Source organism: Burkholderia sp. Cy-637 (assembly GCF_011753175.1).
Classification (GTDB): domain Bacteria; phylum Pseudomonadota; class Gammaproteobacteria; order Burkholderiales; family Burkholderiaceae; genus Burkholderia; species Burkholderia gladioli.
The window spans coordinates 1-57,671 of sequence record NZ_VWWC01000019.1; the positions used below are offsets into that span (position 1 = coordinate 1).

Consider the following 57,671-nt stretch of genomic DNA (forward strand, 5'->3'; position numbering starts at 1 on the left):
TCTCGACTTCGTCGGGCAGGCCGCGCGCTGCCTGCGCGACGAAGTCGAGCAAGGCCGCCTATGCGGCGAGGCGGTGGGCGCGCTGGTGGCGCAAGGCGCGCCGGTGGCGCGGCGCACGGCCCGGCGCGGCACGGCCGGCCCGCATCTGTCGGCGCGCGAGGTCGAGGTGCTGCGCGTGATCTCGCGCGGCGCCAGCAACAAGGAAGCCGCGCAGGAACTGACCATGAGCCCGAGCACGGTGCGCACCCACGTCGAGAACGTGTTCCGCAAGCTCGATTGCTCGACGCGCGCGGCGGCCACGCTCAAGGCCTCCTCGCTGGGCCTGATCTAGCCGCACGACGCGAGGGCGCCTGGCCGGCCGGCTCAGGCCGACGGCCCGGCCAGCACGATGTCCGGCACGCCGCCGGCCTGCACCATGATGTAGACGAGCGGCTCGTCGGTGTCGTTCCTGACGTGGTGGACCACGCCGGGATCGACCGAGTGGAAGCCGCGCACCTCCGTGCGCTCGACGCGGCCGTCGATCCGGTACTCCACCGTCAGCACCCCGCGCACCACCACGAACTGGTCGCTGACATGCGTGTGGTGATGCCATTGCGTCTCGCCGCCGGGCTGGATGGTGGTCTGCAGCACCGTGCAGCCGTCCTCGCGCAGCAGGCTGCGGTACTGCACCTTCGGGTTGGCCAGCGCGATATCCTTGTCGTCCATCTCGTTCTCCGTCTGTCTCGATCCTGCCCGTGCCGCGCCGTTCCGGCCGCGACTCACGAAGTACCGGCACGCCGGCGCCGGAAGCCGTCCACCGCCCACCACCAGCCGGCGATCAGGAAATAGATCGCGCCCACCGCCTCGCTCGACAGCAGCACGCCGGCCAGCACCGAACGCGCGCCGCCCGCCAGCGCGTTCCACGGCGGCTCGGCGCGCCTGCCGCGGCGAGCCGCGCGAGCCAGCTGCAACAGCCCGGACAACACGGCCCAGGCGCCCAGGGCGCGAGGCAGCCAGCTGCCGGCCGCGATGATGATCAGGTGACGAACCGACATGGCATGGCTCCTTCCCGCATTCGATCCTGCCGACGATCATGGCAGCGCCCGAAACCCGCCGACATCGGTCATTTGACCGATGTCGGCGCGCGGCATGCCGCTCACACTTCGCTCGACACCCCCTTGCCTTCCAGCATCGCGTCGATCCACACCGCGATCTCGGCCAGGTAGGGCGGCGTGCCGATGTCGTCGTGCGAGCAGGCCACCGGCGTCGAGCGGATCTCGCCGTCCACGTGCGCGCGCCAGTGCAGCAATGGCGACTCCATCCTGACCGCCTCCTCGGTGGCGGTGAAATGCGTCAGGGTGCCCTTGAACACCTGCCCGGGCAGGTAGCGCTGCGAGATCCGCAGGTTGTTGCGCCGGACCTCGACCAGCCCCTGGATATGCGCCTCGGTGAGATCCGCGAAGATATGCCCTTCGCGGCGCACGATGGCCGTCACCTCCGCCACGCTCAGCAGGTGCCCCGGCTCGATCGTCTCCATCGGGTAGCCGGCCGTGCGCAGCACGTTGGCCAGCGTGTACTGGTCGTCGACGGGCACCTCCTCGGTGGTGTAGAGCAGGTAGCTGTCGAGCATGCCGAGGAAGTCGACCTCCTCGCCCATCGCCTGCAACTGGCAGGCGATCTCGAAGGCCACCAGCCCGCCCATCGACCAGCCCAGCACCCGATACGGCCCTTCCGGCTGCACGCTGCGCATCGCCTCGATGTAGCCGCGGCTCATGGCCTCGACCGAGGCGGCCGGCGTGGTGCCTTCGGCGATCCCGTCGGCCTGCAGGCCATAGACCTGGAAGCCGCCCTGCGCATGACGCGACAGGCCGACGTAGGACCAGCTCAGCCCGCTGGCCGGATGCACGCAGAACAGCACCGGGCCGCCTTGCTCGCGCAACTTGACGGGCAGCAGCCGCTCCACCGGCGAGGCGACTTCCAGCGGGAAGTCGATCTGCCGGGCCTGGCTCGCCAGCTCGGGGAAGGCGAACAGCGTGCTGATCGACAGCCGCACGCCGAAACGCTGGTGGACGCGATCGAGCAGGCTCATCGCCAGCAGCGAATGGCCGCCGAGCGCGAAGAAATTGTCGCGGCGGCCGACCCGCGCGAGCTTCAGCACCTCGGCCCACACCACGGCCAGCGCCTGCTCGGTGTCGCCCAGCGGCGCCTCGTAATGCGTGCTGGCATAAGCGAGCGCGTCCGGCTCCGGCAGCGCGCGACGGTCGAGCTTGCCGTTCGGCGTCAGCGGCAAGGCATCGAGCCGCACATAGGCGGCCGGCACCATGTACTCGGGCAGGCTGGCCTGAAGGCTGCGGCGCAGGTCCTCGGCGCGCAGCGCCTCGCCGGTCCAGTAGGCCAGCAGCCGGCGCTCGCCCGCCTCGCCGTCCTGCACCACCACCGCCGCCTCGCGCACGCCCGGGCAACTCGCCAGGCGCGCCTCGATCTCGCCCGGCTCGACGCGGAAGCCGCGAATCTTGACCTGGTCGTCGTTGCGGCCCAGGTAGTCGAGCGTGCCGTCGGGCCGCCAGCGCCCCAGGTCGCCGGTGCGGTACATGCGGGCGCCGGGCGTGCCCGAGAACGGATCGGCCAGGAAGCGCGCCTCGCCGAGGGCATCGAGATTGCGGTAGCCGCGCGCGAGCTGCGCGCCGCCGATATGGATCTCGCCCGTCACGCCCTCGGCCACCGGCGCGCCATGGGCATCGAGCAGGTAGATCCGCACGTTGCCGACCGGCCGCCCGATCGGCGGCAGCACCGGCCACGCGGCCGGCTCGCCCGCCAGCGTGTGCGCCACCACCACGTGCGATTCGGTCGGGCCGTAGTGGTTGTGCAGGCGGCAGCCGGGGTGGCGCGCGAAGAAGGCCGCGATCTGCGGGGTGATGCGCAACTGCTCGCCGGCCGTGATCACTTCGCGCAGGGCCGGCGCGAACGCGTCGCCCGCGGCCATGGCCATTTCGGCCAGCGCCTGCAGCGCGATGTACGGCAGATACAGCCGCTCGATGCCGCGCGCGCGGATATGCGCCCACAGCCGGCCGAAATCGAGCCGCAGCTCGCTGTCGACCAGCTCCAGCGTGGCGCCGGCGGCCAGCGTGCCGAATATCTCCTGGAACGCCACGTCGAAACCGAGCGCCGCGAACTGCAGGGTGCGCCCGGCCGTCACCACGCCGGCCTGCCATTGCAGCAGGTTGACCAGCGGCGCGTTGGCCATCGCCACGCCCTTGGGCTGGCCGGTGGAACCGGAGGTGTAGATCAGGTAGGCCAGCCGGTTCGCGCCGTCGCCTGCCAGCGCCGGCCGCTCGCGCCTGCCTTCGGCCCAGCCCGCCTCGGCGTCGAGCATGATGCGCGGCGCCGCGGCGGCATCGAGCAGCGACGCCGTCGCGCTCTGCTGCAGCACCGCGGCCGGCGCGCTGTCGGCCAGCATGGCGGCCAGCCGCTCGGCCGGATACGAGGGATCGAGCGGCACATAGGCCGCGCCGGCCTTGAGGATCGCCAGCAGCCCCACCACCATCGCCGGGCTGCGTTCGGCGCAGATCGCCACCCGGTCGTCCGGGCGAACGCCCTGGGCGATCAACTCGTGCGCGAGCGCGTTGGCGCGCTGGTCCAGTTGCGCGTAGCTCAGCCTGCGCTCGGTGCCGTCCAGCGGCGAGCGCTGCGCGAGCGCCACCGCCTCGGGCGTGCGCGCGGCCTGCGCCTCCACCAGCTCGGCCACCGTCGATCCGGCCGCCGGATAGGCCGCATCGCTCAGGTTGTGCTCGACCAGCACGCGACGCAGCTCGGCCTCGCCCAGCATCGGCAAGGCGGCGGCCGGCCGGGACGCGCCGTCTTGCGCCACCATCTCGCGCAACACGCGTTCGAGATAGGCGGCATGACGCTCGGCGGTGGCGCGCTCGAACAGCGAGGTGGCGTATTCCAGCGTGCCGACGATGCCCTCCTCGGACTCGCCCAGCTCCAGCGTCAGGTCGAACTTCGCGCTGGTGCGGGTGGCGGCCAGCGGCGCCAGCGTCAGGCCCGGCAGCCGCAGCGCGGCGCCGTCCAGGTTCTGCCAGGCGAACATGACCTGGAACAGCGGGCTGTGCGACAGGCTGCGGACCGGCTTGAGGCGCTCCACCACCTGCTCGAACGGCAGGTCCTGGTGCGCCTGGGCCGACAGCGTGCGCTCGCGCACCCGCTCCAGCAGCGCCGCCACCGAGGGCTGGCCCGACAGGTCGATCGGCAGCGCCAGCGTGTTGACGAAGAAGCCGATCAGGTCCTCGGTCTCGCCGCGCGCGCGGTTCGCGCTGGGCGAGCCGATCACCACCTGCTGCTGGCCCGACAGGCGCGACAGCACCAGGGCCCAGGCCGCCAGCAGCGTCATGTAGGGCGTCACGCCGTGACGCAGGCTCAGGGCCTTCACGGCCTCGCCCAGCGAAGCGTCCAGGCGCAGCGCCACGGCCGCGCCGGCGAAGTCCTGGCGCGCCGGGCGCGGCCGATCGGTCGGCAGGGCCAGCAGCGCCGGCATGCCGTCCAGCGCGTCGCGCCAGTAGGCCTCCTGGGCCCGCAGCCGCTCGCCGCCGACCAGCTCGCGCTGCCAGCGCGCGTAGTCGGCGTATTGCAGCGGCAGCGGCGCCAGCGGTACCGGGCCGGCTTCCTCGCCGAGCCGGCCGGCCTCGTAGAACGCCGCCAGCTCGCGCGTGAGCACGCCCATCGACCAGCCGTCGGAGGCGATGTGATGCATGGTCAGCAGCAGCGCGTGGTCGTCCTCGGCCAGCGTGATCAACTGCCCGCGGATCAGCGGGCCGTGCGCCAGGTCGAAGGGCGCCAGCGCCTCCTCGCGCACCAGCCGCGCCAGCGCTTGCTCGCGCGCCGCGGCGGGCTGCCCGGACAGGTCGCGCAGGCGCAGCGCGAAGCCGATATCGGCCTCGTCCACGCGCTGCACCGCCTGCCCGTTCAGCGGCACGAAGCGGGTTCGCAGCACCTCGTGCCGCGCCACGATCCGGTCCAGCGCGCGCCGCAGCGCGGCGACGTCGAGCCGGCCGTGCAGCCGCAGCCCGCCCGGCACGTGATAGGCCGCGCTGGCGCCTTCCACCTGCGCGAGGAACCACAGGCGCTGCTGGGCGAACGACAAGGGCAGCGGGCCGTCGCGATCGGCCGGCACGATCGCCGGCAAGTCGCTGCGCGCGGCGCGCGCCACCACGTCGGCCAGCCCGGCCAGCTCGGGATGCGCGAACAGCTCGCCCAGCGGCAGCTCCACGCCCAGGCGCTGGCGCAGTTGCGAGATCAGCCGCACCGCCAGCAGCGAATGGCCGCCGAGCTCGAAGAAGTGGTCGTGGCGGCCGACCCGCTCCACCTCGAGCAGGTCCTGCCACAGCGCGGCCAGCAGCGTTTCGATCTCACCGCGCGGCGCCGCGTAGGCGCGGCTCGCGTAGGCCTGCGCGTCGGGCAGCGGCAAGGCGCGGCGGTCGAGCTTGCCGTTCGGCGTGAGCGGCAGCGCTGCCAGCCAGACGAAGGCGGCCGGCACCATGTGCGCCGGCAGGCTGGCCTGCAGGCGCGAGCGCAACGGCTCGGCCTCGATCGGCGCGCCGGTGCAGTAGGCCACCAGCCGCGCCTCCTCGCGCCCCGGCCGATGCGCGATCACGGCCGCCTCGGCCGCGCCGGCGCGCACCAGTTGCGCGGCGATTTCCTCCAGCTCGACGCGAAAGCCCCGGATCTTGACCTGGAAGTCGTTGCGGCCAAGATAGTCGATGCCGCCGTCGGCGCGCCAGCGTCCCAGGTCGCCCGAGGCGTACATCCGGCCGCCGGGGCGGAACGGATCGTCGAGGAAGCGCTCGGCGCTCAGGGCCGGGCGATTCAGGTAGCCGCGCGCCACCCCCACCCCGCCGATGTGGATCTCGCCGATCGCGCCCAGCGGCACCGGGAGGCCGTGCGCGTCGAGGATATAGATCGCGGTGTTGTCGATCGGCCGGCCGATCGGCGGCAGGCCCTCGCGATCGGGCGCGCAGACGTGCCAACTGGCCCAGATGGTGGTTTCGGTCGGGCCATAGGCGTTGACCAGGCGCCGAGCGCGCGACCAGCGCCGCGCCAGCCGCTCGCCGAGCGCCTCGCCGGCCAGCACCAGGGTGCGCACGCCGGGGAAGTCGACCTCGTCGGGCAGGGCCGCCAGCACCGCCGGCGGCAGCGTGGCATGGGTCACGCCGCCCGCCTCGATCGCCTCGCGCAGGGCCGTGCCGGCCAGCACCACGCCCGCCGGCGGCAGCACCAGCGCGGCGCCCTGGCAGAGCGCCATCACCATCTCGAACACGCAGGCGTCGAAGCTGAACGAGGCGAACTGCAGCACGCGGCTGCCGGGGCCCACCTCGAAGCTGCGCGCCTGCATCGCGGCCAGGTTGGCCAGGCCGCGATGCTCGACCATCACGCCCTTCGGCTGGCCGGTCGAGCCCGAGGTGTAGATCACGTAGGCCAGCGGCGAGGCGGCTGGATCGATCGCGTCGAGCGGTTCGGGATCATGCGCGGGCGCCTCGGCCCAGGCCGAGGGCTGGTCGAGCCGCAGGCAGCGCAGCGCGCCGGTATCGAGCCGCGCCTCGGTGGCGGCCTGCAGCAGCACCACCGCCGGCGCGCTGTCCTCCAGCATGTAGGCGAGCCGCGCGGCCGGGTAGGCCGGGTCGAGCGGCACATAGGCCGCGCCGGCCTTCCAGGCCGCCAGCACGGCGACGATCATCTCCGGGCCGCGCTCCACGCAGATCGCCACGCGATCCTCCGCCTTCACGCCGAGCCCGCGCAGATGATGCGCGAGCCGGTTGGCGCGCAGGTTCAGCTCGCGATACGACAGCACCTGGGTGCCGTGCAGCAGCGCGAGCGCCTCGGGCGCGCGCCGCACCTGGGCCTCGAACAGCCCGTGCGCGCTGGCCTCGGCGGCGAACGGCGCCTCGGTGGCATTGAAGTCGACCAGCAACTGCCGCCGCGCCTCGGGCGGCAGCACCTCGATCTCGTGCATGGGCGTGTCAGGCGCCGTCTCCAGCGCCTGCACGAGACTCTCCAGCGCGCAATGCATGGCCTCGCAGATGCGCTCCGCGCCCGCCGCCGGCACTGCCTGCACGGTCAGCGAGAAGTCCTCGCCCAGGTCGTCGACCGACAGGCTCAGCGGATAGTTGGTCCGCTCGCTGCTCTCCAGCGCGACGATGCCGTCCCACACGGCGGCTTGCGCGTCCTGCACGGGCGCGCTGTGCCGGTAGTTCAGCAAGGCGCTGAACAGCGGCGCGGGCGCGGCCACGCCGCTGCAGCGCTGGGCCAGCGCCAGCGGCGCGTGCTCGTGGCCGAGCAGGGCCGTGAGCCGCGCATGGGTGGCCAGCACGCCGTCGCGCACGCCCTGCTCGCCCAGCGCCACGCGCAGCGGCAAGGTGTTGATGAACATGCCGAGCGCGCGCTCCGAGCCGGCGCCGCCCTGCAGGCGGCCCAGCAGCACGGTGCCGAATACGACATCCTCGCTGCCCGAGGCGCGGCCCAGCAGTCGTGCCCAGGCCAGGTGATGCAGGCTGGCCGCGCTCACGCCGAGCCGGCGCGCCTGCGCGCGCAGGCGCCGGGACAGCGCGCCGTCCACCGCGCGCCGCGCCTGCTCGATTGAGGCGCCCGGCAGGTTCACGTCGGCCAGCCCGAACGGCAGCGTGGGCGTGTCGAGCGTGCCCAGCATGTCGCGGAAGAAGGCCTCGTGCGCCTCGCGGCCCACGCCGCCGCGCACCTGCGCGAGATGGTTGCGATACGGCACCGGCGCCGGCAGCTGCCCGCCCCGGCCCTCGAAATGCGCGCGGATCTCGTGCTCGACGATCTCCAGCGCCGCGTGGTCGAGCACCACGTGGTGGAAGGCCAGCATCGCCACCCAGCGACGCTTCGCCGGGTCATGGGCGAAGCGCATCCGCATCAGCGGCGCGCGGCTCAGGTCCAGGCGGCGGCACTGCGCGCGCAGCGCGTCGGCCACCTCGCCGTCGGCCGGATCGACCCGCGCCTCTTCGACGAGCATCGTCGCGCGGCGCCAGACCACCTGCACCGGCTCGTCGAGCCCGTCCCAGACGATCGCCGTGCGCAGGATGTCGTGACGATCGATCACCGCCTGGAGGGCCGCCGCGAAGGCGTCGATGCGCGCCCGGCCGTCCACCGCGAACAAGGCCTGCAGGACATACGGGTCCTGCTCGCCGGCCGACAGATGGTGATAGAGGATGCCTTCCTGCAGGGGCGCCAATGCATAGATGTCCTGCACATTGGCCACCCCGCCCGGCACGCCGGCCACGATCCGGTCGATCGCGGCCTGGCTCAGCGTCGCCAGCGGCAGCAGCTCGGGCGTGATGCGCGCGCAGCCCTCGCCGATGCGGTTCTCCGGCACCGGCACCGACGGCGCCGCGCCGCCCACCGCGGCGGCCAGCGCCGCCAGCGTGGGCTGGCCGAACAGCACGCGCACGTCGGCCTGCAGGCCCGCCTCGCGCATCCGCGCGATCAGGCCGACCGCCAGCAGCGAATGGCCGCCCAGCTCGAAGAAATGGTCTTGGCGGCCGACCCGCTCGACATGCAGCAGCTCGGCCCAGATGCCCGCCAGCAGCGTTTCGGTCTCGCCGAGCGGCGCCTCGTAGGCGCGCGTGGCGTGAGCCCCGAGGTCCGGCGCCGGCAGCGCCCGGCGATCGAGCTTGCCGTTCGGCGTGAGCGGCAGCGCCGCCAGCATCACGAAGGCGCCCGGCACCATGTAGTCGGCCAGCTCGGCCGCGAGCCGCGCACGCAAGTCCGCGGCGGACAGCCCGGCGCCGTCCTGCGGCACCACGTAGGCCACCAGCCGCTTCTCGTCGGGGCGCCCCGGCGTGTCCTGGCGCGCGATCACGGCGGCGTCCTTCACGCCCGGGCAGCGCGCCAGCGTCGCCTCGATCTCGCCCGGCTCGACGCGGAAGCCGCGGATCTTGACCTGCTGGTCGTTACGGCCGAGGAACTCCAGCCGGCCGTCGGGCAGGTAGCGCGCCAGGTCGCCGGTGCGGTACATGCGAGCGCCCGGCTCGGCCGCGAACGGATCGGCCAGGAAGCGCTCGGCCGTGAGTTCGGGACGGTCGAGATAGCCATGCGCCACGCCGTCGCCGCCCACGTACAACTCGCCGATCGCGCCGGTCGGCACCGGCTGTCCATGCGCATCCAGCAGGTAGGCACGCGTATTCGCGATCGGCCGGCCGATCGGCAGGCGCGGCAGCCGCGCATCGGCGGCCGTCAGCTCGCAGGTGGTCGAGAAGGTGGTGTTCTCGGTCGGCCCGTAGCAATGCAGCAGATGCCGCGGCGCATGGCGCGCCAGCACGCGCGCGACCACGGCCGGATCGACCGCGTCGCCGCCCACCAGCAGCAGGCGCAGCGTGCCGAGCACGTCGCCGAGCAGCTCGGCGATCTGGCTGAACAGGCCCGAGGTCAGGTGCAGCACGCTGATGCGATGCCGCTCCACCAGCGCGCGCAACTGCTGGGGCTGCAGCACGGCGGCATGCGGCACCACCACCAGGCAGCCGCCATGCAGCAGCGGCGCCCAGACTTCGAGCGTGCTGATGTCGAAGGCGGGATTGCCGACCCAGGCCACGCGGTCCTCGGCGTGGAAACTCGCGTAGCCGTTGTTGACGACCAGGCGGTTCACGCCGCGATGCGGGACCAGCACGCCCTTCGGCGTGCCGGTCGAGCCCGAGGTGTACATCACGTAGGCGACGGCTGCCTCGTCGAACGGCAGGCCGGGGTTGGCCGCGGCTTCGTCGGCCTCGCTGCCGTCGTCGATCGGCAGCGCCCGCGCCGCGATCTCCTCGGGCAGCCCCTCGACGGTGTCGACCACCGCGACCGGCGCGCCGCAATCGCGCATCACCCAGGCTTGCCGCTCGGCCGGCGCGCGCGGGTCGATCGGCACATAGGCCGCGCCGGCCTTGAGGATGGCCAGTTGCGCAATCACCAGGGCGGCGGAACGGTCGAGCAGCGTCACCACGCGCTGGCCCGGCTGCACGCCGGCGGCGATCAGGCGCCGCGCGAGGCGGTTCGCCTTCGCGTCGAGCGCGGCGTAGTCGAGCACGGTCTCGCCGTCGATCACCGCGATCGCCTCGGGCGTGTGGCGGGCCTGTGCCTCGAACAACCGATGCACGCCCTGCCGCGCCGGATAGTCCGCCTCGGTCCGGTTCCAGGTATCGAGCAGACGATGCTGCTCGGCGGCGTCCAGCAGCGCGATGCGCGATAGCGCCCCGGACGGCTGCGCCACCATCGCGCGCAGCACGCGTTCGAGGTAGCCGACATAACGCTGCACGGTGGCGCGATCGAACAAGGCGCTCGCGTATTCGAGCTCGCCCGCGATGCAGCCGTCGCGCTCGTCGAGCACCAGCGAGACGTCGAACTTCGCGGCGCGATGCGCGGCGGCCAGCGGCGCGAGCGCCAGGCCATCGAGCGCCAGGCCGCGGGTATCGACGTTGCTCCAGGCCAGCAGGGCCTGGAACAGCGGGCTGTACGACAGGCTGCGCTCGGGGCGCACCGCCTCGATCACCTGCTCGAAGGGCAGGTCCTGGTGCGCCTGCGCGTCCAGCACGCGCGCCTTGATGCGCGCCAGCAAGGCGTTCGCATCGGGCTCGCCGGCCAGGTCCACGCGCAGCGCCAGCGTGTTCACGAACAGGCCGATCAGGCCTTCCACCTCGGCGCGCTGCCGATTGGCGACCGGCGCGCCGATCACCAGCTCGTCCTGCCCGGCCAGGCGGCCCAGCATGGTCGCCCAGCCGGCCAGCAGGACCATGAACAGCGTGGCGCCGTGTTGCTGGCCCAGCGCCTTCAGCGCGGCCGTCAGTTCCGCGTCGAGGCGCACCGGCACCGCCGCGCCGGCGTGATCCTGCCGCGCCGGGCGCGGCCGGTCGGTGGGCAGCTCCAGCAGGGCCGGCGCGCCCGACAGCGCGTCGCGCCAGTAGGCGCCCTGCCTTTGCAGCATCGCCTCGTCGACCCGGTCGCGCTGCCAGCGCGCGTAGTCGGCGTACTGCACCGGCAGCGCCGGCAGGCACGCCGCCTCGCCGCCACGGCCGGCGCGATACAGCGCCGCCAGCTCGCGCGTGAACACGCCCATCGACCAGCCGTCCGAGACGATGTGGTGCATCGTCACCAGCAGCGCATGATCGTCCTCGCCGAGCCTGAGCAGTCGGCCGCGCACGAGCGGCCCCGCCTCCAGGCTGAACGGCGCGCGGGCTTCGTCCTCCACCTGCCGGGCCAGCGCCGCCTCGCGCGCGGCCGGATCGGGAAGCGTCGAGAGGTCCTCGACATGCAGCGGGAACCCGGCATGTTCGCCGTCGATATGCAGCACCGCCTGGCCGCCCTGCTCGACGAAGCGGGTCCGCAAGGCCTCGTGACGCGCGACGATGCCGTCCAGGGCGCCTTGCAAGGCCGGCACGTCGAGCGCGCCTCGCAGGCGCAGGCCGGCCGCGATGTGATAGGTATCGCTGCCGCCGGCGAGCTGGGCCAGGAACCACAGCCGCTGCTGCGCGAAGGACAGCGGCAGCGCGCCGTGCTCCCCGCGCGCCGCCGGCACGATCGCCGGCAGGCTGCTGCTCGCGGCGCTCGCGACGGCGGCGGCCAGCGCATCGAGCGAGGCATGCGTGAACAGCACCGACAGCGGCAGCTCCACGCCGAGCCGCTCGCGCACCTGGGCGATCAGCCGGATCGCCAGCAGCGAATGGCCGCCGAGTTCGAAGAAGTGATCGTGACGGCCGACCTGCTCGACACCGAGCAGCGTCTGCCAGATCCCCGCCAGCGCCTGTTCGATGTCGTTGGCCGGTGCCGCGTAGGCATTGCTCGCAAAGGCCTCGGCCAGCGGCGCGGGCAAGGCCTTGCGATCCAGCTTGCCGTTCTGCGTCAGCGGCAGCGCCTCGAGATGCACGAAGGCGCCCGGCACCATGTGCTCGGGCAGGGTCTCGCGCAAGGCGCCGCGCAGCAGCTCGGCTTCGCGCGGCTCGCCCGTGTAGTAGCCCACCAGGCGTTTTTCGCCGGGCGCGTCCTCGCGCGCCAGCACCACCGCCTCGCGCAGGCCCGGCAAGGCGGCCAGCCGCGCCTCGATCTCGCCCGGCTCGATCCGGAAGCCGCGGATCTTCACCTGGTGGTCGTTGCGGCCCAGGTATTCGAGCTGGCCATCGGGCAGCCAGCGCCCGAGGTCGCCGGTGCGATACATGCGTGCCTGCGGATCCGCGCTGAACGGATCCTCGACGAAGCGCTCGGCCGTCAGCTCGGGGCGATTCAGGTAGCCGCGCGCCACGCCGGCGCCGCCGATGCAGATCTCGCCCGCCACGCCGAAGGGCACGAGCGCGCCGCGCGCGTCGAGCAGATGGATTTGCGTGTTCGCCACCGGGCGGCCGATATGCGCGGCGAACCCCTGCTCGCGCGGCATCGATACCCAGGTCGAATAGGTGGTCGTCTCCGAGGGGCCGTAGAGATTGCAGAGCCGCGCCACGGCGGTTTCGGCGAACAGCTTCTCCACCAGTTCGCGCCGCAGCGCCTCGCCGGCCACGTTCACGGTGCGCACGGATGCGCCCAGGGCGCCGCTGTCGAGCAGGCTCGCCAGGGCCGAGGGCACGGTATTGACGAGGTCGACTTCATACTCGCGCTCGCGCAGGGCGAGGATGTTCGACACCACCTCGATGCGGCCGCCGCGCGTGAGCGGCGCGAAGCATTCGTAGACGGCCAGGTCGAAGTTCAGCGAGGTCGAGAACAGCGTGCGCGCCTGCTCCCGCGCGTCGAAGGCCTCATGGGCCCAGTGGAGGAAATTGACCGCGTTGCGATGCTCGATCATCACGCCCTTGGGCTGGCCGGTCGAGCCCGAGGTGTAGATCACGTAGGCCAGGCTTCGCGCGTCCAGCCCGGCCACCACCGGGTTGTCGACCAGCTCGTGCGCGATATCCGTCGACGACAGGTCCAGCACCGGCATTTCGCCGACCAGCAGGGCGCGCGTGGCCGGCTGGGCCAGCACGGCCACCGGCGCGCTGTCGGCCAGCATGTAGTGCAGCCGCTGCGCCGGATAGGCCGGATCGAGCGGCACGTAACCCGCGCCCGCCTTCAGGATGCCGAGCAGGCCGACCACCATCTCGATGCCGCGCTCGACGCAGATCGCCACGCGCTGGTCCGGCTGCACGCCGAGCGCGATCAGGCGGTGCGCCACGCGGTTGGCGCGCGCATTCAGCTCGCCGTAGCTCAGTTGCCGGCCGTCGTGCTCGACCGCGACGGCGTTCGGGCCGCGCGCCGCCTGCGCCTCGAACAACCGGTGCAGGGTCTGGTCCTGCGGATAGGGCGCGTGCGTGTCGTTGAAGCCGTCCAGAAGCTGCCGGCGTTCGTCATCAGGCAGGATGTCGAGCGCGTGGAGCGGCGTTCGCGGCGCCTGCTCGATGGCATCGGCCAGGCTTTCGAGCGCGGCCTGCATGTAGCCGCAGATACGTGCCGCGTCGATGCTCGCGACGGCCTGCACCGTCAGCCCCAGGTCCGTGCCGTAATCGTCGACCGACAGCATCAGCGGATAGTTGGTGCGCTCCTCCCCGCCCAGCGCCTCGATGCCCTGCCAGGCTGCGTGGCCGGCCGCGAGCGGCCCTTGCGGGCCCATGTGGCGATAGTTCAGCAGCGCGCTGAACAGCGGCGCCGGTGCCGCCACGCCGCTGCAGCGCTGCGCCAGCGCCAGCGAGGCGTGTTCGTGCTCCAGCAGGGCCGCGAGCCGCGCATGCGTCTGCGCGATGCCGTCCTCCACCGCCTGCGCGCCGACGCCGACCCGCAACGGCAGCGTGTTGATGAACATGCCCAGCGTGCGCTCGGCGCCCGCGCCGCCCTGCATGCGCCCGAGCAGCACGGTGCCGAACACCACCTCGTCGCGCCCCGACAACTGCCCCACCACGCGCGCCCAGGCCAGGTGGCACAGGCTCGCGGCGCTCACGCCGAGCCGGCGCGCGTGGCCGCGCAAGCGCCGCACCAGCTCGCCCTCGACCGGCCGGCTGCATTCGGCCACGCCGCGTCCGTCGCCCTGCACGTCGGCCAGGCCGAAGGGCAGCGTCGGCTCGTCGATGTCGTGCAGCATCGCCTGGAAGAAATGCTCGTGCGCGGCGTCGTTGCCGCCGAGCCGCGCCTGGGCCACGTAGTTGCGGTAAGGCAGCGCCACGGGCAAGGCCGCCTGCTCGCCCAGCAGATGCGCCTGCATCTCCTGCTGCACAATCTCCAGCGCCATGTGGTCCAGGGCGATGTGATGGAACAGCAGCATCGCCAGCCAGCGCCGGTTGGCCGCGTCGTGCGCGAAGGCCACGCGCATCAGCGGCGCCTGGCCGAGATCGATCCGGAACCGGCGCGGATCGAAGCGGGCCTGCAACTGCGCGGCGACATCGCCGGCTTCCGGGACGATCTGCTCCTGACTCAGTCGCGCATGGCGCTGGACCACCTGCAGCGGTTCCTCAAGGCCGTCGCGAACGATCGAGGTGCGCAGGATATCGTGGCGATCGATCACGCCTTGCAGCGCGCTCATGAAGGCGTCGAGCCGTTCGCGGCTGGCGAAGCCGAACAAGGCGTGCAGCAGGTACGGGTCGCCGGCCTCGGCCATCAGGTGGTGGTACAGGATGCCCTGCTGCAGCGGCGCGAGCGGATAGATGTCCTGCACGTTGCGCGCGCCGCCCGGCACGCCGGCCACGGCCGCATCGATCTGTTCCTGCGTGAGCATCACCAACGGCAGCATCGAGGGCGTGATCCGCTCGCAATCGGCCGGGATGCCGTTGGGTGGCACCTCGATCTCGGCGCGTGCGCCGGCGGTTTCCGCCAGGGATGCCACGCTCGGCTGGCCGAACAAGGTGCGCACGTTCGCTTGCAATCCCGCCTGACGCATGCGCTCGATCAGCCTGACGGCCAGCAGCGAATGGCCGCCCAGCTCGAAGAAATTGTCGTGGCGGCCGACGCGCGGGATGCCCAGCAGGTTCTGCCAGATGTCGGCGATGATGCGTTCCGCGTCGTTGGCGGGCGCCTCGTAGGCGCGAACCCGATAGGCCTGCGCATCCGGCGCCGGCAGCGCCTTGCGATCCAGCTTGCCGTTCGGCGTGAGCGGCAGCGCCGCCAGATGGAGGTAGGCGGCCGGGATCATGTGTTCCGGCAACTGCGCCTGCAGGCTCGCGCGCAGCGTCTCGACCGGCAAGGCCGTGCCGGTGTAGTAGCCGACCAGGCGGGCATCGCCCGGCGCGTCCTCGCGAGCCAGCACGACGGCGTCCTTGATGCCGTCCACCGCGCCCAGCCGGGCCTCGATTTCGCCGAGCTCGATGCGGAAGCCGCGGATCTTGACCTGATCGTCGTTGCGGCCGAGGTATTCGATGCTGCCATCCTCGAGCCAGCGGCCCAGGTCGCCGCTGCGGTACATGCGCGCCTGAGGATCCTCGCTGAACGGATCCGTCACGAAGCGCTCGGCCGTCAGTTCGGCACGATGCAAGTAGCCGCGCGCCACGCCGGCGCCGCCGATCGCCAGTTCGCCGGCCACGCCGATCGGCGCCGGCTGGCCCTGGGCATCCAGGATGTAGATCCGCGTATTCGCGATCGGCCGGCCGATGATCGAGCCGGCCCGCACCTCGCCACGCGCATGGACATGGCTGCTCGCGTCGATGGTCGTTTCGGTCGGGCCATAGAGGTTCACCAGCGTGACCCCGGGCGCCTGGGCGTGGAAGGCCTCGACCAGCCGGGCCGACAGCGCCTCGCCGCCGCAGAACACGCGCCGCAGCGCCGGGCAGCCGGCCAGCGCGTTCGCCTCGAGCAGGGCCGCCAATAGCGTGGGCACCACCTGCAGCGTGTGGATCGATTGCGTGCGCAACCATGTCGCCAGGTACTCGACGTCGCGATGGCCATCGGGCCTGGCCAGCACCAGCCGGCCGCCCGCCAGCAGCGGCGCGTGGAACTCCCATATCGAGGCGTCGAAGCTGAACGGCGTCTTCTGCGCCACCGCGTCGCCCGCTTCGAGCGGGAACGCGGCCTGCATCCAGGCCATGTGATTGACCAGTTGCCGATGCTCGACCATCACGCCCTTGGGCTGGCCGGTCGAGCCCGAGGTGTAGATCACATAGGCCAGGCTGCGCGCGTCGAGCCCGGCAACGCGTGGATCCGCATCGGGATAAGCGTCGAGATCCTCCGCATCGATCCTCATGACGGGAGCGGGAGCCTGCCCCACCAGGCCCTGCGTTGCAGCGTGGACGAGGATCGCCGCCGGGGCGCTGTCCTCCAGCATGTAGGCGAGCCGCTGCGCCGGATAGCCGGGATCGACCGGCACGTAGGCGGCGCCCGACTTGAGGATCGCCAGCAGGCCCACCACCATGTCGAGGCTGCGCTCGACACAGATCGCCACGCGATCCTCGGGCCGGATGCCCTGCTCGACCAGGCGATGCGCGAGCCGGTTGGCGCGCGCGTTCAGTTCGGCGTAGCTCAGCGTTTGCGCTTCGTGGCACACCGCCGTCGCGTGCGGCGTGCTGCGCACCTGCGCCTCGAACCACGCATGCAGCGTCGCCTCATCCCGCGCATGGCTCGCCGCCGTCGCGTTGAAGCTTTCGAGCAGTTGCGCGCGCTCGGTCGACGGCAGGATCGACAGCTCGTGCAGGGGTGCTTCGGGTCGATGTTCGAGCGCATCGACGAGCTGCTCCAGCGCCGTATGCGCGTAAGCCGCGACGCGCCGCGCGTCGACGCTCGACACCGCCTGCACCGTCAGCACGAAGCCTTCGCCGAGATCGTCGACGCTCAGGCACAGCGGATAGTTGGTGCGCTCCAGGACCTCCAGCACCTCGATTCCGCTCCAGGAGGCACTTGTCCGATCACGCTGCATCGATTCGGCGCTGCTGTGACGATAATTCAGCAGCGCGCTGAACAAGGGCGCCGGCGCGGCCACGCCGCTGCAACGCTGGGCCAGCGCCAGCGAGGCATGCTCGTGGCCGAGCAGCGCGGCCAGCCGCGCATGCGTGGCACGCACGCCGTCCCTGGCACCCTGCCCGCCGACATCGACGCGCAGCGGCAGCGTATTGATGAACATCCCCAGCGCGCGATCCGCGCCCGAGCCGCCTTGCAGGCGCCCCAGCAGCACCGTGCCGAACACGACATCCTCGCGCCCGGCGAGCTCGCCGACCACTCGCGCCCAGGCCAGGTGCGCGAGGCTCGCCGCGCTCACGCCGAGCAGGCGCGCCTGCGCGCGGATCCGGCCGGCCAGCGCGGCATCGACATCGCGCCGCGCTTCCTCGATGCCGTGGCCGTCGCCCTGCACGTCCACCAGCCCGAACGGCAGGCAAGGCTGGTCCACCGTCGCCAGCATCTCGCGGAAGAAGGCCTCGTGCGCCGCCTGGCTCACCCCCAGGCGCGTCTGGGCGACATAGTTGCGATACGGCTGCGGCGCGGGCAGGCTCGCGCTCGCCTCGCCACCTTCCAGGCAGGCCAGCATCTCCTGCTGCATCACGTCGAGCGCGGTGTGATCGAGCGTCATGTGGTGGATCAGCAGCACCAGCAGCCAGCGATCGTTCGCCTCGTCGCGCGCGTAGGCGACCCGCATCAAGGGCGCCTGCCGCAGGTCGAGCCGGTAATGGCGCGGATCGAAGCGCGCCTGCAACTGCCGGCCGATATCGCCCTGCCGCGCATCCAGCACGAGTTCGCTCGCCGCCAGCGGCGCCTGCCGGCAGACCACCTGCAAGGCTTCGTCGAGGCCGGTCCAGACGATGCGCGTGCGCAGGATGTCGTGCCGGTCGATCACCTGCTGGAACGCATCGAGGAAGCCCGCCACGCGCTCGCGGCTCGGCAGGCTGAACAGCGCCTGCAGCAGGTAGGGATCGCCCTCGCTGGTCGACACGTGGTGATAGAGGATGCCTTCCTGCAGCGGCGCGAGCGGATAGATGTCCTGCACGTTGCGCGCGCCGCCCGGCACGCCGGCCACGGCCGCGTCGATCTGTTCCTGCGTGAGCATCGCGAGCGGCAGCATCGAGGGCGTGATCCGCTCGCAATCGGCCGGGATCGCATTGGCCGGCGCCGCCACCTCGGCCCGGCCGCTCGCGGCGGCCGCCAGCGCGGCCAGCGTCGGCTGGCCGAACAGCACGCGGATATCGGCATCGAGCCCGGCCCGGCGCATCCGCTCCACCAGCTTCATGGCCAGCAGCGAATGGCCGCCCAGCTCGAAGAAATGATCCTGGCGGCCCACCCGCGCCACGCCCAGCAGGTCCTGCCAGATCGCCGCCAGGGCTTGCTCGGCCTCGCCGACCGGCGCCTCGTAGCGCCGGCTCACCAGCGCCTGCGCATCGGGCTCGGGCAGCGCGCGGCGGTCCAGCTTGCCGTTCGGCGTGAGCGGCAGCGCCGCCAGGTGCATGTAGCGCCCCGGCACCATGTAGTCGGGCAGGCTCGCTTGCAGCGCCGCGTGCAGCGCGTCGGCCGCGATCGCCTCGCCCGTGTAGTAAGCCACCAGCCGCCGCCCGCCCGCCGCGTCCTCGCGCGCCACCACGGCCGCGTCCTTCACGCCCTCGAGCTGCTCGAGCTTCGCCTCGATCTCGCCCGGCTCGACGCGGAAGCCGCGGATCTTGATCTGCTGGTCGTTGCGGCCGAGGTATTCGATGCTGCCGTCGGCCAGCCAGCGGCCCAGGTCGCCGGTGCGATAGACGCTCGCCCGCGGCTCGCCGCCGAATGGATCGTCGAGGAAGCGCTCGGCCGTCAAATCCGGCCGGTTCAGGTAGGCGCGCGCCACGCCCGCGCCGCCGATCCAGATTTCGCCGGCCACGCCTTGCGGCACCGGGCGGCCTTGCTCGTCCACCAGATAGACCCGCGTGTTGGCGATCGGCCGGCCGATCGGCGGCAGCGTGCTCCAGGCCTCGACCGACTCGGGCAGCGAGAAGGCGATCGTCACGTGGGTTTCCGACGGCCCGTAATGGTTGTAGAGACGCGCCGGCTTCAGGCGAGCGAAGAAGCTGCGGATCTCGTCGGTGATGCGCAACTGTTCGCCGGCCGTGATCACCTCGCGCAGGGCGCAGCCCGACAGCGCCGCCCCGCTGCCGACCACCGCTTCCGCCAGCCCCTGCAAGGCGATGTACGGCAGGTAGATGCGCTCGATGCCGCGCGCGCGGATGTGCTCGAACAGGCGCGCGAAATCGAAGCGCAGCGATTCGGGGATCAGCTCCAGCGTGGCGCCCGTGCAGAGCGTGCTGAAGATTTCCTGGAACGCCACGTCGAAGCCGAGCGCCGCGAATTGCAGGGTCCGGCCGCCGCGATAGCCCTGGTACTGGCTGTCGCTCGCCTGCCAGTGCAGCAGGTTCACCAGCGCCCGATGCGGCATGGCCACGCCCTTGGGCCGGCCGGTGGAACCGGAGGTGTAGATCACATAGGCCAGCGACGCGGCATCGGACGCCTCGGCTCGCGGCGGCGGCGCTTCGTCATCGACATCATCCGGAGCCGTCTCGATGTCGATGGCGATCTCGGGCACGCCGGTGTCGCCGGCCACGCCCGCCGTCGGTGCGTGCGTGAGCACCGCCAGCGGCGCGCTGTCGGCCAGCATCCAGGCCAGGCGATCGGCCGGGTAACCCGGGTCGAGCGGCACATAGGCCGCGCCCGACTTCAGGATGCCGAGCAGCCCGACCACCATCTCCAGGCTGCGGCCCACGCAGATCGCCACGCGCGCATCGCGGCCCGCGCCGCGCCGCGCCAGTTGCCGGGCCAGGCGCTCGGCGCGCTGGTCGAGCTCGCGGTAGCCGAGCTGCCTGCCCTCGAACACCGCCGCCACCGCCTCGGGCGTGCGCCGCGCCTGCGCCTCGAACAGGGCGTGGACCGTGGCCTGGTTCGGCCAGTCGGCCTGGGTCGCGTTGAAGCCGTCGAGCAGGCGCGAGCGCTCCTGCGGCGGCAGGATCGTGAGGCTTTGCAGCGGCGCCTCGGGCCGCTGCTCCAAGGCTTCCACCAGTTGCTCGAGCGCCGTGTGCATGTAGGCGCAGATCCGCGCCGCGTCCACCTGCTCGACAGCCTGCACCGCCAGCCCGAAATCCTCGCCGCGATCGTCGACCGACAGCATCAGCGGATAGTTGCTGCGCTCCTCGCCGCCCAGCACCGTCACCTCGCGCCAGGCATCCGCGCTGGCCTGCTCGGCGCCGGCCTGCACGGCATCGTGCCGGTAGTTCAGCAGCGCGCTGAACAGCGGTGCGGGCGCCGCCACGCCGCTGCAGCGTTGCGCCAGCGACAGCGACGCATGCTCGTGCTCGAGCAGCGCGCTCAGGCGCTGGTGCATCCGCGCCACCGCGGCACGCGCGCCGGTCGCGCCCAGTTCGGCGCGCAGCGGCAAGGTGTTGATGAACATGCCCAGCGAGCGCGCCGCGCCGGCGCTGCCTTGCAGGCGCCCCATCAGCACCGTGCCGAACACCACGTCCTCGCGGCCCGAGACGGCGCCCACCACCTGCGCCCAGGCCAGGTGATGCAGGCTCGCGGCGCTCACGCCGAGGCGCCGCGCCTGCGCGCGAAGCCGCGCCGACACGGCCGGCGCCACGCCCAGGCGCGCCTCGCGCAGCTCGGCCTCGCTGCTCAGCACGTCCACCAGCCCGAACGGCAGCGTCGGCTCGTCGACACCTTGCAGCATCTCGCGGAAGAAGGCTTCCTGCGCCGCGCGATCCGCGCCCAGGCGCGTGCGGGCCACGTAGTTGCGGTACGGCACCTGCTCGGGCAGCGCCTGCGCCTGCCCACGCAGCAGCGCGTCCACCTCGATGCCCATGTAGCGCAGCGAGGTGGCATCGTCGATCAGGTGATGGAACAGCAGCAGCGCGACATGGCGCTGGTTGGTCGGGTCCTCGGCGTGGACCAGGCGCATCATCGGCGCGCGCCCGAGATCGAGCCGCGCGCCGCGGAAATCGTGATGCTCGCGCAGTTGGGCGGCGATATCGCCTTGCACGGCGTCGAGACGGACTTCCTCGACCGGCAGCCGGGCCTCGCGCCACACCACCTGCATCGGCTCGTCGAGCCCTTCCCATCTCACCGCGGTGCGCAGGATGTCGTGGCGATCCACCACGCCCTGCAGCGCGGCCGCGAAGGCGTCGAGCCGTGCCCGGTCGGGCAGGCTGAACAGCGCCTGCAGCACATAGGGATCGCCCCGGCTCGCCGACAGATGGTGATAGAGGATCCCTTCCTGCAGCGTGGCGAGCGGATAGATGTCCTGGATGTTGCGCATGCCGCCCGGCACGCCGGCCGCGATCGTCTCGATCTGCGCCTGGCTCAGCGTCGCCAGCGGCAGCATGTCGGGCGTGATCCGCCCGCAATCGGCCGGAATCCGGTTGGGCGGCACCGTGAAGGACTCGCCCTCGCCGCCCTGCGCCGCCAACGCCAGGGCCGACAAGGTCGGCTGGCCGAACAGCACTCGCACGTCCGCGCGCAGCCCCGCCTCGCGCATCTGCTCGACCAGCTTCACGGCCAGCAGCGAATGGCCGCCCAGCTCGAAGAAATGATCGTGGCGGCCGACGCGCTCGATGCCGAGCAGCGCCTGCCAGAGCCGCGCGAGGGTCTGCTCCACCTCGCCTTGCGGCGCCGCGTAGGCGCGGCTCGCATAGGCCTGCGCCTGCGGCGCCGGCAGCGCGCGGCGGTCGAGCTTGCCGTTGGCGGTCAGGGGCAGCGCGTCCAGGTGCACGAAGGCGGCCGGCACCATGTAGTCCGGCAGCCGCGCCTGCAACGCGGCGCGCAAGGCTTCCGCCGCCTGCTCCTCGCCCGTGTAGTAGGCCGCGAGGCGCTTGTCGCCGGGCACGTCCTCGCGCGCCAGCACGGCCGCGGCCTCGATGCCCTCGATCGCCGCCAGCCGCGCCTCGATTTCCCCCAGCTCGATACGGAAGCCGCGGATCTTCACCTGGTCGTCGTTGCGGCCCAGGTAGTCGAGCGTGCCGTCGGGCTGCCAGCGCCCCAGGTCGCCGGTGCGGTACAGCCGCGCGTGAGGATCGTCGCTGAACGGGTCGCGCACGAAGCGCTCGGCGCTCAGCTCGGGGCGGTTCAGGTAGCCACGCGCCACGCCCGCGCCGCCGACGTACATCTCGCCGGTCACCCCGGCCGGCACCGGCTGGCCCCAGCGGTCGAGCACATGCACTCGCAGGTCCGGGATCGGCACGCCGATCGGGCTTCGGCCGCCATGCCGCGCATCCTCCGCGCCCAGCGCGCGATAGGTGACGTGCACCGTGGTTTCGGTGATGCCGTACATGTTGACGAGCTGCGTGTGCGCATTGCCGGCGCGCGCATACCAGGGCTGCAGCATGCTCGGCTCCAGCGCCTCGCCGCCGAAGATCACCTGCCGCAGGCGATGCGCGCCGGCATCGTCGCCCTGCGCCGCGATCAGTTGCTGGAACGCACTTGGCGTCTGGTTCAAGATCGTCACGCCCTGCTCGCGCAGCAGCGCGTAGAAGGCTCGCGGCGAGCGGCTGACCGGCGCCGGCACCACCACCAGGCGGCCGCCGTGCAGCAGCGCGCCCCAGATCTCCCAGACCGAGAAGTCGAAGGCGAAGGAATGGAACAGCGTCCACACATCCTGCTCGTCGAAGCCGAACCAGGGCGCGGTGGCCTCGAACAGGCGCGGCACGTTGCGATGCTCGACCATCACGCCCTTGGGCAGGCCGGTCGAGCCCGAGGTGTAGATCACGTAGGCGAGATGATGCGGCTGCAGATCGGCGCGCGCGGGGTTGCCGGTCGGCTGCCCGGCCCAGGCGCTCTCGTCGAGTTCGATGACAGGGACCGACCGGGCGCTCGCCGCCGCCACCTCACGGCCGGCGCCTTGAACGAGGATCGCCACCGGCGCGCTGTCGCCCAGCATGTGATCGAGCCGCTCGGCCGGATAGGCCGGGTCCATCGGCACGTAACCCGCGCCCGCCTTCAGCACCGCGAGCACGGCAACCAGCATCTCCAGCCCGCGCTCGGCGCAGATCGCCACGCGCTGGTCGGGCTGCACGCCCATTCCGATCAGGCGATGCGCGAGCTGGTTGGCGCGCGCGTTCAGTTCGCCGTAGCTCAGTTGCCGACCCTCATGCACCACCGCGATCGCATCGGGCGCGCGCGCGGCCTGCGCCTCGAATCGCTCGTGGATCGTGCGCTCCCGCGCCGTCTCGACGCCGGCCGCGCCCCAGCGGGCGATTCGCGCGCTTTCCTCGGGCGTGGCGATCGCCAGGCGATGCACGGGCGTGTGCACCGCGTCGAGCACCTGGTCCAGCAGGTGCCGGAAGCGCTGCTCCAGCGCCTCGATCTCCGCGCCGTCGAAATAGGCCTGGTTGTGGATGAAGTGGATCCAGACCTGCTCGTCGTAGCGGTTCTCGCGCACGTAGATGGCCAGCGGCGTCTGCTCGTGGTTGTTGGAGCGCTTGACCGCGCGCGCCGGCCAGTCGCCGAAGCGCAGGTTGTTATCGTTGCGCTCGTAGGACAGCGAGATGTCGAACACCTGGGCACGCTGCGCGCGCCACAGGCCCAGCTCGCGATTGAGCTCGCTGATGGGGAAGCGCTGGTAGCGGTAATCCTGCTTGAGCATCGCGCCCAGCGCCTTCACCAGTTCGTCGAACGGCAGTTCCTGGTCGAAGCGCAGGCGCATCGCGCTGACGCCGGCGAACATGCCGAGCGTGGCCTTGAACCCGGCATTGGCGCGGTTCAGGATCGGCAGGCCGATGCTCAGGTCCTCGCGCTGGGCCGTCCTCGCGAAGTAGACGTAGAGGATCGCGAGGATCACGTGGAACGGCGTGGCGTCACAGGCGCCGGCGAGCGCGACGATGCGCTCGTAATGGCTGCGCGGCAGGCTGAACTGGTGATTGCGGCTGGGCACCACGGCATCGCCGAAGCGCGCCTTGAAACGCGGGCTGAACAGCGGCTCCGGCACTTCGCGGAACTTGTCGAGCCAGTAGGCGCGATGCTGCTCGAACTTCGGCGACTGGCGATACAGGCGATCCTGCTCGACGAAGTCGAGGTAGGAAGGCGCATCGAGCCCGGGCGCCTGCCCGGCTTCGAGCTGACCATAGATCCTGCCCAGCGATTCGAGCATCAGGCCGATCGCCCAGCCGTCGACGATCAGGTGATGCAGGACCAGCACCAGGTCGAAACAGGCCTCGCCCAGCTTCAGCAGCTCGAAGCGATAGAGGGGAGCGCCGCGCAGCACGAAGGGCGTTTCGAGTTGGCGATCGACATGCGCGAGGGCCGCGGCTTCGGGATCCTCGCTCGCGGAAAGATCGTGCAACGGCAGCACGAAGGGCTCGGCCGGCCCGATTTCCTGCCGCGGCACGCCTTCCTCGTCCTGCTCCCGCGACAGCACGATGCGCAAGCCGTCGTGCCCGCGGATCAGCAGTTCGAGCGCGCGTGCCAGCAGCGCCGCGTCGACGCGGCCCGAGATCCGCACATAACCGCCGATGTTGTAGACCGGCGCCTCGCCATGCATTTCCTGGTCGAACCAGATCTCGCGCTGCGAACTCGTCAGGCCGTGGTGCTCTTGATGCGAAGTGGGATTGTTCATGGCTTTGGGCAGCGAATCGAACGGCCGGGTGCTCTCGTCGGGACATCCCGTCACGCGATTCGACATGGAATGGATGAGCCAGGTGCCGGCGGCGGCCCGCGCATGCGCGATGCCCGTCGCGGCGCCTGGAGGGTCAGGCGCCGGATGCCCGGTCAGGCTCGGGGGAGCAGGCGACGGCGGTCGATAAAGGAGGGAGGGTTTGCGCCCGGCACGAGCCGCCCTCGCCCATCGCCGCGCGAGGCGGCGGAATGTGGCGGAATCGGCATGGCCCTCGCGCAGCGGCGTGTCTCGGATGCGCTGGTCTCAGCACGTTTCTCTCGCTTTGGCGTCGCCGGCCCGGGCGTTGCGGCCAGGCCGGCGGCTTGTTCTGGTATGGCCGCCGCAACGACAGATGAGTCGAATTCAGCAGGCCCAGTCCGCCCGAGCGTAGTCAGGCCGCTTCAGCGTGGCAATAAAAAAATAAAGATGGGGATCGCGAAACTCGCGCCGTCGAACATGAATTCGTAATCGTGTCGAACGAGCCTGCGCGGCGAGTAAGAAATACGCCAGCGTGGCGGGCGGGATCGGTCAAAAAAGCGAGGCGGCGGGACGGGATGCGTGGATTCGTGGCAATGATGCAGGGCCGATTATTGCACGCCATGCAGGCATCGAATCACATAGTGGGAAAGTATCGGGCAGGCGCGATTACGACGCAAGCCGATCGGCGCGGGAGTCTTCCCGGCACGCGCCGGGAAGAAGCTTCGACGCGTATATCACGGAAGCGACGGGCTCGCCGGCGCGCCGGATCACGACAGGCTCTGCGTGACGGTGATCGACGAATCGCCGGGGACCGGAACGGGTTCCCGCTTCGCCTGCCGTTTCGCTTGCCGCTCCGGCACGGCCTGGTCGCCCGCCTCGGCATCCAGGTTTCGCCAATGCGTCGGCTCGTGATCGATCCAGCGCTCCGGCCAGCCTCCCGCCATCGCGCTCATCGACACGGCCAGCATCGACAGGCTTATCCACTTCGACATGCGCATGCTCGACTCCTCGGTGATTCGGTACGTCGCCCGCCATCGCGGGTCCATTCGCGCTTGCATCGCTCATTGCGCGGGCCGGGCCGCCGGATCGCGCGTATCGTGCTCGTCGAACCGCGGCGAGCTTTCGCCGCGATGGATCGTGAGGCGATGCAATTGCCGGCTTCGCGCCACCATCGACGCATCGGGCGGGAAATTCGTGCGTCGATTGGGAAGGTAGCCGTCGTGCCGGGCCTGCAGGAGTTCCTGCCGGACTTCGGCGCGAGTCTTCGCTTGGGCCATCGCCTGCCCGCCCAGGCACCGGCCGCCCAGCGCAATGCCCATGCCGAGCGAAAGGCGCAATGCGTTCTTCATTCCTCGTGTTTCCGGTTCGGTATCGATGGCTTGATTCTGGCCGCGCGCTGCTGCGCGGGCGTGATCCGAACATGAGAATTCCGTCATGTCGGCCTCGCTCCAGGCTAGGGACGCGGGAAGACACAAGGGTGGATCTTGACGTAGGCATAAGGGCTGCCGCAGCGATGCCCGGCGTAGTCCATCTGCTGGTTCGGCATCCCCTGCCGCTCGCGGTATTCACCGCCGCTTCCCTGCGCCGGCCCGCCTGCGCTCGACGTGCATCCGGCCATCGAGAGCAGGGCAATCGGGACAAGCAGGACAAGCAGAACAAGGCAGCGAAAATCGATTCGGGACATGATCCGTATCCGGGAGAGTGGCGATTCGGGTCGCGTGGATTCGCGGGCAGGCGCTCCGCCACACGGCATGAGGCTGGATTGTCGACTTCCGCTCCGGCATGGACATGAGCCCGGCATGAGATTTTCCTCATCGCCGCTTCATGACGCATTTCTCATGTTCGAATCACGATCACGCACGGCTGCCTTTCCATACTGGCCACACGACTCGCCACCCGGCGAGCCCATCCCAAGGAGCCAGTCATGAAGTCGATTCGTTATGCAGTCCTGTTCGTCACCGCCGCCATGTCGATCGGCGCGGCCAGCCAAGCCGCGCAGGCACAAGGCAAATCGCGCACGGATGTCGTCGACGAGCTGAAGGTCGCGCAACACGAGGGCGCCGTGCCGGCGGGCAAGACGCAATATCCGCCGAGCACGGACATGGTCGAGCGCAACAAGGACCTGCACGGCATGACCGTGCATCCCCGCGAATCCGATCCGAAGGTGGACGCGCACGACAAGCTCGGCTCGCGTTGAGCGCCGCCCCGCGGGGAACGCTCGCGACATCGCCCGGCCTCAGGCCGGGCGGCCCGGGCCCGAGGCGGCCTCGCCCGTCGCGCCGGGAAAACGAAGCCAGAAGGTGGTGAGCGTTCCCGGCAGGCTGTCCACGCCGCATTCGCCGCCGTGGTTGTCCATGATCGATTTCACGATCGCCAGCCCCAGCCCCGTGCCCGAGGCGGAATTCTGCCGCGAGGGATCGATGCGGTAGAAGCGCTCGAAGATCCGCGCGAGATGCCGCGGATGAATGCCCTCCCCCACGTCCGAAACCTCGATCAGCGCCGCCTCGCCTTGCTGCCGGCATTCGATCGTGATCGCGCTGCCGCGCGGCGCGTATTTCAAGGCGTTCGACAGCAGGTTGCTGAGCGCGCGCTGATACAGGCTCAGGTCCGCCTCGACGCTTGCCCGGCCCCGCACCACGATCGACACCCCCGCATCCTCCGCGAGCGCCTCGTAATAGCCGGCCACGCGTTCGGCCTCGTCCGCCGCATCGAGCCGGCGGATATCGAGCGACTGCCCGGCCTGCTCGGCGCGCGCGATGAACAGCATGTCCTCGATCATGTGCGACAGGCGCTGGTATTCGTCGATGCTCGACTCGATCACGGCCTGGTATTCGTCCGCGCTGCGCGGCTGCGAGAGCGCCACCTGCGCGGCGGCCTGCAGGTTGGTGAGGGGCGTGCGCATGTCGTGCGCCAGGTTCGACGAGAACTGGCCCAGCCGCGTGAACGACTCGTCGAGCCGCGCCAGCATGCCGTTGAAGGCATGTTCCAGTTCCCGAAGCTCGCCCGACACATGCAGCTCCTGCACGGGATGCGCGAGCCGGCTGGTCGACATCTGCTCGGCGCGCACCGCGAAGCGGCGCAGGGGGTTCAGGCCGAGGCCGGCGATGCCGTAGGCGAGCACGGCGGCCAGCACCACGCCGCAGACTTCGATCACGACGATCGTGTAGGCATGCGCGCGCAGGGTCGACAGGTCCTCGGCGCGATCGTATTGCACCACGACGCGAACCACCGGCGCGCCGGGGCCGGCCAGGCGGACCGTGGAAATCGAATAACGCAGGCTGGAGCGAGCCGGTTCGACGCTGACGGCCGCCGAGGCAGCGGCCGCGGAAAGCAGCGAGGCGTCGAAGCGCAAGCCTTTCGTGCCGACCAGCACGTTGCCGGTCGAATCGAGGATGGCCAGATCCATGTCCGAATGCCCGTGAAGCTGGTCGATCCAGAGGTCCCGGTTCAGCCGCACATCGGTGAGGGTTCCGACCTTGGCCAGGTGCTGGCGCAAGGCGGCCGTGATGCCGTCGATCTGCTCGGCGGCCGAGGATTCGATGCGGCTGCGCAGGGCCTCGTAGAGCGCGAGGCCGCTCAAGGCCAGGATCACCGAGGTCGACAGGATGATGAGGACCGTCAGGCGCCCGCGCAGGGTGTGAGGGACGACGCGCTGCATCATCGCGAAACCGGGTCGCGCACTTCGAGCACGTAACCCATGCCGCGCACGGTGTGGATCAGCTTCGGTTGGTAGGCGTCGTCGATCTTGGAGCGCAGGCGCCGGATCGCCGAATCCACCACGTTGGTATCGCTGTTGAAGTTCATGTCCCAGACCTGCGAGGCGATGGTGGCGCGCGGCAGGATCTCTCCCTCGCGTCGCATCAGCAGCCACAACAGCGCGAACTCCTTGGCGGTGAGCAGGATCGTATCCGCGTGTCGCGTCGCCTTCCGGCGCGTCAGGTCGAGTTCGAGATCGGCGACCTTCAGGGTATTGGTTTCGCGCGCCTGGCCGCGTCGCAGGATCGACTTGATGCGCGCGGTCAGCTCGACGAAATCGAAGGGCTTCGCCAGGTAGTCGTCGGCGCCGAGCTCGAGCCCCTTCACGCGGTCCCCCACGTCGTCGCGCGCGGTGAGAAACAGCACCGGGGTCGACTTGCTGCGCCGCAGGTTCTGCAGCAGGGTCCAGCCGTCCTGCCCGGGCAGCATCACGTCGAGCACCAGCAGGTCGTAATCCTCGGTTTCGGCCTGGTGCTGGCCGGTGGTTCCGTCCTGCACCCAGTCGACCACGTAGCCCGCCTCCGTCAGCCCCTTGCGCAGATAGGCGCCGGTCTTGGGCTCGTCCTCGACGATGAGAATACGCATGATTCCTTTCCTTGCAAGGTTCGGGTGGAGACGCGCCGGCCAGCGTCGGCGCAGTCGATCCGGCCCGGATGATCGCGCCCGGCGCGATCGGGATTGCGCCAAGCATCGCACGAGAAACGCCCCCTGGCGGCAAGATGACGGAATTCTCATGTTTCGCGCATGTTTGCGCTGCAACAGGCATCTAGCATGGTGGCCAAGCTACTCGATGCCTCTTTCACTCATGCGTCTCGAACCCCTGGCCATCCTGGCCGTCGGCCTGCTGCTTCCCAATCTCGCCGGCGCGCAGCAGAACGACACGGCACCGCCGCTGTCGCTGGGCGAGGCATTGCGCATCGCCAACGCGAACAGCCCGCTGCTGACCAGCGCCCGCGCATCGGCCAATGCCGCCGCCGGTGCCCAGTTGCAGGCCGGCATGCGCCCCAATCCCGACCTGTCGTTCCTGCAGGAAAGCTTCAAGCGCTATGACCGCACCAGCACCGCGATGATCAGCCAGCGCATCGAGACGGCCGGCAAGCGCGGCTATCGCGTTGACGTCGCCGCCTACGGCCGCGAGGCTTCGCTGGCGGCGATGGACGCCCAGTCCGCCGCCGTGCGCGGCAGCGTCGTCCAGGCATTCTACGGACTCCTGTCCGCCCAGCGCACGCTCGCCGTCAGCGAGGAATCGGCCGCGATCGCCGAGCGCTCGACCGAGCTGGTCGCCAAGCGCGTCAGTGCGGGCAAGGTGTCGCCGGTCGAGGAGACCAAGGCGCGCGTCGCGCTGGTGGCCACCCAGATCGCGCTCACACGCGCCGCGGCGGACCTGAGCGCCGCGCGCGCGCGGCTTGCCGGCGCGCTGGGCGGCGGCTGGCCGGGCGGCAGCGCCAGCGAGGACGGCTTCGAAAGCCTGCCGGAGATGCCCGCGCTGCCGGCGCTCGACGCCCGCCTGGAGGACGCGCCGCTCACGCGCGAGGCGATGGCCCGGGTCAGGCAATCGAATGCCCGCATCTCGCTGGAGCGCGCGCGGCGCATTCCCGACCTCACGATCAGCGCCGGCTACAAGCGCGTGACGACAGGCGGCATCGCCGACAACCAGGCGGTGGTCGGCATCTCGATCCCGCTGCCGATCTTCGACACCAATCGCGGCGCCATCGACGAAGCCACCCACTCGTCGGAACAGGCCAGCGCCGATCTCGACGGCACGCGCCTCGCGCAGCGGCAGGCGCTGGCGCAACGCTACGCGGACTATCGCAGCTCGGCGCTGGAGGCCGAGCGCCTGAAGCGCGACGTGCTGCCGGCGGCCCGCTCGGCGCTGGAGGCCATGTCGCGCGGTTATGCGCTCGGCAAGTTCCAGTTCCTGGACGTGCTGGACGCGCAACGCACGCTGTTCGACAACCAGACCCGCTACATCCGCGCGCTGACCGACGCGCATCTCGCCGATGCGGATCTCGGCCGCCTGCTCGGCACCCCGCTCGACGCCGCGGCCCCGACCGTCCAACCCTGAGGAACCCCCTTATGCCGAGCCAACCGAAGCGCGTCGCCCTGGCGATCGCGCTGGCCTGCGGGCTTGCCGTCGCCGCGGCGCTTGCCTTCGCCGCGCTGCGCACCACCGCGAGCACGCCAGCCGATGCCGCCACGTCGGCGCCCGCCGCGGTACGCGGCGGCACCGTGCTGACCGACGGCGCCTACGCGCTGGAAATCGTGCAGGGCGAGCGCGACGGCCAGGCCACGCTGGCCGTCTATCCCTCGCTGCGAGGCAAGCCGGTCAAGCCCGCCGGCAACACGCTCACGGCCACCATCGAGCGCTACGACGGCACGCGCGGCCCGTTGGCACTGCTGCCCGGCGCGGACGGCTACCGCAGCGCCGCCGCGATCCCGAAACCGCATGTCTTCGAGGTGAAGCTCAACTGGCAGGCCGAAGGCGCGACGCGGACCTTCGACTATCGCCAGAACCAGCACGCCGTGCCCCTGGACGACCAGCAACTGGCCGAGGCGAGGATCGGCGTCGATCCGGCCGGGCCGGCGGCGATCGCCGATTCGTTCCAGCTTCCCGGCGAGATCCGCTTCAACGCCGATCGCACCGCGCAGATCGTGCCGCGCGTGGCCGGCGTGGTGGAGAAGGTGGCCGTGTCGCTCGGCCAGCAGGTGAAACGCGGCGAGCTGCTCGCCGTGCTGGCCAGCCCGGAGCTGTCCGACCGGCGCAGCGAGCTGCTGACCGCGCAGCGCAGGCTGGTCGGCGCGCGCCAGGTGTACGAGCGCGAGCGCAGGCTGTGGCAGGAGCGCATCTCCGCGGAACAGGATTACCAGGCCGCCCAGGTGCAACTGCGCGAGGCGGAAATCGCCGTGCAGAACGCGCGGCAGAAGCTGTCCGCCATCGACGCGTCCGCCGGCGGCACGCTCAATCGCTACGAACTGCGCGCGCCGTTCGACGGCTCGATCGTCGAGAAGCGCGTCACGCCGGGCGAGGCCGTGGCGGCCGACACGAGCATCTTCGTGCTGTCCGACCTGTCGAGCGTGTGGGCCGAAATGGCCGTGCCCGCCCAGCGCCTCAAGGAGGTGTATGTCGGCAAGCAGGCCAGCGTGTCCGCGACGGCATTCGACTCGCAGGCGCGCGGACAGGTCGCCTATGTCGGCGCCCTGCTCGGCGCCCAGACCCGCACGGCACCCGCGCGCATCGTGCTGCCCAATCCGGGCGGCACCTGGCGGCCGGGCATGTTCGTCAACGTCACGGTCGATACCAGCGCGCACACCGTGCCGCTCGCGGTCAGGACCGACGCGCTGCAGACCGTCGACGGCGCGCCGGCGGTGTTCGTGGCATCGAAATGGGGGTTCGTCGCGCAGCCCCTCAAGACCGGCATTCGCGATGCCCGGTTCACCGAGGTGCTGGACGGGCTGAAGCCCGGCCAGCGATACGCGGCGAGCAACAGCTTCGTGCTCAAGTCGCAGCTGGAAAACAGCGCGGCCGACAGCGATTGATCCCATCCGTGCCCGCCCGCCGCTCAATCTGGACTCCTCCATGTTCGATCGCCTGATCCACTCCTCCATTGCCCATCGCTGGCTCGTCCTGCTCGCGATCCTCGCGCTGGCCGCGCTCGGCATCTACAGCTACCAGCGGCTGCCGATCGATGCCGTGCCCGACATCACCAACGTGCAGGTGCAGATCAACACGCCCGCGCCGGGCTACTCGCCGCTCGAGGTCGAGCAGCGCGTCACCTATCCGCTCGAGACCGCGATGGCGGGCCTGCCGCACCTGGAGCAGACGCGCTCGACCTCGCGCTACGGCATCTCGCAGATCACGGTGATCTTCAAGGACGGCACCGACATCTACTTCGCGCGCCAGCTCGTCAACGAGCGCCTGCAGCAGGCCAGGGACCGGCTGCCCGAAGGCGTGGCGCCGATCATGGGGCCGACCTCGACCGGGCTCGGCGAGATCTACATGTGGACGGTCGAGGCCGATGCCGGCGCGCGCAAGCCCGACGGCGGCGCCTACACGCCGACCGACCTGCGCGAGCTGCAGGACTGGGTGATCCGCACGCAATTGCGCAACGTGCCGGGCGTGACCGAGGTGAACTCGATCGGCGGCTACGTGAAGGAGTATCAGATCGCGCCCGATCCGGCCAAGCTGATGTCCTACGGGCTGTCGCTGGCGGACGTGGTGCGCGCGGTGCAGTCGAACAACGACAACGTCGGCGCGGGCTACATCGAGAAGCGCGGCGAGCAGTACCTGGTGCGCGTGCCGGGGCAGGCGCGCTCGCTCGACGACCTGGCCAACATCGTGCTCGCCAACGCGGGCGGCGTGCCGGTGCGCATGCAGGACATCGGCCAGGTGCAGATCGGCCGCGAGCTGCGCACCGGCGCGGCCACCGAGAACGGCCGCGAGGTGGTGCTGGGTACCGTCTTCATGCTGATCGGCGAGAACAGCCGCACGGTGGCCGAGGCGGTGGCCGCCAGGATGAAGGACGTCAACCGCTCGCTGCCGCCGGGCGTGCGCGCGGTGCCGGTCTACGATCGAACCGTGCTGGTCGAGAAGGCCATCGCGACGGTCAAGAAGAACCTGCTGGAAGGCGCGCTGTTCGTCATCGCGATCCTGTTCCTGTTCCTCGGCAACCTGCGCGCGGCCCTGATCACCGCGCTGGTGATCCCGCTGGCGATGCTGATGACCTTCACCGGCATGGTGAACCTGAAGGTCAGCGCCAACCTGATGAGCCTGGGCGCGCTCGATTTCGGCATCATCATCGACGGCGCGGTGGTGATCGTCGAGAACTGCGTGCGGCGCCTGGCGCATGCGCAGGCGGCGGCGGGCCGCCCGCTCACGCGCGAGGAACGCCATGCCGAGGTCTACCAGGCGTCCCAGGAAGCGCGGCGCGCGCTGATCTTCGGGCAGGTGATCATCATGGTGGTGTATTTGCCGATCCTGGCGCTCTCGGGCGTGGAGGGCAAGATGTTCCATCCGATGGCGATCACGGTGGTGCTCGCGCTCGCCGCGGCGATGGTCCTCACCGTCACCTTCATCCCCGCCGCGGTGGCGCTGTTCATCGGCGAGAAGGTCGAGGAGAAGGAGAACCGCCTGATGTCGTGGGCGCGCTCGCTCTACGCGGTGCTGCTCGATCGCTGCCTGCGCCGCCCCGGCCCCGTGCTGGCCGGCGCCACGCTGGCGGTGGCGGCCACCCTGCTGATCGCCACCCGGCTCGGCAGCGAATTCATCCCCAGCCTCAACGAAGGCGATTTCTCGATCTCCGCGCTGCGCATCCCGGGCACCAGCCTCACGCAATCGCTCGAGATGCAGCGGCAGATCGAGGCCACGCTCAAGGCGCGAGTCCCCGAGATCGAGCGCGTGTTCGCGCGCACCGGCACGGCCGAGGTGGCCACCGACCTGATGCCGCCGAACCAGTCCGATGCCTACATCATGCTGAAGCCGGCCAGGGACTGGCCCGAGCCGAGCAAGCCGCGCGAGCAGTTGCGCGACGAGATCGAGGCGGTGCTCGCCGCGATACCGGGCAGCGTCTACGAGTTCTCGCAGCCGATCCAGTTGCGCTTCAACGAACTGATCTCCGGCGTGCGCAGCGACGTGGCGGTCAAGCTGTTCGGCGACGACATGGGCACGCTCGAGGCCACCGCCAAGCGGATCGCCGACGCGCTGCAGCAGGTGCCGGGCGCGATCGAGGTCAAGGTCGAGCAGACCGCCGGCCTGCCCGTGCTGAGCATCGATCCCGACCGCGAGAAGCTGGCCCGCTACGGCATCAATATCGCCGACGTGCAGGCCCCGGTGGCCGCGGCGCTCGGCGGGAAGACCGCCAGCACACTGTTCCAGGGCGATCGCCGCTTCGACATCGTGGTGCGCCTGCCCGAGACGCTGCGCTCGGACATCGACGCGATCCGGCGCCTGCCGATCGCGCTGCCCGTCACGGCGGCTCCAGGTGCCCCCGCCGCCGCGGCAACGCCTTCGCCGGCTGCCAGCGGCGTGAACCCGGCGGGCGCCGCCTTCGTGCCGCTTTCCGAGCTGGCGAACATCGAGCTGGCGCCGGGGCCGAACCAGATCAGCCGCGAGGACGGCAAGCGCCGCATCGTGGTCAGCGCGAACGTGCGCGGGCGCGACGTCGGCTCCTTCGTCGCCGATGCGCAGGCGAAACTGCAGGCCGAGGTCGCCATCCCGCCCGGCTACTGGCTCACCTGGGGCGGCCAGTTCGAGCAGTTGCAGAGCGCGACGGCACGCCTGAAGCTGGTCGTGCCGCTGGCGCTGCTGCTGGTGTTCGTGCTGCTGTTCATGATGTTCAACAATGCCAAGGACGGCCTGCTGGTGTTCACCGGCATCCCGTTCGCGCTGTCGGGCGGCATCCTGTTCCTGTGGCTGCGCGGCATTCCGCTGTCGATCTCGGCGGCGGTGGGCTTCATCGCGCTGTCCGGCGTGGCGGTGCTCAACGGGCTGGTGATGATCTCCTTCATCCGCAACCTGCGCGAGGCCGGCAGCCCGCTGGCCGAGGCGGTGCGCGAGGGCGCGCTGACCCGGCTGCGCCCGGTGCTGATGACGGCGCTGGTCGCCTCGCTCGGCTTCGTGCCGATGGCGATCGCCACCGGCACCGGCGCCGAGGTCCAGCGCCCGCTGGCGACAGTGGTGATCGGCGGCATCCTGTCCTCGACGATGCTGACCCTGCTGGTGCTGCCGGTGCTTTACCGGCTCGTCTACAGCGGGTCGGCGCGCACGGCCCAGGCAGACCGGGCAAGCACCGCGAGCCGGCTGCTCGACCGGCTGCTCGACCGGCTGCACTACCGGCGCGGGCCGGGCTGATCTTCGCCGTCCCTCCCCGAACCCCAAACCTCCGACGATTGCCGGCGCGAAAACCGCGCCGGCATCGCCGCGTCATGGCGCCCTTTATTACCGCATCGTTATTAACCCGCCTTCCCACAAGGTTAATTCTATATATCGCGATATTCCGATATATGCTTCGTCCGACGACGTTACAATCGGGTCCCGCCGTTCCACCGATTCATCACCCATGACGCTCGACATCGACGCGATTCACAAGGCCCTGGCCAACCCTGTCCGGCGCGAGATCCTCGCCTGGCTCAAGGAGCCCGAGCACCACTTTCCGGACCAGGCCCTGCATGCCTCGTTCCAGGAAGGCGTGTGCGCCGGCCAGATCGACTCGCGTTGCGGCCTGTCGCAGTCGACCGTGTCGGCCCACCTCGCCACCCTGCAGCGCGCGGGGCTGGTGCAGAGCTCCCGGGTCGGCCAGTGGGTGTTCTTTCGGCGCAACGAAACGGTGATCCGGGCCTTCGTCGATCAATTGCAAACCAGCCTGTAGCGTCGATATCGCCGCCGCGAGGCTTGCCGGGTTCGTGCCCGGCCCAACTCATTCGATAAGGAGTCCCTGCCATGCCAACCCTGTTCGATCCGCTGGTCGTCGGCGACCTGACGCTGCCGAACCGTATCGTGATGGCCCCGCTCACGCGTGCCCGCTCGGGCGACGAGCGCGTGCCGAACGCGCTGATGGCGCGCTACTACGCCGAGCGCGCCTCCGCCGGCCTGATCCTGACCGAGGCCACCTCGGTCACGCCGCAGGGCGTGGGTTACGCCAAGACGCCGGGCATCTGGTCCGACGAGCAGGTCGAGGGCTGGAAGCTGGTGACCCAGGCCGTGCACGAGGCGGGCGGCAAGATCTTCATGCAGCTCTGGCACGTGGGCCGCATCTCGGACCCGATCTTCCTGGACGGCCAGCTGCCGGTGGCGCCGAGCGCGATCGCGGCCGGCGGCCACGTCAGCCTGGTGCGCCCGGAGCGCGCCTTCGTGACGCCGCGCGCGCTCGAACTCGACGAGATCCCGGGCATCATCGCGGCCTATCGCAAGGGCGCCGAGAACGCCAAGCTGGCCGGCTTCGACGGCGTGGAAATCCACGGCGCGAACGGCTACCTGCCCGACCAGTTCCTGCAGGACAGCACCAACCATCGCACCGACGCCTACGGCGGTTCGATCGAGAACCGCGCGCGCTTCCTGCTCGAGGCGGTGGATGCGGCCATCGAGGTATGGGGCGCCGAGCGCGTCGGCGTGCACCTGGCACCGCGCGGCGATGCGCACACGATGGGCGATTCGAACCCGGCGGCCACCTTCGGCTACGTCGCGCGCGAACTCGGCCGCCGCAAGATCGCCTTCATCTTCGCGCGCGAAAGCGAAGGCGATAACCGCCTCGGCCCGCAACTGAAGGCAGCCTTCGGCGGCCCCTACATCGCCAACGAAGCGTTCACGCTCGACAGCGCGCAAGCCGTGCTGGCCAAGGGCGAGGCCGATGCGGTGGCGTGGGGCAAGCTGTTCATCGCCAATCCGGACCTGCCGCGCCGCTTCCAGCTCAACAGCGAGCTGAACGCGCCGGTGCCGTCGACCTTCTACGCCGAGGGCGAGACGGGCTACACCGACTATCCGTCGCTCGAAAACGTCGCCTGACGACCGGGCGGGCGCTTGCCCGTCCTCGCGGCCGCCGCTCACGCCCGATGCGTGAGCGGCGGCCGTTTTGCTTTCGGGCGCCCGAAAACGGGATCGGATCGATTCGCGACAACACGTGCCGAGGAAGTGGCCGCCCTATTTATACCCGGATGATATTGACGATCGATTTACATCCGGGTATAAATTCGCTCCTTGTCCACAACGGCCCCCTTGCCTGCCCCGAATCATGTCTTCCGCCATCGACCTCAATGCCGGCGCGCTCGCCCCGGTAGCCCGCGAATCCGACCTGGGCGCCTTGCCCGTGAGCGGCACCTTGCCGCCGGAGCTGGACGGCTGGCTGGTGCGCAATGGCCCGAATCCCGTGACTGGCCGCTTCGCCGGCCAGGACCTGCTGTCCTGGTGGCCCGAGGCCGCGATGCTGCATGCGGTCGGCTTCGCCGACGGCCGCGCGAGCGGCTATCGCAACCGCTGGCTGCGCACGCGCCGCTGGGCCGAGCACCACGCGCCCGAACAGTTCGAGGCGATGCCGGACACCAATCCCAACATCAACGTGATCCGCCATGGCGGCAGCACGCTGGCGCTGGCCGAGGGCGGCATGCCGCTGGAAATCTCGCCCGGCCTCGACACGCTCGGCCCGGCACACCACCTGCCCGCCTTCGCGCAGGGCATGGGCGGACATCCGAAGGTCGATCCGGAAACGGCTGAGCTGGTCGGGTTTCGCGCGCACTGGATGCAGCCCTACCTGCGCTACATGGTGGCCGCGCCCGACGGCACCACGCGCGTGGACCTGCCGATCGAGCTGCCGCGCCCGTCGATGATCCACGACCTCGCGATCACGGCCAGCCACAGCCTGCTGCCGGACCTGAACGTGATCTACGATTTCTCGATGCTCAAGCGCGGCCATCGCATGCCGCTGCGCTGGGAGGCGGACCGGCCGGCGCGCATCGGCGTGCTGCCGCGCCATGCCGGCAACGCCGATGCCCTGCGCTGGTTCGAGATCGCCCCCTGCTTCATCCAGCACGTGATCAACGCCTGGGATGCGGATGCCTCGACCATCGTGCTCGACGTGATCCGCTATCCCTGGTTCCTGCGCCTGTCGCCGGACGGCCAGGCCTTCGAGCCGAACCCGGTCGGCACGCCGTGGCGCTACCGCTTCGATCTCGAGGCCGGCACGGTCGAGGAAGGAGCGCTGTCGGACCTGGCGCTGGAGCTGCCGCGCATCGACGAGCGCCGCACCGGCCGCGCCTATCGCTATTGCTACGCGGTCGAGCAGCCGGGCCTGGACGAGATGCGCGGCATCGTTCGCCTCGATGTCCTCACAGGCGAGGTGATGCGCCACGCGGTGCCGCCCGGCGACCAGAACAGCGAACCGGTGTTCGTGCCGCGCGCGGCATCGAGCGAGGACGACGACGGCTGGGTGCTCGCCTGCGTGTACCGCGCGGCCACCGACACCAGCGACGTGGTGGTGCTCGACGCGCGCCGGCTCGATGCCGAACCGGTGGCGACCGTGCATCTGCCGGTGCGGATCCCGGCGGGCTTTCACGGTGCCTGGCTGCCGCGCGACTGAAGCCGCGGCACCGCGCAAGCAAAAAAGGCACGTCGGGCGGCGTGCTTGCACACACCGCCCGACGTGCCTGTCAGCCGGCCATCAACCGGCCATCAGCCGGCGGGGGTTCAGTCCCGATTCGCCTGCAGCACCGTGAGGGCCGTCATGTTGACGATACGGCGCACGGTCGAGCTGGAGGTCAGCACGTTGACCGGCGCGTTGACGCCGAGCAGGAACGGCCCGACCGCCACGTTGCTGCCCGCGCTGGTCTTCAGCAGGTTGTAGGCGATGTTGCCGGCGTCCACGTTCGGGCAGACCAGCAGGTTGGCCTCGCCCTTGAGCCGCGAATGCGGCAGGATGCGCTGGCGCAGCGCCTCGTCGAGCGCGCAGTCGCCGTGCATCTCGCCCTCGATCTCGAGATCGGGCGCGCGCTCGCGCACCAGCTCCAGCACCTCGCGCATCTTCGCCCCCGAGGCCGAGCTGCCCGAGCCGAAGTTCGAGCGCGACAGCAGCGCCACCTTCGGCTGCAGGTTCAGCCAGGCCATCTGCGAGGCGGCCGAGACCGTGAATTCGGCGATCTGCTCGGCGTTCGGGTTGTCGTTGACGTGGGTGTCGACCAGGGCCACCGTGCGCTTGTCGAGCAGCAGGATGTTCATCGCCGCGTAGGTGCGCGCGCCGCGCTGCTTGCCGATCGCCTCGTCGACGAAGCGCAGGTGGTCGTGATAGGCGCCCACCGTGCCGCAGATCATCCCGTCCGCATCGCCGAGCCGCACCATCATCGCGCCGATCAGGGTCAGGCGGCGGCGCATCTCGACGCGCGCCATCTCCTTGGTGATGCCGTCGCGGCAGCGCAGCTCCCAGTAGGTGGTCCAGTATTGATGGAAGCGCTCGTCGTACTCGGGGTTGGTGACTTCCACGTCCTCGCCCAGGCGCAGGCGCAGGCCGAACTTCTCGATGCGCGCGAGCAGCACCTCGGGGCGGCCGATCAGGATCGGCCGCGCCAGCTTCTCGTCGACGATCACCTGCACGGCGCGCAGCACGCGCTCCTCCTCGCCTTCCGCGAACACGATGCGGGTCTTCGCGCCATCGCGCACGAACTGCTTGGCCGCCGCGAACAGCGGCTTCATGAAGGCGCCCGAGTGATAGACGAACTGCTGGAGCTGGTCGGTGTAGGCCGCGAAATCGGTGATCGGGCGCGTGGCCACGCCGTCCTCGATGGCAGCGCGGGCCACCGCCGGCGCGATGCGCAGGATCAGGCGCGAGTCGAAGGGCTTGGGAATCAGGTACTTCGGCCCGAACGACAGGTCGTAGGCGCCGTAGGCGGCCGCCACCGCGTCGTTCGCCTCTTCCTGGGCGAGGCCGGCGATCGCGTGCACCGCCGCGATCTCCATGCGCCGCGTGATGGTGGTGGCGCCCACGTCGAGCGCGCCGCGGAAGATATACGGGAAGCACAGCACGTTGTTGACCTGGTTCGGGAAGTCCGAACGGCCGGTGGCGATCACCACGTCCTCGCGCGTGGCGTGGGCGAGCTCGGGGAAGATTTCCGGCGTCGGGTTCGCGAGCGCCAGGATCAGCGGGCTGGCGGCCATCTTCTTGAGCATCGCGGCGCTCAGCACGCCGCCGGCCGACAGGCCGAGGAACACGTCGGCGCCCTCGATCACCTCGTCGAGCGTGCGCGCCGAGGTGTCCTGCGCGAAGCGCGCCTTGTCCGGGTCCATCAGCGTGGTGCGGCCCTGGTAGACCACGCCCTCGATGTCGGTGGCCCAGACGTTCTCGATCGGCAGGCCCAGGTCGACCATCAGGTCCAGGCAGGCCAGCGCCGCGGCGCCCGCGCCGGAGGTGACCACCTTGACCTGCTTGATGTCCTTGCCGACCACCTTCAGGCCGTTGATGAAGGCCGCGCTCACCGTGATCGCGGTGCCGTGCTGGTCGTCGTGGAAGACCGGGATCTTCATGCGCTCGCGCAGCTTGCGCTCGACCGTGAAGCACTCGGGCGCCTTGATGTCCTCGAGATTGATACCGCCGAAGGTGGCCTCCAGGCTGGCGATGATGTCGACCAGCTTGTCCGGGTCGGATTCGGTGATCTCGATGTCGAACACGTCGATCCCGGCGAACTTCTTGAACAGCACCGCCTTGCCTTCCATCACCGGCTTGGAGGCCAGCGCGCCGATGTTGCCCAGGCCGAGCACCGCGCTGCCGTTGGTGATCACGCCCACCAGGTTGCCGCGGCTGGTGTAGTTGAAGGCGTTGGCGGGATCGGCGGCGATCTCCTCGCAGGCCGCCGCCACGCCCGGCGTGTAGGCCAGCGCCAGGTCGCGCTGCGTGACCAGCGGCTTGCTCGCGGTCACGGAAATCTTCCCCGGGGTCGGGAACTGGTGGTATTCCAGGGCGGCCTGGCGGTCGGTCTTGTTCATCGTCTCCACTCGCTGTGTTGGCGCCGGGCCTGTCCCGGCGGCTTGGGCATATCGAGGAAGCGATTCTAGGCAGCCGCAATCGGCGCCCTATTTTGAATTAGTATGGGCGCATCACGTTTTCATAATGACCAGGAAGCCGGCACCGTGGCCTTCGATACGGAAGAGGTGATCCGGCGGCTCAGCAGCCGCCTGAAGATCCGCCATCTGATCCTGCTGCTGCAGATCCGCCAGCACGGCTCGCTCACGCGCGTGGCCGAGCAGATGGCCAGCAGCCAGCCGGCCGTCACCAATGCGCTGGCCGAGCTGGAGGGCATGTTCGGCGGGCCGCTGTTCGAGCGCAGTTCGCGCGGCATGACGCCCACCGCGCTCGGCAAGGTGGTGCTGGCGCGCGCCCAGGCCATGCTGCACGACCTCGACCACCTGACGCGCGATATCGAGGCGGTGGTGGCCGGGCATGCCACCCGCATCCATATCGGCGTGATTCCCTTCATCTCGGGCAGGACCCTGGCCGCGGCGATCCGCCAGACCCAGGCCGAGGTGCCGCAGCGCCTGACCATGACGATCCACGAAGGCACCAGCGAGCAGTTGATCGCGCAGTTGCGCGAGCACCAGCTCGACGTGGTGATCGCGCGCGCCACCTCCACCGTGGATCTGTCCGAGCTGCATTTCGAGGTGGTCCACCAGCAGAAGCCGCGCCTGATCGCCAGCCGCCGGCTGGCCGCCCGGCTCGCGCGCAACAAGCTCAACTGGCAGAAGCTGGTGGAGCTGGACTGGATCCTCGGCGCGCCGCACACGCCGATCCGCGAGCAGATCTCCGACCTGTTCCTGCGCGCCGGCGTGGCGCCGCCGGTGCCGATCGTCGAAAGCTATTCGTCACGCCTGATCGGCGAGATCCTCGCCTCCAACGAGAACGCCGTCTCGATCGTGCCGGCCGATATCGCCGAGGAACTGGTGCATATCGCCGGCGTGGCGATCGTCCCCTACACGCTCGACTGGACCCTGCCGCCGGTCGCGATCCTCACGCGCGACGGCGCACCGCGCGAGGTGGACACGCTGCTCGCCCGCGCCCTGCGCGCGCTCTACCAGGAGCCCGAGGCCGGCAAGCCGGCGGCGGCCGAGGCGCTGGCGCGCCGCGAGGACGACTGAAGCCGCGACCGCCGCGCGCTTCAATTATTTACAAGCGGCGCGCGCGATCCGGGCTTAAGCTGGGTTTCCCAATCCCGACCACAGGAACCCGGCATGAGCTCGTATGCCACCGGCGACAGCCCCAAGCACCCCGCCGCCACGCGCGGCCAATCCGTCACGATCCCGCTGCTCGACAAGGCCGGCCGCGTCGACGGCCACTGGCAGCCGCGCGTGATCGCGGAAATGAACGACTACCAGTTCAAGGTGGCGAAGCTGTTCGGCGACTTCGTCTGGCACAGCCACGCCGATACCGACGAGACCTTCCTGGTGCTGGACGGCGAGCTGCGCATCGCCCTGCGCGACGGCGAGATCGTGCTGCGCGCCGGCGAGATGGCGGTGGTGCCGCGCGGCGTCGAGCACAAGCCGTATGCGGCCGCCGAGGTGCGGGTGCTGCTGATCGAGCCGCGCGGCGTGGTCAATACCGGCGACGGCGACAAGCTCGAGCGCACCGCGCCGAACGACGTCTGGATCTGAGCACGCTCCGGGCACGCGGCGGCGCCCCAAGTAAAACGGGCTGCCCGCAGGCAGCCCGTCGATGATCGCGATGCGCGCCTCACGGCGCGCGATGCTTATTTGGCCCTTATTTGGCTTTTTCGGCCGTGTTCGAGATGGCATTGCCGCCACTCGAAATATCCTGGCCGGCGCCGGCGATCGTGTTGCAGCCGGCGAGCGCGGCGGTCAGGATCAGCAGAACTGCAGCAATCGAACGAGTCATCGTGATTCTCCTTGGAAGTCGAGCCCGAGCGTAGCGGGCACATCACACCTTGTCGAACGGCCGCCACCCCTGACGGGGCGGGGACTGGTCCCGATTATACAAATGCCGCGAAACGCCGCCAGCAAATGATTGGCGGGCGTGGCGGCCGAGGCACAGCGCATGCTAGCCCGGAACCGCTCCGCCATGGTGCTTGACTTTGATGAACGGCGCACTATTATACGCATCGCGTATATTTTGAGATCGAGCCCGCCATGACCGTTCCCCAGCAAGCCTTTCTGCGCGACGCCATGCGCCGCCTCAACATGACCCGCGAAGCCTTCGCGAACCGCATCGGCGTGAGCCGCCGGGCGCTGGATACCTGGCTGCTGCCCGACGATTCGCAGGAATCGCGCTCGATGCCGGAGATCGTCGAGCGCTATGTGAGCGAGATCGTCGAACGGGCCGGGGATGAAGCCAACCATACGCAGAGCGTAGATAAGAACTCGCTGAGCAGCCAGATCCTGTTCGAGGGCCGCCCGCAGTTGCTGTCGGTCGACCAGTTCTCGCGCGATTCGGTCGAGGCGCTGTTCCGGGTGGCCGACGTGATGCAGCCGATCGCGCGCCGCCGCAAGATCTCGCGGGTGCTGGAGGGCGCCGTGCTCGGCAACCTGTTCTTCGAGGCCAGCACGCGCACGCGCGTGTCGTTCGGCGCGGCCTTCTGCCGGCTCGGCGGCTCGGTCTGCGACACCACCGGCTTCACCTTCTCCTCGATGGCCAAGGGCGAATCGATCCACGACACCAGCCGCGTGATGGCCGGCTACGTGGACGCGCTGGTGATCCGCCATCCCGAGCAGGGCTCGGTGGCCGAGTTCGCGCGCGCCATCAACCTGCCGGTGATCAACGGCGGCGACGGCCCCGGCGAGCATCCCAGCCAGGCCCTGCTCGACCTCTACACGATCCAGCGCGAGTTCTCGCGGCTAGGCAAGATCGTCGACGGCTCGCACATCGCCTTCGTCGGCGATCTCAAGTACGGCCGCACGGTGCATTCGCTGGTCAAGCTGCTGGCGCTCTATCGCGGCATTCGCTTCACCCTGGTGGCGCCGCCCACGCTGGAGATGCCGCGCTACATCGTCGAGCAGATCTCGCGCAACGGCCATGTGATCGAGGAAACCTCCGAGCTCGCCAAGGGGCTGGCCGGCGCCGACGTGGTGTATGCCACGCGGATCCAGAAGGAGCGCTTCACCGACGAATCCTTCGAGGGCTACACGCCCGACTTCCAGATCAACCAGGCGCTGATGGATACCGTCTGCGGGCGCGACACGCTGATCATGCACCCGCTGCCGCGCGACAGCCGGCCCGGCGCGAACGACCTGTCGATCGACCTGAACCGCGATCCGCGGCTGGCGATCTTCCGCCAGACCGACAACGGGATCCCGGTGCGCATGGCGATCTTCGCGGTGCTGCTCGGCGTCGATCACCTGGTGCAGCACTCGATGCGCGACGCGACCTGGCGGCCGCCGGTCTATCTCGGGCCGGAGGATGCGGTGTTCCACGGGATCGATTGAGGGGAAATGGTGGGCGGCGCCTCGGGCGAGGCGCCGGCTTGCGACCCGGGCCGACGGCAGCGCCGCATCCCGCGCAAGCCAAGGTCCTTATCAAAAGAAAAAAGCGCCTCGATTCCTGCCTCGCCCGCCCTCCTCCCCCCGCACCAAAAAACCACGCTTCCCCCGCTTTTCTCGCGCCCCACCTCGACATTCATTACAATTCGCCTATCATTTCTTTCAATTTCCGAATCGCCGCCGCGCCGCCCATGACGCAGAAAAACCAGTCGAAGCACGCCGATCCCTATCTCGCCGTCGCGCGCAGCCCGATGCTCGGGTCGAGCCTGCCGATGTGGCGGTCGAAATTCGTCGTGATCCTGATCTTTCTGGCGTTCGCCGCGCTGATCGCGCGGGCCTTCTGGGTGCAGGTGGCGAACCAGGATTTCTATCTCGGCCAGGGCGAGAAGCGCTACCAGCGCACCATCGAGCTCGACGCGATGCGCGGCCGGATCGTCGACCGCAACGGCGCGATGCTGGCCGTCAGCCTCAACACCTACGAAATCTGGGCCAATCCCAAACAGGTCGATTCGGCCGCCTACGGCCCGCTCGCCAAGCTGCTCGAGATGCCGGCGGCCGAGGTCAAAAGGCGCCTGTCGGTCGACAAGCAGTTCGTGCTGCTCAAGCGGCAGATCGATCCCGAAACCGCCGCGCGCCTCGACAAGCTCGACCTCGCCGGCATCACCCAGATCGCCGATTCCAAGCGCTTCTACCCGGAAGGCGAATCGGCCGCCCACGTGGTGGGCTTCACGAATATCGAGGATCGCGGCCAGGAAGGCGTGGAGCTGGCCGCCAACGGCCTGCTGCTGGGCACCGCCGGCCAGCGCGAGGTGATCCGCGACCGGCTCGGCCGGATCATCTCCGACACGCGCCCGCAGGTGCCGGCGCGGCACGGCGCCACCGTCGAGCTGACCATCGACCGCCGCGTGCAGCAGCTCGCCAATGCGCAACTGAAGGCGGCGGTGCTCGCCAATCACGCGCAGGCCGGCAGCGTGGTGGTGCTCGACGCGCGCTCGGGCGAGATCCTCGCGCTCGCCAACTACCCCACCTTCGATCCCAACGACCGCAGCCGCCTGACCGGCGCGCAGTTGCGCAACCGTGCCGTGATCGACACCTTCGAGCCGGGCTCGACGGTCAAGCCGCTGGTGGTGGCGCTGTCGATCGACGAAGGCAAGGTGCGCCCGCAAAGCCTGGTCAACACGTCGCCGGGCACCTGGAAGATCGGCCCCGCCGTGATCCACGACACCTCGAACCACGGCACGCTGACGGTTGCCCAGGCACTGCAGAAGTCGAGCAACGTCGCGCTCGCCAAGCTGTCGCTGAACCTGTCCGCGCAGACCATCTGGGACAAGTACCAGGAATACGGCATCGGCCATGCGCCGGACCTGACCTTCCCCGGCGTCGCCTCGGGGCGGCTGCGCCCCTACCAGCGCTGGCGCCCGATCGAGCAGGCCACCATGGCCTATGGCTACGGGCTGTCGATGTCGCTGCTGCAGATCGCGCAGATGTACACCGCCTACGCCGGCGACGGCACGCTCCACCCGGTGCGCCTGCTGCGCGACGACCAGGCTCCCGCCCTGCAGGGGCATCGCGTGACGCGGCCGGAAACGGCCGCCGCGATCCGCTCGATGCTGGAGATGGCGGTGGGCGAAGGCGGCACCGGGCGCGCGGCGCGCGTCGACGGTTATCGCGTCGGCGGCAAGACCGGCACCGCGCGCAAGCAGGTCGGCGCCTCCTATGCGCAGGGCAAGTACCGCGCGCTGTTCGCCGGCATGGCGCCGATGAGCGATCCGCGCGTGATCGTCGCCGTGATGATCGACGAGCCCGGCGGCAGGGGTTATTACGGCGGCACCGTGGCCGGGCCGGTGTTCTCCTCGGTGATGGGCGGCACGCTGCAGTTGCTCGGGGTGCCGCCGGATGCGCCGGTCAAGCCGGACGCGGTGAAGCAAGCCAGCGGCGCGCGGCCGGCCGCGCCGGGCAAGCCGGCGGCACGGCCCGCGGTGCGTCCCGCGCCGGCCATGGTGACGCAGCGCGTGATCAACTCCGTGGCCAGCCAGGAAAAAACAGCCGCGCCGCGATCCTGAAAGCCTGAACCGGGTTCATTCCTACCCGGTCGATTGCATGCCTCGATTGCCTATCCAAAATAAAATCAACCCGGCATTGATCGCGCAATCAAAATCCGCATTCTGATTATTCATATATCGGCGATTCTCGCCTCCTGATAAATCCGGACATTTTCTGACATTTCGATATCCGATCGATACGATCGGCCGCATGGCATTGCCTGCTCGCCATGGCTATATTCCCTCGCACATCAAGCTCATGACGCTGCCGTAGCGTTTATCGAAGCTCCGGCTCGAGGGACAGGCCATTATCCTTATGTCGAATTCCAAGCACGACCTGACAAGACTGGCGCTCGATTTCCAGCATAATCGTCTGTTGCGATTCGAATTCGACGGCGAAGCGCCTTATCCGCTTCTGCTGGCGAATCGCATCGACGGCACGGAATCGTTATCGCGCGATTTTCAATTCACGATCGAAATCCTTTCCGATCATGCCGCACTGCCCGCCCGGGATTTCATCGGCAGGAAGCTCACGCTCAGCCTGCTGCGCGGCGACGGCAGCCAGCGTTATTTCAACGGTTATGTCTTTTCGTTCCGGCAACTCGGCAGCGACGGCGCCTGTGCCTGCTACGAAGCGGTGATCGGGCCGTGGCTGCGCTACCTGCGATACGGCCGGCACAACCGTCTGTTTCTCGACCGCAACCTGCAGGCGCAAACCGAAGCCGTATTCCACGATTACGGCACCCTGCCCGATTGGGCCTGGCATGTCGGCGAGGACGATCCGCCGGTGAAGATGGCCTGCCAGTTCGGCGAACACGATCACAACTACGTGCATCGGCGCTGGGAACAGGCGGGGTTGCGCTACTGGTACGAGCACCGCGAGAACGGGCATAGGCTGATCGTCGCCGACCCGGGCAGCCCCGCGCCGCCGATCGACGGCGATACCCACGAGATCCGCCTTCACAGCGGCATGGGCGCGCAGGAAGCAGACAGCATCCTGAGCTGGTCGCCATTCCAGCAAACCACCTCCACGCACGCGGAACTGTCCCGCTTCGACTTCAAATCCCCGATTCCCGCCCACGTCCGGACCAGCCTGCAGACGGATGCCGCCCTGCCCATCCTCGAATGGAACGAATACGCGGGCGCGCATGGCTATCGCAACATGGAGCACGGCTATCAGCTCGTGAATCGTCGGATCGAGGAAATCGGCGCGACCATCCAGCGCGTCGAGGCTAGCGGCAACAACCGCTTCGTGATGCCGGGCCGCTGGTTCCAGCTGACCGACCACCATGGCCTGGCACTGAGCCGCCATCGTCAGGACGACGAATACCTGATCGTGTCGGTGCGACACCTCGCGACCAACAACTACCTGCAAGGCACCGGCCAACCCGCGGAATATCGCAACGAATTCATCTGCGTGAGCAAGACCACGCCGTGGCGGCCGGGGCGCGGCTTCAACAGCGTCGATACCCGGATCCTCGCGCCGCAGACCGCCACCGTCGTCGGTCCATCCGGCACCAGCATTCATACGGACGAGCACGGGCGCGTGCTGATCCGCTTTCATTGGGATCGCGAAGGCAAATACACGGCCTGGGTGCGCGTGGCCAGCGCCTGGGCGGGCGGTGCCCAGGGGCTCGCGGCCCTGCCGCGCATCGGCTCCGAGGTGATCGTGCAATGGCTGGACGGCAACCCGGATCACCCGATCGTCACCGGGCGCGTGATGAATGCGCACAATCCGCCCGCCTGGAAGCTGCCGGAACAGCAGGCGCTGATGGGTATTCGCAGCCGCGAACTCGATGGCGCCGACGGCAATGCCTCGATGGGCCGCAGCAATCACCTGGTTTTCGACGATACCGCCCAGGCGCTTCAGGCGCAGCTTCGCTCCGACCATGCCGCCAGCCAGTTGTCGCTCGGCAAGCTCACGCGGATCGAGGACTGGCATGGGCGGCAGGACGCCCGCGGCGAAGGGTTCGAGCTGCGCACCGACGAAGTGGGCGCGATCCGCAGCGGCAAGGGCATGCTGATCAGCACGGAGATGCGGCCGCAAGCGCAAGGGCACCTGTCCGACGTCAGCGAGCCGGCTTCACGCTTGACGAAGGCGCGGACGCTACAGGGTCGATTGGGCGGGCTCGCGAGGCAGCACGAGGCGCAGGACGGCGATGCCGATCAGGCGAAGGTGGCCGATGCGCTCGAGTCGCAGGTGCAGGGCATTCGTGGCGCGGGATCGCCCGGCAACGGCGACTTTCCCGAACTGGACGACGCACAGTTGCTGCTGGCGGGCGCCGCCGGCATCGCCGTCACCACGCCGGGGACGGCTCATGTCGCGGCGGGTCGGCACGTGGCGATAACGGCCGGCGACACGATGGCCGTTGCCGCCGGCAAATCGCTCCTGGCGAGTGTTTCGGACAGGTTCTCGATGTTCGTTCATCGCATGGGCATGAGGCTGGTCGCCGCCAGCGGCCAGGTACGGATCGAGGCGCAGAACGACGATCTCGAGTTGCTGGCCAGGAAGCTGGTCGCGATCGTCAGCACGACGGACTGGATCACCCTCACCGCGAAGCAGGGCATTCGCTTGACGGCGGGAGGTAGCCAGCTGGAAGTCAGCGCGAAGGGGATTGTCGGTTATACGGCCGGCGAGAACCTGATCCACGCAGGGAGCCACGATACGGCCGCCGGGCAAAACATCCCGGCGCGGTTTCCCGGCAAGGACCTGTGCGCGCATCTCGCCGTTGACGCAGGTCGCGCAGGCTCGTCCTCCATCGTGCTGACTTGATGGGAGCATGGATATGAACCCTCCTCTCATGCAGCCGGTAAGCGATCTCGCGAACGGGCCCACGCGCGGGTTTCTGTTGATCGACCCCAGCACCTGCGGCCATGCGCCGGACATCGCCGCACTCGACGGACATGCCTGCACGCCACGCATCCTGGCTCACCGCGAAGAGTGGATGCCGAAGCTGGTGGATCTCGCCACATTGAACGACGAGGTCCGGACGCTGGCGGGTCGCTACCTGCTTGGGCGGCTCCATGCCGACCAGCCGCCCGCAATCTGCGCGTGGCTCGACAGCGAAGCGTCTGTCGACGTGATCGCCGGACATATCGCGCATCACCTCGTCGGGCCGGGCATCGGCGGCCAATCCGTTTTCTGGCGCTTCCACGATCCGCGTGTGTTCAGCCTGGCGCTCGCGATACTCGACCCGGCACAACGACGGGCGCTACTCGGGCCGGTGAAATCGTGGACGTTTCCATGGGCAGGCCATGGCTGGCGCGTCGAGGCCGGCCAGTTCGTTCATGAATCCGTCGACAGCCCAGGCGGCTGGCCCCGGCCGGATCAGTGGCCTCGTATCGATCGCAGCGAAATGGCCGATGAAGTCTGCTATCGGCTCGCCGGCCTGGGCAGTGCTCAGGCCGCTCGCTTGCCTGCCATCGTGGATGAGCTTTTTCAAGAAGCGCTGAATCAAGGGCTCGTCGCGTCACACGAGTTCGTGACGTTCGCGCTTCAGCGCCTGCCACACGATTTCAAGCTCGCTTGAGTCCTGCCATGCCTTTCGAAACCACGCCCGAGGACCATTTCCATGCCCACGCTTAGCGGCTGCCCGCTGTGCGACCGACAGTCGCTTCTGATCTACCCCGTTCGTTATGCGATCGCATGCCCGCGCGGCGCCTCCAAAGCGCCGGCCTTGGCCGGACATTTCCGAATCGACGAGCGCGCGCCGCAATCCGTTTCCACAGCCAAGTACACCTTGCGTGCATTGCGCGCCGGCTATCTCTACACCTACGACGAGAAACGCAAGCTTCTGCGTGCCTACATGGTGATCGAAAACGGCATGCTCTGGCGTTTCCCTCCCGGCATCGCGCCGCCGGCCGGCGATGCTCCCGAGCGCTTCATTGAACAGGCTTGCCCGGCGAGCGACACGGCTTATGAATCGTATGGCCGCTGCGTGGATGTGCTGCATACCCCCGGCAGCGACGAAGCGACCAAGCTCTGGATCGGCTGGTCCAACGTGCGTTGGACGCGAGAGCTCGTCTTCAAGAAGATCGAGAGCGAGGCGTGGCGCATGCAGCACATGCAATGCATCGATATCCCGGCCATGCTCGCCGGCAATGCGGATGACACGGGCGAGTTCCAGGCGTCGCACCGGCAGATCGCGCATTTCGCGATGGACGACCAGGCGATGACCGAGGCTTTCGCCTTCAGCAATCAGCCTGTCAAGTACGAGACGCTCGCGCGCCGCAGCCAGGTGGCCAAACGTATCGGCGACGCGATGGCGGAATCGCCGAACAAGAAAGGTTTCATGATCGCGGTCAATGATCCGGTCGGCATCACCAACGATCTCGCGGAATTGACGGTTCCCAGCCTGCATAACGGCTTCGACGAACAGATTTATTGGAAATCCATCTCGGCACGGCTGCTGGAGCGCGCGGAAGCCGGCATCCGCGCCAATGCGCGAGCTACGGCCGGCTTGACGTATGGCGTGTCAAAAGCGATCGCGGAGGCCAACGCCGTCAACACGAACATCGGACGTCCCGTATCGGCGGATGCAATGGGAGCTTTTCATGTGCTGCGTCGGTGGATCAAGACAGGAAGCCTCGAGAAGGCCGTGAAAGAGGAAACGAAGAAAGCGAGCGATATTCCCGCAACCCAGGAGGACGCGGCCAACGAAGCTTGGGAGGAGGCTTCGACCAGGGTTGGCGCGGACGGCAAGCGAGTCAGCGTGATCGATTCAGAGGCCCTGAAGCGCTTCCCGCGGGAATACCAGCAAGCGCTCGATGCGTTCAGGCCGACATGGAAAGCCCTCGTGCAGGCTCATGCCGATTGGCTGAAATCGCTGCTGCTGGCCGAATGGATGGCAGGCAACCATGACGTGAAGAACTTGCGCAGCGGTTATGCCTACAGCGAATCCTGCGCACAGGCGATCGGCGCCGCCGCAGGTACCGAAGCCTGCAAGAAGGTGCTCGACGACTGGTTGAACGGCCAGGCTTCGGATATCAGGAATCTGTATGCGCGGGCCCTGATGTTCAATCATGAGCAGTTGATGAAGGCGGCGGACGCGCATGTCCATGCCTCGGATATTCCGTACGAAAACTTTCTGAATATCTACAAGCTGGCCTTCGATCAGATCAAGGACCTGAGCCACGCCGACAACTTGCGTGACAGGCTCGTGATCACGACGGCCAATCAGGTCGTGGACGTATTGACGAAAGCGGCGCGTAGTTCCGCGGTGGGTTTCATCACGATCCGCCTGGCGATGCAAGCGGGTGTTCGGATCAAGCGATCGGCAGCCAGCAAGCTCGCGATACGTGATTGGACGCTGGAACAGGTCAAGACGCTGGGGGTGAAGCTCGATGGCGATCGGACCAGCCAAAGGGCAGCCGCCACGCAAATCGGCAAGCAGGCTCTGAGAACGGCGCCTGCGACGGATATGAATATCGTCGCCTACGAGATGGACGTCGATGCGTTGGTGAAGAACGGGAAACTCGAGGCCGGCGCGATCAAGGCGATCAGGGTGCCTGGGGTGGATGCGACGAAGAGGTGGCTGGGGTCGTCCACGGATTTCAATCTCGGCATCGTGACGGTGATTTTCCAGCTTGCGACGCTGCGCTTCGCGACCAAGGAATGGGAGGGGCGTGATCAGTTCAATCACGACGAAGCGGAATTGAAGCTTGCCGCCGCTGTTGTGTCGATTCTTGGAACGGTTATCGAAACGGCTTCGATAACGATTATAAAAGCGCCTGCACATCCGTTATCGACGTTCATTATGAAGCAGTGGGCGGGGGCTAGTGAATTGGCCGGAGCCGGGATCAACCTCGGACAGCGACTAGCAGCCATCGCAGGGCTTATTTTAGCCGGTTTTGACATCTTCATAAACGCACCTGGCGCAAAAAGCAATAACGATACCAGCCTTTGGATTCTCTACAATCTCAGCGGAATTTTTGGAGCATACATCGCGATCGCGCCGGCCATTAGCCTTCCGTTTTTCTGGCCCATCCTGGTTGCGTCCATCATCACCGGAATCATCATCTCCCACAACAAATCCAAGGCCATTAAAAATTGGATATCTCATTGCAAGCTCAGCAAAGGAGAGCATTACCGATCGCTCGAGGAAGAAATAAAAGCATTCAACTTCTCAATAGGAGACCAGCATGCATGAGCTCGCAATGAAGAAATGCATCGGCAAGCCGATACCCGAATGGGATGCGGCACATCGTTTAGAAATCGATCAATCCACTGGACCAAATCTACAAGATTTCGGGACAATCTTCCGCATCAACTCCATCTTCATGGATGCAATCGAGCCATCGTTTTTGGAAAAACAATGGTTTATTTTCGGAATCACCATCTCCTTCGCCGCCGCCCTAAACGGTCCATATATATACAGCTATGCCTACCTTGGCAGCGACCCACTCTCAGAAAGATTAATAACCCACCTTATGGCGCTTACTTTTATTTTTATTTTCGGTGGAATCACCTGGAAATTTGGCCGAGGATTATTTTACGGCTTACGCCATCAACCGATCCGCTTTCATCGCAGCCTTAACAGGCTCTATGCAATCCGATCTCGGCGATATTTCGCCAAGCCGGATGAAGGCGACATCGTCTGGGAAGCCCCATGGTCCACCGAATCAATCTTTTGCCTACACCGGGAACACACCTCGTTCGGCACCATTTTCCACATCCGACACTACACGCTCGACGACAACGGCAACGTCGCACGCGTATTCTCGATCGGCCGCGAGTGGACGGGCTACGGTCAAATCGGGATGGCTCTCGCCCAATGGAACTACTGGTGCGCCTACATGAACGACGGCCCTGGCGATCTACCCAAGCCCATGTTGTTCCACACCCAACAAGAAACACTGCGCGAAGCCTTCCTGTTCTCGCTCTACAGCTTCGGCTTGCGCGCCCCAGCCATCGTCCGGCTGCTGATGATGCCGCTCATCCTCGTGTTCACGGTCATGCGCGTGCTCGCCAACGCGACCTGCCGCGATCCCATCTGGCCCGAATCAATCGAACGCATCTCGCAGATCGCCCCCGACGACCCTTATGCCGAACCCCGCCCCGGCACCCCCGTCGGCTGGGGCGACACCATCCTCGCCCAACAACGCGGCGAATACCCCGATAACCCCCAAGCCCCCGTCAAGGACTGGAAGGGCGAAATGGACGAGCAAAAAAACGCCGCGGCCTGGCTCGAAAACCCCGCCGCCGCAGCCCGCCGAACCGCACGAGGTCGACCATGAAAGACGAAAACGGACGAGGCGTCATCCGCCTGCACGACCGAACCACCCACGGCGGCCAAGTCATCACCGCCCGCAGGGACCTGCGCGTCTTGGGCCTTCCCGTCGCGCTGGCGAACGATCTCACCGAATGCCCGATCTGCCACGGACAGTTCCGGATCCTGCCGGAAAACAGCACTCGCCGGCATCACGGCATCGCCGTCGCGTTCGACAACGACCCGACCGAATGCGGTGCCCGCCTGATCTCCTCGCTCGCCTAGCCGAATGGACCATCACCTGCTGCCGCACTTCGAACACGAGCGGGCCCTGCTCGCTCGAGCATTGACGGACTTCGCAAACCGTTACCCGAAAATCGCGACGCGCCTCGGCATTCACGGCGGGCATACCGACGATCCCTACCTTGAGCGCTTGATCCAGAAGTTTTCACTGCTTGCCGCTCGTCTCGATTCGAAGCTGGCGGACCACTACCCGGAATTCACCGAGGCCCTCCTCAGCCTTGTCCATCCACACCACCTGCGTTCGGTGCCATCCTGCGCGATCGCCCGCTTCGACCCGCGTGCCATGGTCGGACAATTGAGCGAGCCGCGAATCGTCAGGCATGGCGCGATGCTGAACATGTCCGATGCGCCGGTCAGATTCAGGTCGATCTACGATGTCACGCTCACGCCCCTGCAAATCCGGGACGCTCGATACACGCCTGCCACCCACGCGCCGACGTCCGTGGTCCTGCCAGCCAAGGCCACCGGCATCGTCTCGATCACCTTCGGCTCGGCGGCCGGCCCGCTCGCCAGCGCCATCTTCCACGATCCGGTCCGCATCCACCTCCGCGGCGAGCGTCCCTTGCTTGCCGCGACGCTCGATGCCTTGTTGCTGCACGCAACCAAGGCCTATGTCGAAGTGGATCAAGGCCGCAAATGGACCTCGCTATCGAAGGTCCCCTTCTCCTGCGTGGGATTCGGCGACACCGAGCGCCTGCTGCCGCCCGGCGAGACGCATGCCGGCAGCGCCAAGGCACTTCGCTACCTGCTGGAATATTTCGCGTTCCCCGAGCTGTTCGACTTCGTCGATCTCGACCTCGGCTACGTCAGCCGCGCCGCGAAGGCACCCGAAGCGCGATTGCTGAGCTTGCACGTCGTGCTGCGCGAAACGCCCGCCGAGTCGCCGGCCGCGCAAGCGCTCGCCTCGCTGGACGTCGACACCTTCGAGCTGTTCTGCACGCCGCTCGTCAACCTGTTCAAGCGGCCGGCGATACCGATCACCCTGCAACAAGATCTCGCCTATCCCGTCACGCCCGTTCCGCTGGAAAAACGCGCACCGCTGGCCGTGTACTCGATCGATACCGTCCATCTCGGCGAGCCCACCATCAACGAGAACGCAAAGCCGAAAACAGCAGCGGCGGACGACCCGCCGCGAGTTCTCACCCCGGCCGCGCCCTACCAGGCATTCAGCCATGGCCGGGAACCCGATCCCTCCCACGTCTACTGGATCGCGTTTCGCGCGCACGCCCCCGGGCGAGCCGACTTTCCGGTAACGATGCTGTCGCTGGTGGATCTCGACGGCCATCCCGCGCATCCGAAGCTCCGGCAGGTCGACGTGGTGACGACCGCCACCAATCACGACTTGCCCTCGCGAATCCCGATCGACAAAGCCTCGGGAGACCTGCGGCTCGAGGACGAGCCGCTGGGCTGCCCGATCCGGCTGATCACGCGCCCCACGCCGCCATCTGCCTTGCCGCGTGAAGACGACGCCCCATGGCAGCTGCTGTCCGCCCTGTCGCCGCATCCGATCGACCTGACTCGCGACGGCCTGCCCGCGCTGAAGGCGCTCCTGAAGCTGCACGCCTCCCGCTCGAATGCCTTCGCGCAGCGCTGCATCGAGGCGATCGCGAACCTGGATCACAAGCCAGCCTCGCGATGCCTGTCGCTCGCCCGACAAAGCGCATCGCTCGTGCGCGGCATCGAGATCGGGCTCGCGCTCGACGAGACGGCATTGCGCGGCACCAGCCTCGTCGTCTTCACGCGGCTGCTCGCGCGATTCTTCGCGCTCTACGCTCCGGCCGGCAGCTACGTGCAGCTCGTGGTTCATGCCGCCGAAACCGGGAAGGAACTGATCCGCGGCGAAGCGCTGCAAGGCAGCCAGCCGCTGCTCTGACGCCACGCCCGCCAGACTCGCCGGCGCAAAAAAAATGGCGCCGCGATTCCGCCGGCGCCTCAAGTACCCCCCACCCTCTCATTACCCGTCATCCGCGCACGCGCCCGGGGCGCGCCGCGTTCAATGCGATGCCGATGTCGATGCCGATGCCGCCGCCGGCTGGGTTGCCCCCATCCTGGCGAGCACATGCTCGGTCATCCCGCGCGCGAGCTCGGTCTCGCTGATGAACACCGTGCCAACGCCCTCGCTGGTCAGCAGGGCCGCCTCGTCGCCGCTGTTGGTGCATAGCGCGATCTCGATACCGGGATTGAGCGTGCGCGAGATCTCCACGATCTGCCGCACGTCGAAGGTATCGGGCAGCGTCACCACCAGCATGCCGGCCCGCGCGATATGCGCCTGCACCAGCACGATCGGCTCGATCGCGTCGCCGCTCACGGCGGCCACGCCGTTCTCGCGCAGCTTCTCGACCGTCTCGCGGTTCTGCTCCACCACCACGTAGGGAATCCGCCGCTCGTCGAGCGCCACCGCGATGCGCGTGCCGACCCGGCCATAACCGACGATCACGACCTGCCCGGTCAGATGCGTCTGCGGCGTCGACATCGGCAGCGCGGCGAGCGGGTCGTCGCGCGACTCGAGGCGGCGCGCAAAGGCCGAATGCTTGCGGATCCACACCAGGGCCGGCTCGATCGCGGCGAACAGGAAGGTGTTCATGGCGATCGAGATCAGCGCGACGGCCAGGATCAGGCTCTGCCCCTCGGCCGACAGCAGCCCGAGCGAACGGCCCAGCCCGGCCAGGATGAAGGAGAACTCGCCGATCTGCGCGAGGCCGGCACCGACCGTCAGCGCGGTATTGAGCGGATAGCGGAAGGCCAGCACCAGCGCCACGGCCGCCAGCGTCTTGCCGATCACCACGATCAGCGCGACCTCCAGCACGTGCAGCGGCTGCTCGATCAGGATGCGCGGATCGAACAGCATGCCCACCGAGATGAAGAACAGCACCGAGAAGGCGTCGCGCAGCGGCAGGGTCTCGTCGGCGGCGCGCCGGCTGAACTCGGATTCGCGCATCATCATGCCGGCGAAGAAGGCGCCCAGCGCGAACGACACGTCGAACAGCTTGGCCGCGCCGAAAGCCACGCCCACCGCGGCGGCGATCATGCACAGCGTGAACAGCTCGCGCGAGCCGGTGCGCGCCACCAGCCAGAGGATGCGCGGGAACACCCGCTTGCCGACCACCAGCATCAGCGCGATGAAGGCGGACACCTTAAGGAAGGTGATGCCGAGCGTGCCCCACAGGTTGCCGTCCGGCGCGGCGCCATGGCCCTCGGGCGAGCCGCCGAGCAACGCCGCCAGCGGCGGCAGCAGCACCAGCACGAGCACCATCACCAGGTCCTCGACCACCAGCCAGCCCACCGCGATACGCCCGTTGACCGATTCCACCAGCCCGCGCCCTTCCAGCGCGCGCAGCAGCACCACCGTGCTCGCCACCGACAGCGCCAGGCCGAACACCAGCGCCGCGCCGATGTTCCAGCCCCAGGCCAGCGCCAGGCCGCCGCCCAGCACGGTGGCCACCGCGATCTGCACGATCGCCCCGGGCAGCGCGATCTTGCGCACCGCGAGCAGGTCGCCCAGCGAGAAATGCAGGCCGACGCCGAACATCAGCAGCATCACCCCGATCTCGGCCAATTGCTGCGCGAGCGCGAGATCGGCGACGAAACCGGGCGTGCCGGGGCCGATCACGATGCCGGCCAGCAGGTAACCGACCAGCGGCGGCATCTTCAGCAGCGAAGCGAGATAGCCGAACACCATCGCGAGGCCGAAACCGGCTGCAAGCAAAGCGATCAGACTGACGTCATGCGGCATCCGCCCTCCATACGATGTAAAGATTTCGAAAGCTTATCAGGATAAGGGAACATCGCCTCGAATGGGGGAGCCGTCGCGAAAAAAAGCGGGGTCAAGTCGGCGGCCGCGCGTGCCTGGCTCGGCGCTAGCGCGCAGGCAGGTGCAGGACTTCGCGGATCGCGGCCTCGAGAATCGGCCAGACCGGGGAATCGAGCACGGCTTCGTC

The 57,671-nt window shown here is 68.9% G+C and carries 30 protein-coding genes (1 of these 30 running past the window's edge); 18 read left to right on the top strand and 12 right to left on the bottom strand.

The features are described 5' to 3' along the window. A partial coding sequence (locus tag F3J10_RS08250; RefSeq protein WP_167241853.1) for a LuxR C-terminal-related transcriptional regulator occupies positions 1–331 on the top strand: 331 nt, incomplete at its 5' end. 32 nt (positions 332–363) lie between these two features. Here the strand turns inward: F3J10_RS08250 and F3J10_RS08255 are convergent. From F3J10_RS08255 to F3J10_RS08280, 6 genes are all read right to left on the bottom strand, one after another. Beyond that, on the bottom strand, positions 364–705 hold the full coding sequence (locus F3J10_RS08255; RefSeq protein WP_025100081.1) for a cupin domain-containing protein: 342 nt from the start codon (positions 703–705) through the stop codon (positions 364–366). Positions 706–758: 53 nt separating this feature from the next. Further along, positions 759–1,034 carry a DUF308 domain-containing protein gene (locus F3J10_RS08260; RefSeq protein ID WP_036035037.1) on the bottom strand — a complete coding sequence of 92 codons (276 nt, stop codon included), beginning with the start codon at positions 1,032–1,034 and terminating at the stop codon, positions 759–761. Positions 1,035–1,135: 101 nt separating this feature from the next. After that, positions 1,136–24,451, bottom strand: coding sequence for a non-ribosomal peptide synthase/polyketide synthase (locus tag F3J10_RS08265; RefSeq protein ID WP_167241854.1), 23,316 nt, complete (start codon positions 24,449–24,451; stop codon positions 1,136–1,138). Between the two features lie 785 nt (positions 24,452–25,236). After that, positions 25,237–25,467 carry a hypothetical protein gene (locus F3J10_RS08270; protein ID WP_167241855.1) on the bottom strand — a complete coding sequence of 77 codons (231 nt, stop codon included), beginning with the start codon at positions 25,465–25,467 and terminating at the stop codon, positions 25,237–25,239. A 63-nt stretch (positions 25,468–25,530) separates the two neighbouring features. Next, the gene (locus F3J10_RS08275) at positions 25,531–25,905 is read right to left on the bottom strand and encodes a DUF4148 domain-containing protein (protein ID WP_167241856.1); all 375 of its coding nucleotides are present in this window, start codon (positions 25,903–25,905) and stop codon (positions 25,531–25,533) included. Positions 25,906–25,922: 17 nt separating this feature from the next. Beyond that, the gene (locus tag F3J10_RS08280; protein ID WP_167241852.1) at positions 25,923–26,153 is read right to left on the bottom strand and encodes a hypothetical protein; all 231 of its coding nucleotides are present in this window, start codon (positions 26,151–26,153) and stop codon (positions 25,923–25,925) included. 240 nt (positions 26,154–26,393) lie between these two features. On the opposite strand from F3J10_RS08280, the gene F3J10_RS08285 reads away from it, so the two are divergent. Next, a complete protein-coding gene (locus tag F3J10_RS08285) occupies positions 26,394–26,666 on the top strand; it encodes a DUF4148 domain-containing protein (RefSeq protein ID WP_025100856.1) in 273 nt (90 codons plus the stop codon). A 39-nt stretch (positions 26,667–26,705) separates the two neighbouring features. Here the strand turns inward: F3J10_RS08285 and F3J10_RS08290 are convergent, their stop codons facing one another. Both F3J10_RS08290 and irlR read right to left on the bottom strand, forming a co-directional pair. After that, complete coding sequence (locus tag F3J10_RS08290; protein ID WP_025100855.1) at positions 26,706–28,130, bottom strand: heavy metal sensor histidine kinase; 1,425 nt, start codon at positions 28,128–28,130, stop codon at positions 26,706–26,708. Next, positions 28,127–28,810 carry a heavy metal response regulator transcription factor IrlR gene (gene irlR, locus F3J10_RS08295; RefSeq protein WP_025100854.1) on the bottom strand — a complete coding sequence of 228 codons (684 nt, stop codon included), beginning with the start codon at positions 28,808–28,810 and terminating at the stop codon, positions 28,127–28,129. Before irlR ends, F3J10_RS08290 begins: the two co-directional genes overlap by 4 nt. 220 nt (positions 28,811–29,030) lie before the next feature. Here irlR and F3J10_RS08300 point away from each other — a divergent pair, with 220 nt between their 5' ends. The 6 genes from F3J10_RS08300 (at position 29,031) to F3J10_RS08325 (ending at position 38,289) form a co-directional block, all read left to right on the top strand. Continuing rightward, the gene (locus F3J10_RS08300) at positions 29,031–30,290 is read left to right on the top strand and encodes a TolC family protein (protein ID WP_167241857.1); all 1,260 of its coding nucleotides are present in this window, start codon (positions 29,031–29,033) and stop codon (positions 30,288–30,290) included. A gap of 11 nt (positions 30,291–30,301) precedes the next feature. Beyond that, entirely contained in the window at positions 30,302–31,762 is a 1,461-nt protein-coding gene (locus tag F3J10_RS08305; RefSeq protein WP_167241858.1) for an efflux RND transporter periplasmic adaptor subunit, read from the top strand. Between the two features lie 40 nt (positions 31,763–31,802). Further along, complete coding sequence (locus F3J10_RS08310; RefSeq protein WP_167241859.1) at positions 31,803–35,072, top strand: CusA/CzcA family heavy metal efflux RND transporter; 3,270 nt, start codon at positions 31,803–31,805, stop codon at positions 35,070–35,072. A 208-nt stretch (positions 35,073–35,280) separates the two neighbouring features. Next, positions 35,281–35,589, top strand: a complete 309-nt coding sequence (locus tag F3J10_RS08315; protein ID WP_017919460.1) for a helix-turn-helix transcriptional regulator — start codon at positions 35,281–35,283, stop codon at positions 35,587–35,589. Positions 35,590–35,660: 71 nt separating this feature from the next. Then, positions 35,661–36,722, top strand: coding sequence for an alkene reductase (locus F3J10_RS08320; RefSeq protein WP_025100850.1), 1,062 nt, complete (start codon positions 35,661–35,663; stop codon positions 36,720–36,722). 226 nt (positions 36,723–36,948) lie between these two features. Continuing rightward, positions 36,949–38,289 carry a carotenoid oxygenase family protein gene (locus tag F3J10_RS08325; protein WP_167241860.1) on the top strand — a complete coding sequence of 447 codons (1,341 nt, stop codon included), beginning with the start codon at positions 36,949–36,951 and terminating at the stop codon, positions 38,287–38,289. 107 nt (positions 38,290–38,396) lie between these two features. Here the strand turns inward: F3J10_RS08325 and F3J10_RS08330 are convergent, their stop codons facing one another. Next, positions 38,397–40,682 (bottom strand): NADP-dependent malic enzyme, encoded by a 2,286-nt coding sequence (locus tag F3J10_RS08330; protein ID WP_166913017.1) that lies wholly within the window; start codon positions 40,680–40,682, stop codon positions 38,397–38,399. Positions 40,683–40,826: 144 nt separating this feature from the next. Here F3J10_RS08330 and F3J10_RS08335 point away from each other — a divergent pair, with 144 nt between their 5' ends. Both F3J10_RS08335 and F3J10_RS08340 read left to right on the top strand, forming a co-directional pair. After that, positions 40,827–41,828: a LysR substrate-binding domain-containing protein gene (locus F3J10_RS08335; RefSeq protein ID WP_025100847.1), complete on the top strand. Its 1,002-nt coding sequence runs from the start codon at positions 40,827–40,829 to the stop codon at positions 41,826–41,828. 93 nt (positions 41,829–41,921) lie between these two features. Beyond that, complete coding sequence (locus tag F3J10_RS08340) at positions 41,922–42,341, top strand: cupin domain-containing protein (RefSeq protein WP_025100846.1); 420 nt, start codon at positions 41,922–41,924, stop codon at positions 42,339–42,341. Between the two features lie 106 nt (positions 42,342–42,447). On the opposite strand, the gene F3J10_RS08345 is transcribed toward F3J10_RS08340, so the two are convergent. After that, positions 42,448–42,582, bottom strand: coding sequence for an entericidin A/B family lipoprotein (locus F3J10_RS08345; RefSeq protein WP_025100845.1), 135 nt, complete (start codon positions 42,580–42,582; stop codon positions 42,448–42,450). A 251-nt stretch (positions 42,583–42,833) separates the two neighbouring features. Between F3J10_RS08345 and F3J10_RS08350 the strand changes: the two genes are divergently transcribed. The 8 genes from F3J10_RS08350 (at position 42,834) to tssF (ending at position 55,606) form a co-directional block, all read left to right on the top strand. Next, complete coding sequence (locus F3J10_RS08350) at positions 42,834–44,126, top strand: aspartate carbamoyltransferase (protein WP_098182729.1); 1,293 nt, start codon at positions 42,834–42,836, stop codon at positions 44,124–44,126. Positions 44,127–44,371: 245 nt separating this feature from the next. Next, positions 44,372–46,243, top strand: coding sequence for a penicillin-binding protein 2 (locus F3J10_RS08355; protein ID WP_166913016.1), 1,872 nt, complete (start codon positions 44,372–44,374; stop codon positions 46,241–46,243). Positions 46,244–46,538: 295 nt separating this feature from the next. Then, a complete protein-coding gene (locus F3J10_RS08360; protein ID WP_167241861.1) occupies positions 46,539–48,995 on the top strand; it encodes a type VI secretion system Vgr family protein in 2,457 nt (818 codons plus the stop codon). Between the two features lie 13 nt (positions 48,996–49,008). Further along, positions 49,009–49,752 carry a DUF4123 domain-containing protein gene (locus tag F3J10_RS08365; RefSeq protein WP_167241862.1) on the top strand — a complete coding sequence of 248 codons (744 nt, stop codon included), beginning with the start codon at positions 49,009–49,011 and terminating at the stop codon, positions 49,750–49,752. A 42-nt stretch (positions 49,753–49,794) separates the two neighbouring features. Next, on the top strand, positions 49,795–52,371 hold the full coding sequence (locus tag F3J10_RS08370) for a T6SS effector BTH_I2691 family protein (protein ID WP_167241863.1): 2,577 nt from the start codon (positions 49,795–49,797) through the stop codon (positions 52,369–52,371). Then, the gene (locus tag F3J10_RS08375; RefSeq protein ID WP_167241864.1) at positions 52,364–53,458 is read left to right on the top strand and encodes a DUF6708 domain-containing protein; all 1,095 of its coding nucleotides are present in this window, start codon (positions 52,364–52,366) and stop codon (positions 53,456–53,458) included. The genes F3J10_RS08370 and F3J10_RS08375 overlap by 8 nt, the downstream gene beginning before the upstream one ends. Further along, positions 53,455–53,715 carry a PAAR domain-containing protein gene (locus F3J10_RS08380; RefSeq protein WP_166913011.1) on the top strand — a complete coding sequence of 87 codons (261 nt, stop codon included), beginning with the start codon at positions 53,455–53,457 and terminating at the stop codon, positions 53,713–53,715. The genes F3J10_RS08375 and F3J10_RS08380 overlap by 4 nt, the downstream gene beginning before the upstream one ends. Before the next feature lie 4 nt (positions 53,716–53,719). Beyond that, positions 53,720–55,606 (top strand): type VI secretion system baseplate subunit TssF, encoded by a 1,887-nt coding sequence (gene tssF, locus F3J10_RS08385; protein WP_167241865.1) that lies wholly within the window; start codon positions 53,720–53,722, stop codon positions 55,604–55,606. Between the two features lie 120 nt (positions 55,607–55,726). Here the strand turns inward: tssF and F3J10_RS08390 are convergent, their stop codons facing one another. Together F3J10_RS08390 and F3J10_RS08395 are read right to left on the bottom strand one after the other, a co-directional pair. Continuing rightward, on the bottom strand, positions 55,727–57,466 hold the full coding sequence (locus F3J10_RS08390) for a cation:proton antiporter (protein ID WP_167241866.1): 1,740 nt from the start codon (positions 57,464–57,466) through the stop codon (positions 55,727–55,729). 124 nt (positions 57,467–57,590) lie between these two features. Further along, positions 57,591–57,671 carry the final stretch of an alpha/beta hydrolase gene (locus F3J10_RS08395; protein ID WP_240155484.1) on the bottom strand. The gene runs 819 nt beyond the window's last position, so 81 of the gene's 900 nt are visible here — the last part of the coding sequence; its start codon lies off the right edge, out of view; its stop codon occupies positions 57,591–57,593.

Bases quoted from the DNA above. Each gene is read 5' to 3' on its own strand.
- F3J10_RS08255 (WP_025100081.1), bottom strand. From the start codon at position 705: ATGGACGACAAGGATATCGCGCTGGCCAACCCGAAGGTGCAGTACCGC.
- F3J10_RS08260 (WP_036035037.1), bottom strand. From the start codon at position 1,034: ATGTCGGTTCGTCACCTGATCATCATCGCGGCCGGCAGCTGGCTGCCT.
- F3J10_RS08265 (WP_167241854.1), bottom strand. From the start codon at position 24,451: ATGAACAATCCCACTTCGCATCAAGAGCACCACGGCCTGACGAGTTCG.
- F3J10_RS08270 (WP_167241855.1), bottom strand. From the start codon at position 25,467: ATGCGCATGTCGAAGTGGATAAGCCTGTCGATGCTGGCCGTGTCGATG.
- F3J10_RS08275 (WP_167241856.1), bottom strand. From the start codon at position 25,905: ATGACGGAATTCTCATGTTCGGATCACGCCCGCGCAGCAGCGCGCGGC.
- F3J10_RS08280 (WP_167241852.1), bottom strand. From the start codon at position 26,153: ATGTCCCGAATCGATTTTCGCTGCCTTGTTCTGCTTGTCCTGCTTGTC.
- F3J10_RS08285 (WP_025100856.1), top strand. From the start codon at position 26,394: ATGAAGTCGATTCGTTATGCAGTCCTGTTCGTCACCGCCGCCATGTCG.
- F3J10_RS08290 (WP_025100855.1), bottom strand. From the start codon at position 28,130: ATGATGCAGCGCGTCGTCCCTCACACCCTGCGCGGGCGCCTGACGGTC.
- irlR (WP_025100854.1), bottom strand. From the start codon at position 28,810: ATGCGTATTCTCATCGTCGAGGACGAGCCCAAGACCGGCGCCTATCTG.
- F3J10_RS08300 (WP_167241857.1), top strand. From the start codon at position 29,031: ATGCGTCTCGAACCCCTGGCCATCCTGGCCGTCGGCCTGCTGCTTCCC.
- F3J10_RS08305 (WP_167241858.1), top strand. From the start codon at position 30,302: ATGCCGAGCCAACCGAAGCGCGTCGCCCTGGCGATCGCGCTGGCCTGC.
- F3J10_RS08310 (WP_167241859.1), top strand. From the start codon at position 31,803: ATGTTCGATCGCCTGATCCACTCCTCCATTGCCCATCGCTGGCTCGTC.
- F3J10_RS08315 (WP_017919460.1), top strand. From the start codon at position 35,281: ATGACGCTCGACATCGACGCGATTCACAAGGCCCTGGCCAACCCTGTC.
- F3J10_RS08320 (WP_025100850.1), top strand. From the start codon at position 35,661: ATGCCAACCCTGTTCGATCCGCTGGTCGTCGGCGACCTGACGCTGCCG.
- F3J10_RS08325 (WP_167241860.1), top strand. From the start codon at position 36,949: ATGTCTTCCGCCATCGACCTCAATGCCGGCGCGCTCGCCCCGGTAGCC.
- F3J10_RS08330 (WP_166913017.1), bottom strand. From the start codon at position 40,682: ATGAACAAGACCGACCGCCAGGCCGCCCTGGAATACCACCAGTTCCCG.
- F3J10_RS08340 (WP_025100846.1), top strand. From the start codon at position 41,922: ATGAGCTCGTATGCCACCGGCGACAGCCCCAAGCACCCCGCCGCCACG.
- F3J10_RS08345 (WP_025100845.1), bottom strand. From the start codon at position 42,582: ATGACTCGTTCGATTGCTGCAGTTCTGCTGATCCTGACCGCCGCGCTC.
- F3J10_RS08350 (WP_098182729.1), top strand. From the start codon at position 42,834: ATGACCGTTCCCCAGCAAGCCTTTCTGCGCGACGCCATGCGCCGCCTC.
- F3J10_RS08355 (WP_166913016.1), top strand. From the start codon at position 44,372: ATGACGCAGAAAAACCAGTCGAAGCACGCCGATCCCTATCTCGCCGTC.
- F3J10_RS08360 (WP_167241861.1), top strand. From the start codon at position 46,539: ATGTCGAATTCCAAGCACGACCTGACAAGACTGGCGCTCGATTTCCAG.
- F3J10_RS08365 (WP_167241862.1), top strand. From the start codon at position 49,009: ATGAACCCTCCTCTCATGCAGCCGGTAAGCGATCTCGCGAACGGGCCC.
- F3J10_RS08370 (WP_167241863.1), top strand. From the start codon at position 49,795: ATGCCCACGCTTAGCGGCTGCCCGCTGTGCGACCGACAGTCGCTTCTG.
- F3J10_RS08375 (WP_167241864.1), top strand. From the start codon at position 52,364: ATGCATGAGCTCGCAATGAAGAAATGCATCGGCAAGCCGATACCCGAA.
- F3J10_RS08380 (WP_166913011.1), top strand. From the start codon at position 53,455: ATGAAAGACGAAAACGGACGAGGCGTCATCCGCCTGCACGACCGAACC.
- tssF (WP_167241865.1), top strand. From the start codon at position 53,720: ATGGACCATCACCTGCTGCCGCACTTCGAACACGAGCGGGCCCTGCTC.
- F3J10_RS08390 (WP_167241866.1), bottom strand. From the start codon at position 57,466: ATGCCGCATGACGTCAGTCTGATCGCTTTGCTTGCAGCCGGTTTCGGC.